The sequence below is a fragment of the Streptomyces sp. NBC_00536 genome (genome assembly GCF_036346295.1).
Taxonomy (GTDB): domain Bacteria; phylum Actinomycetota; class Actinomycetes; order Streptomycetales; family Streptomycetaceae; genus Streptomyces.
This window is the reverse complement of sequence record NZ_CP107820.1, coordinates 1-57,671: the sequence shown is the minus strand read 5'-3', so window position 1 is coordinate 57,671 and position 57,671 is coordinate 1. Positions and strand designations below refer to the sequence as shown.

The 57,671-nt window shown below is 71.3% G+C and carries 49 protein-coding genes and 1 pseudogene (1 of these 50 running past the window's edge); 32 read left to right on the top strand and 18 right to left on the bottom strand.

Going from position 1 to position 57,671, the window contains the following annotated elements:
• From OHS33_RS37575 to OHS33_RS37520, 12 genes are all read left to right on the top strand, one after another.
• Positions 1-1,623, top strand: partial view of an AMP-binding protein gene (locus OHS33_RS37575; RefSeq protein ID WP_330335397.1) — the 3' portion only. 63 nt of this gene lie to the left of the window's left edge; the window shows 1,623 of its 1,686 coding nt (coding positions 64-1,686); the start codon falls outside the window, past its left edge; it ends in the stop codon at positions 1,621-1,623.
• Entirely contained in the window at positions 1,620-1,877 is a 258-nt protein-coding gene (locus OHS33_RS37570) for an acyl carrier protein (protein WP_330335396.1), read from the top strand. Before OHS33_RS37575 ends, OHS33_RS37570 begins: the two co-directional genes overlap by 4 nt.
• Positions 1,874-2,911, top strand: a complete 1,038-nt coding sequence (locus OHS33_RS37565) for a hypothetical protein (protein ID WP_330335395.1) — start codon at positions 1,874-1,876, stop codon at positions 2,909-2,911. The genes OHS33_RS37570 and OHS33_RS37565 overlap by 4 nt, the downstream gene beginning before the upstream one ends.
• A complete protein-coding gene (locus OHS33_RS37560; protein WP_330335394.1) occupies positions 2,908-3,135 on the top strand; it encodes a phosphopantetheine-binding protein in 228 nt (75 codons plus the stop codon). The genes OHS33_RS37565 and OHS33_RS37560 overlap by 4 nt, the downstream gene beginning before the upstream one ends.
• Position 3,136: 1 nt before the next feature.
• Entirely contained in the window at positions 3,137-4,696 is a 1,560-nt protein-coding gene (locus OHS33_RS37555; protein ID WP_330335393.1) for a class I adenylate-forming enzyme family protein, read from the top strand.
• Complete coding sequence (locus OHS33_RS37550) at positions 4,693-5,820, top strand: ferritin-like domain-containing protein (protein ID WP_330335392.1); 1,128 nt, start codon at positions 4,693-4,695, stop codon at positions 5,818-5,820. Before OHS33_RS37555 ends, OHS33_RS37550 begins: the two co-directional genes overlap by 4 nt.
• Before the next feature lie 83 nt (positions 5,821-5,903).
• The gene (locus tag OHS33_RS37545) at positions 5,904-6,404 is read left to right on the top strand and encodes a PaaI family thioesterase (RefSeq protein WP_330335391.1); all 501 of its coding nucleotides are present in this window, start codon (positions 5,904-5,906) and stop codon (positions 6,402-6,404) included.
• Complete coding sequence (locus OHS33_RS37540) at positions 6,397-7,539, top strand: acyl-CoA dehydrogenase family protein (protein WP_330335390.1); 1,143 nt, start codon at positions 6,397-6,399, stop codon at positions 7,537-7,539. Before OHS33_RS37545 ends, OHS33_RS37540 begins: the two co-directional genes overlap by 8 nt.
• A gap of 55 nt (positions 7,540-7,594) precedes the next feature.
• Complete coding sequence (locus OHS33_RS37535) at positions 7,595-9,604, top strand: FAD/NAD(P)-binding protein (RefSeq protein ID WP_330335389.1); 2,010 nt, start codon at positions 7,595-7,597, stop codon at positions 9,602-9,604.
• Positions 9,601-11,511 carry a lyase family protein gene (locus OHS33_RS37530; RefSeq protein WP_443065502.1) on the top strand — a complete coding sequence of 637 codons (1,911 nt, stop codon included), beginning with the start codon at positions 9,601-9,603 and terminating at the stop codon, positions 11,509-11,511. The genes OHS33_RS37535 and OHS33_RS37530 overlap by 4 nt, the downstream gene beginning before the upstream one ends.
• Positions 11,512-11,547: 36 nt before the next feature.
• Complete coding sequence (locus OHS33_RS37525) at positions 11,548-13,830, top strand: anthranilate synthase component I (protein ID WP_330335388.1); 2,283 nt, start codon at positions 11,548-11,550, stop codon at positions 13,828-13,830.
• A complete protein-coding gene (locus OHS33_RS37520) occupies positions 13,827-15,239 on the top strand; it encodes an ABC1 kinase family protein (protein ID WP_330335387.1) in 1,413 nt (470 codons plus the stop codon). The genes OHS33_RS37525 and OHS33_RS37520 overlap by 4 nt, the downstream gene beginning before the upstream one ends.
• 15 nt (positions 15,240-15,254) lie before the next feature.
• Here the strand turns inward: OHS33_RS37520 and OHS33_RS37515 are convergent, their stop codons facing one another.
• The 3 genes from OHS33_RS37515 to OHS33_RS37505 form a co-directional block, all read right to left on the bottom strand.
• A complete protein-coding gene (locus OHS33_RS37515) occupies positions 15,255-15,686 on the bottom strand; it encodes a hypothetical protein (RefSeq protein ID WP_330335386.1) in 432 nt (143 codons plus the stop codon).
• Between the two features lie 136 nt (positions 15,687-15,822).
• On the bottom strand, positions 15,823-16,962 hold the full coding sequence (locus tag OHS33_RS37510; RefSeq protein WP_330335385.1) for an NUDIX hydrolase: 1,140 nt from the start codon (positions 16,960-16,962) through the stop codon (positions 15,823-15,825).
• Between the two features lie 122 nt (positions 16,963-17,084).
• Positions 17,085-17,828: a GbsR/MarR family transcriptional regulator gene (locus OHS33_RS37505; protein ID WP_330335384.1), complete on the bottom strand. Its 744-nt coding sequence runs from the start codon at positions 17,826-17,828 to the stop codon at positions 17,085-17,087.
• Positions 17,829-18,052: 224 nt separating this feature from the next.
• Between OHS33_RS37505 and OHS33_RS37500 the strand changes: the two genes are divergently transcribed.
• The 4 genes from OHS33_RS37500 (at position 18,053) to OHS33_RS37485 (ending at position 23,674) form a co-directional block, all read left to right on the top strand.
• Positions 18,053-18,730, top strand: a complete 678-nt coding sequence (locus tag OHS33_RS37500) for a DUF4097 family beta strand repeat-containing protein (RefSeq protein ID WP_330335383.1) — start codon at positions 18,053-18,055, stop codon at positions 18,728-18,730.
• Positions 18,731-19,047: 317 nt separating this feature from the next.
• Positions 19,048-21,177 carry a glucose PTS transporter subunit IIA gene (locus OHS33_RS37495; RefSeq protein ID WP_330335382.1) on the top strand — a complete coding sequence of 710 codons (2,130 nt, stop codon included), beginning with the start codon at positions 19,048-19,050 and terminating at the stop codon, positions 21,175-21,177.
• 200 nt (positions 21,178-21,377) lie between these two features.
• Positions 21,378-22,229, top strand: coding sequence for a PRD domain-containing protein (locus OHS33_RS37490; RefSeq protein ID WP_330335381.1), 852 nt, complete (start codon positions 21,378-21,380; stop codon positions 22,227-22,229).
• A gap of 146 nt (positions 22,230-22,375) precedes the next feature.
• Positions 22,376-23,674, top strand: a complete 1,299-nt coding sequence (locus OHS33_RS37485) for a GNAT family N-acetyltransferase (protein ID WP_330335380.1) — start codon at positions 22,376-22,378, stop codon at positions 23,672-23,674.
• 23 nt (positions 23,675-23,697) lie between these two features.
• Here OHS33_RS37485 and OHS33_RS37480 read toward each other — a convergent pair whose 3' ends face one another.
• Genes OHS33_RS37480 through OHS33_RS37470 form a run of 3 tightly spaced genes read right to left on the bottom strand, consistent with a single transcriptional unit; the run spans position 23,698 to position 26,659 of the window.
• Positions 23,698-24,393 (bottom strand): LuxR C-terminal-related transcriptional regulator, encoded by a 696-nt coding sequence (locus OHS33_RS37480; protein WP_330335379.1) that lies wholly within the window; start codon positions 24,391-24,393, stop codon positions 23,698-23,700.
• Positions 24,363-25,493 carry a hypothetical protein gene (locus OHS33_RS37475; protein WP_330335378.1) on the bottom strand — a complete coding sequence of 377 codons (1,131 nt, stop codon included), beginning with the start codon at positions 25,491-25,493 and terminating at the stop codon, positions 24,363-24,365. The genes OHS33_RS37480 and OHS33_RS37475 overlap by 31 nt, the downstream gene beginning before the upstream one ends.
• A 14-nt stretch (positions 25,494-25,507) precedes the next feature.
• Positions 25,508-26,659 (bottom strand): sensor histidine kinase, encoded by a 1,152-nt coding sequence (locus tag OHS33_RS37470; protein ID WP_330335377.1) that lies wholly within the window; start codon positions 26,657-26,659, stop codon positions 25,508-25,510.
• A gap of 200 nt (positions 26,660-26,859) precedes the next feature.
• On the opposite strand from OHS33_RS37470, the gene OHS33_RS37465 reads away from it, so the two are divergent.
• From OHS33_RS37465 to OHS33_RS37440, 6 genes are all read left to right on the top strand, one after another.
• Positions 26,860-27,390 (top strand): hypothetical protein, encoded by a 531-nt coding sequence (locus OHS33_RS37465; RefSeq protein ID WP_330335376.1) that lies wholly within the window; start codon positions 26,860-26,862, stop codon positions 27,388-27,390.
• Positions 27,391-27,448: 58 nt separating this feature from the next.
• Positions 27,449-27,655: a hypothetical protein gene (locus OHS33_RS37460; protein WP_330335375.1), complete on the top strand. Its 207-nt coding sequence runs from the start codon at positions 27,449-27,451 to the stop codon at positions 27,653-27,655.
• 440 nt (positions 27,656-28,095) lie between these two features.
• Positions 28,096-28,314, top strand: coding sequence for a hypothetical protein (locus OHS33_RS37455; protein ID WP_330335374.1), 219 nt, complete (start codon positions 28,096-28,098; stop codon positions 28,312-28,314).
• Between the two features lie 2 nt (positions 28,315-28,316).
• Positions 28,317-29,204: a sigma-70 family RNA polymerase sigma factor gene (locus OHS33_RS37450; protein ID WP_330335373.1), complete on the top strand. Its 888-nt coding sequence runs from the start codon at positions 28,317-28,319 to the stop codon at positions 29,202-29,204.
• On the top strand, positions 29,201-29,947 hold the full coding sequence (locus OHS33_RS37445) for a hypothetical protein (RefSeq protein ID WP_330335372.1): 747 nt from the start codon (positions 29,201-29,203) through the stop codon (positions 29,945-29,947). The genes OHS33_RS37450 and OHS33_RS37445 overlap by 4 nt, the downstream gene beginning before the upstream one ends.
• A 59-nt stretch (positions 29,948-30,006) precedes the next feature.
• Positions 30,007-31,119, top strand: a complete 1,113-nt coding sequence (locus OHS33_RS37440; protein ID WP_330335371.1) for a C40 family peptidase — start codon at positions 30,007-30,009, stop codon at positions 31,117-31,119.
• A gap of 3 nt (positions 31,120-31,122) precedes the next feature.
• On the opposite strand, the gene OHS33_RS37435 is transcribed toward OHS33_RS37440, so the two are convergent.
• Together OHS33_RS37435 and OHS33_RS37430 are read right to left on the bottom strand one after the other, a co-directional pair.
• Complete coding sequence (locus OHS33_RS37435) at positions 31,123-31,857, bottom strand: VOC family protein (protein WP_330335370.1); 735 nt, start codon at positions 31,855-31,857, stop codon at positions 31,123-31,125.
• Positions 31,858-32,027: 170 nt separating this feature from the next.
• Positions 32,028-32,642, bottom strand: coding sequence for a TetR/AcrR family transcriptional regulator (locus OHS33_RS37430; RefSeq protein WP_330335369.1), 615 nt, complete (start codon positions 32,640-32,642; stop codon positions 32,028-32,030).
• Between the two features lie 85 nt (positions 32,643-32,727).
• Between OHS33_RS37430 and OHS33_RS37425 the strand changes: the two genes are divergently transcribed.
• From OHS33_RS37425 to OHS33_RS37415, 3 genes are all read left to right on the top strand, one after another.
• Positions 32,728-33,570, top strand: coding sequence for a class I SAM-dependent methyltransferase (locus OHS33_RS37425; protein WP_330335368.1), 843 nt, complete (start codon positions 32,728-32,730; stop codon positions 33,568-33,570).
• A 140-nt stretch (positions 33,571-33,710) separates the two neighbouring features.
• On the top strand, positions 33,711-34,199 hold the full coding sequence (locus OHS33_RS37420) for a DUF3887 domain-containing protein (RefSeq protein WP_330335367.1): 489 nt from the start codon (positions 33,711-33,713) through the stop codon (positions 34,197-34,199).
• A gap of 390 nt (positions 34,200-34,589) precedes the next feature.
• On the top strand, positions 34,590-35,759 hold the full coding sequence (locus tag OHS33_RS37415; RefSeq protein WP_443065506.1) for an NAD(P)/FAD-dependent oxidoreductase: 1,170 nt from the start codon (positions 34,590-34,592) through the stop codon (positions 35,757-35,759).
• Positions 35,760-35,785: 26 nt separating this feature from the next.
• Here OHS33_RS37415 and OHS33_RS37410 read toward each other — a convergent pair whose 3' ends face one another.
• Positions 35,786-36,835 (bottom strand): saccharopine dehydrogenase family protein, encoded by a 1,050-nt coding sequence (locus OHS33_RS37410; protein WP_330335365.1) that lies wholly within the window; start codon positions 36,833-36,835, stop codon positions 35,786-35,788.
• A 105-nt stretch (positions 36,836-36,940) separates the two neighbouring features.
• Here OHS33_RS37410 and OHS33_RS37405 point away from each other — a divergent pair, with 105 nt between their 5' ends.
• On the top strand, positions 36,941-37,909 hold the full coding sequence (locus tag OHS33_RS37405) for a helix-turn-helix domain-containing protein (RefSeq protein ID WP_330335364.1): 969 nt from the start codon (positions 36,941-36,943) through the stop codon (positions 37,907-37,909).
• A gap of 60 nt (positions 37,910-37,969) precedes the next feature.
• The gene (locus OHS33_RS37400; protein ID WP_330335363.1) at positions 37,970-38,206 is read left to right on the top strand and encodes a hypothetical protein; all 237 of its coding nucleotides are present in this window, start codon (positions 37,970-37,972) and stop codon (positions 38,204-38,206) included.
• A gap of 129 nt (positions 38,207-38,335) precedes the next feature.
• Here OHS33_RS37400 and OHS33_RS37395 read toward each other — a convergent pair whose 3' ends face one another.
• The gene (locus tag OHS33_RS37395) at positions 38,336-39,205 is read right to left on the bottom strand and encodes an MBL fold metallo-hydrolase (protein ID WP_330335362.1); all 870 of its coding nucleotides are present in this window, start codon (positions 39,203-39,205) and stop codon (positions 38,336-38,338) included.
• Between the two features lie 310 nt (positions 39,206-39,515).
• Between OHS33_RS37395 and OHS33_RS37390 the strand changes: the two genes are divergently transcribed.
• Positions 39,516-40,517 (top strand): alpha/beta hydrolase, encoded by a 1,002-nt coding sequence (locus tag OHS33_RS37390; RefSeq protein ID WP_330335361.1) that lies wholly within the window; start codon positions 39,516-39,518, stop codon positions 40,515-40,517.
• A gap of 12 nt (positions 40,518-40,529) precedes the next feature.
• Here OHS33_RS37390 and OHS33_RS37385 read toward each other — a convergent pair whose 3' ends face one another.
• Positions 40,530-41,699, bottom strand: a complete 1,170-nt coding sequence (locus OHS33_RS37385; RefSeq protein ID WP_330335360.1) for an ATP-binding protein — start codon at positions 41,697-41,699, stop codon at positions 40,530-40,532.
• A gap of 567 nt (positions 41,700-42,266) precedes the next feature.
• Here OHS33_RS37385 and OHS33_RS37380 point away from each other — a divergent pair.
• Together OHS33_RS37380 and OHS33_RS37375 are read left to right on the top strand one after the other, a co-directional pair.
• Positions 42,267-42,807 (top strand): annotated as a pseudogene (locus OHS33_RS37380) (TlpA family (seleno)protein); the annotation flags it as partial.
• A complete protein-coding gene (locus OHS33_RS37375) occupies positions 42,804-43,205 on the top strand; it encodes a TetR/AcrR family transcriptional regulator (RefSeq protein WP_330335359.1) in 402 nt (133 codons plus the stop codon). The pseudogene OHS33_RS37380 and the gene OHS33_RS37375, both read left to right, overlap by 4 nt.
• 271 nt (positions 43,206-43,476) lie before the next feature.
• On the opposite strand, the gene OHS33_RS37370 is transcribed toward OHS33_RS37375, so the two are convergent.
• Both OHS33_RS37370 and OHS33_RS37365 read right to left on the bottom strand, forming a co-directional pair.
• The gene (locus tag OHS33_RS37370; protein ID WP_330335358.1) at positions 43,477-43,932 is read right to left on the bottom strand and encodes an RpiB/LacA/LacB family sugar-phosphate isomerase; all 456 of its coding nucleotides are present in this window, start codon (positions 43,930-43,932) and stop codon (positions 43,477-43,479) included.
• A 222-nt stretch (positions 43,933-44,154) separates the two neighbouring features.
• Positions 44,155-44,586 (bottom strand): DUF5958 family protein, encoded by a 432-nt coding sequence (locus OHS33_RS37365; RefSeq protein WP_330335357.1) that lies wholly within the window; start codon positions 44,584-44,586, stop codon positions 44,155-44,157.
• Between the two features lie 471 nt (positions 44,587-45,057).
• On the opposite strand from OHS33_RS37365, the gene OHS33_RS37360 reads away from it, so the two are divergent.
• On the top strand, positions 45,058-45,927 hold the full coding sequence (locus OHS33_RS37360) for a DUF6414 family protein (protein ID WP_330328284.1): 870 nt from the start codon (positions 45,058-45,060) through the stop codon (positions 45,925-45,927).
• A gap of 111 nt (positions 45,928-46,038) precedes the next feature.
• Here the strand turns inward: OHS33_RS37360 and OHS33_RS37355 are convergent, their stop codons facing one another.
• The 4 genes from OHS33_RS37355 to OHS33_RS37340 form a co-directional block, all read right to left on the bottom strand.
• Positions 46,039-47,163, bottom strand: coding sequence for a TniB family NTP-binding protein (locus tag OHS33_RS37355; RefSeq protein ID WP_330328283.1), 1,125 nt, complete (start codon positions 47,161-47,163; stop codon positions 46,039-46,041).
• An 88-nt stretch (positions 47,164-47,251) separates the two neighbouring features.
• The gene (locus tag OHS33_RS37350; protein ID WP_330328282.1) at positions 47,252-49,627 is read right to left on the bottom strand and encodes a transposase; all 2,376 of its coding nucleotides are present in this window, start codon (positions 49,625-49,627) and stop codon (positions 47,252-47,254) included.
• Positions 49,628-49,637: 10 nt separating this feature from the next.
• Positions 49,638-50,399 carry a TnsA-like heteromeric transposase endonuclease subunit gene (locus OHS33_RS37345; protein ID WP_330328281.1) on the bottom strand — a complete coding sequence of 254 codons (762 nt, stop codon included), beginning with the start codon at positions 50,397-50,399 and terminating at the stop codon, positions 49,638-49,640.
• A gap of 125 nt (positions 50,400-50,524) precedes the next feature.
• Complete coding sequence (locus OHS33_RS37340) at positions 50,525-51,646, bottom strand: TniQ family protein (protein WP_330328280.1); 1,122 nt, start codon at positions 51,644-51,646, stop codon at positions 50,525-50,527.
• Positions 51,647-51,848: 202 nt separating this feature from the next.
• On the opposite strand from OHS33_RS37340, the gene OHS33_RS37335 reads away from it, so the two are divergent.
• On the top strand, positions 51,849-54,164 hold the full coding sequence (locus tag OHS33_RS37335) for a DEAD/DEAH box helicase (RefSeq protein ID WP_330328279.1): 2,316 nt from the start codon (positions 51,849-51,851) through the stop codon (positions 54,162-54,164).
• Positions 54,165-54,351: 187 nt separating this feature from the next.
• Here OHS33_RS37335 and OHS33_RS37330 read toward each other — a convergent pair whose 3' ends face one another.
• Entirely contained in the window at positions 54,352-56,886 is a 2,535-nt protein-coding gene (locus tag OHS33_RS37330; RefSeq protein ID WP_330328278.1) for a DEAD/DEAH box helicase, read from the bottom strand.
• Positions 56,887-57,671 lie beyond the last annotated feature (785 nt).

Below are 57,671 nucleotides of genomic sequence, written 5' to 3'. Positions count from 1 at the left end.
TCCCGCCAGGAGGAACCCGTCAGCGGACCCGCCCTGTTCGCCCGCGCCGAGCGCACCGCGGGCGGCATCCTGGCCGCCTGCGACGGCCGCCTCCCGCGCCGCGCCGGACTGCTCATGGCCAACGGCGAGCCCTGGGTGCGCGGCCTGCTGGCCCTGCTGCGGCTCGACGCCGCGGCCGTCCCGCTCGCGCTGCCGGTCGCCTTCGGCGGGGCCGACGCCTACGCCGCGCACATCCAGCGGATCGCGGCCGACGCCTCCCTCGACGCCCTGCTCGTCGACGGGAGCCTCGGCAGCCGCATCGTCTCCCGCGTCGCGGCCGCCGTACCGCACCTGCCGGTCATCGACATCGCCGAACCGCCCCGGGACGCCGTGGACCTCCCGCCGGTGCGCGGCGGCGGCGACGCCGCGGCCGTCATCCAGTACACCTCGGGCAGCACCTCGGCGCCCAAGGGGGTCGTGGTCACCCACGACAACATCGACGCCGGACTCGACGCCATCGGGGACGGCACCCGCTGGGGACCCGAGGACGCGCTCGGCCAATGGCTGCCGCTCTTCCACGACATGGGCCTGTTCACCATGCTCGCCTCGCTGCGCCACGGCACCAAGACCTCGCTGTGGCAGCCCGGCGACTTCGTGCGCCGCCCCATGCAGTGGCTCGGCGAGTTCGCCGCGTCCCGGTCCACGATCCTGCCCGCGCCCAACTTCTTCTACGACTACCTCGTCGCGGCCGCCGCCAAGGGCATCCCCGACGACCTGGACCTCTCCGCCTGGCGCTACGGCGGCAACGGCTCCGAACCGGTCAGGCTGAGCAGCCTGGAAGCCTTCCAGCGGACCTTCGCCCCCTACGGGCTGCGGCCGCAGGTCGTCCAGCCGAACTACGGCCTCGCCGAGGCCACCCTCATCGTCAGCAGCGGCATCCCGCGCACGGACTACCGCAGCCTGCTGGTGGACCGCGCCGACCTGTCCGTCGGCGACCGGGTCACCGAGAGCCCCGAGGCCGGACCGACCGTGCGCACCGTCGTCTCCTGCGGCCCCGCCGTCGCCGGCATCGAGGTCCGCATCGGTGACGCCGAGGGCACACCGCTGCCCGAGGGCACCGTGGGCGAGGTGCAGATCGGCGGAGCGCCCGTCACCACCGGCTACCTCGGCCTGCCCGCCGCCGAGCAGCCCTTCACCGCCGACGGGTTGCTCCGTACCGGCGACATCGGATTCCTGCACGACCGCGAGCTGTACGTCATCGGCCGGATGAAGGCGATGGCCGTCGTCCGGGGCCAGAACTACTACGCCGAGGACGTCGAAGAGATCGTCAAAGCCACCCCCGGGGTCGACCGCAGGCACTGTGCCGCGTTCGCCTGGGACGTCGAGGGCGAGGAACGCATGGTCGTCATCTGGGAGACCCGGCTCGACGGCGACAGCGCCGCCGCCGTCGGCGAGGCCATCCGCGCGCGCCTCCTGGAACACCTGGGCCTGGGCGCCGTGGAGACCCTCGCCGTCTCCCCGCAGAGCCTGCCCTTCACCAGCTCCGGCAAGGTCAAGCGCTCCGGCGCGGCCGACCTCTACCGGCAGCAGACCGCGGCCCTGACCACCACCCTGACCACCGCACCGGAAGGACACTCCCAGTGAGCGCCGAGAAGACCCTGGACACCGTCGTAAGCGCCCTGGCCCACCAGGCCAACGTCCCCGCGACCTCGATCGACCCGGACAAGCCGCTCACGGCCGTACCCGGCATCGAATCCGTCAAGGCGCTGCGCGCGATCACCGACATCGAGGACGCCTACGACGTCGTCATCCCCGACGACTTCCTCTTCGAGACGGCGACCGTCGGCGAACTGGCCGCCTTCGTCGCCTCCCTCATCCCGGAGGGCAGCTCCGTATGACCGTGAAGAGCGCGATGACCGTGGAGAGCGCGGCGCCCGAAGCGCTGCTCGGCGCCCTCGGCCGGTTCACCGCGGTGCCCCGGGACATCGGGCGCTACGACACCGACGCCCGGACCGCGGCGCAGGCCCTGCGCGCCGCCCCGGAGCAGGTGGCCCGGCTGGCCGCCGAAGGACTGCCGCACGTCACCGACTCCGCGCGCGGCCCCCTGTTCGACTACGACGACCTGATGAACGTCGGCATGTTCTGCGGGACCGGACAGACCGTGCCGGAGCTGGGCCTGCGCTTCCTCATGCGGTTCGCCGCCTCCTCCCGTGACAGCTGGTACGCGCCCCGGGACTGGGAGATCGGCGTCCACCCCGCCCGGACCGCGGGCGGTGAGGATGCGGGCGCGCCCGCCCCCGCGGGCCGGCTGCCCGACGTGACCGTACGGGTGCCCGACCTGTCGGCGCCCGGGGTGGAACTCCTCTCGGAACACCCCTTCGAGGACCCCTTGCGCGTCGGCGGCTACACGGCCACCGTCCGCCTGACCGGCGCCGACCAGAGCGTGCGCGACCCGCGCATCCACGCGGCGTGGAACGAGGTCGTCGAGGGCCTCGCCTCCCGCCGGGTCACCTACCAGACGGTGCCGGAGGCGCTGCGCGCCGACCACCACCGGGCCTGGGAGATGGGCATCGCCGACTGCGTCGTCGCCTCCCGGCTGCTGGCCGACCGGCTGCGCGCGGCCGGCCTGGAAGCCACCGCACGGCGCGGCTACCTCCTCGGCCTCTTCGGCAGCGACCACGCCTGGTGCGACGTCGTCGAGGACGGGGTGCACAAATCCCTCGACCCGGTCTTCGCCTTCGTCGCCACCGTCGGCGACGAACGCGGGGTCGCCGAGTCCCCGGAGTTCGCCGCCGCCTGCTTCGGCAGCCGCTTCAACCGGCTGCTGCCGTGCCGCACGGACAGCGCCGAACCCCTCGTCTACTTCGACGGCGCACCCGCCCCCTACTGGGCGATGGTCGGCGTCAGCGCCCGCCCCCGGAGGAACGCATGAGCCTGGCACGCACCCTCGTACGGCAGAGCCTGGACCACCCGGCCCTGCTCGACCGGATCACCGACGGGGCCCCGCTCGCCGGAGCGGGCGTCAACTCCGGCGAACTCATCCGGCTCGCCCTGAACATCGAGGACCACCTCGGCCGGCCGCTGGAGGACGAGGAGCTGCTGGAGCTGACCTCCGTCCACGCCGTCGCCCTGCTGGTCGGGAACGGGGCGGCCTGAGATGTGGCTCAACCACGTGGTGCGCCGCGGACTCGACCGCACCCCCGACGCCCTCGCCCTGCGCGACGCCGGCCGTGACGTCAGCTGGCGCCGCCTGCACCGCGACGTGGAGGCGCTGGCCGCCCGGCTGCGCCGGGACGTCCCGCGCGGCAGCCGCGTCCTGGTCCTCAGCGGCAACCGGGTCGAGGTCATCGAGACCTACCTGGCCTGCGCGTCCGCCGCGGTGGTGGCCGTACCGGTCAACCCGGCCCTCACCGACCGCGAGATCGAGGCGATCGCCGGATCCGTGGAACCGGCCGCCGCGGTGGCCGACGCCGAGGGCCTCGCCCGGCTCGCCGCCCTGTACCCCGGGCTGCCGCTAACGGACATCACCGCCGTCGCCGGCCTCCCGGACGCCGGCCTCCCGGACGCCGGCCTCCCGGACGCCGGCCTCCCGGACGCCGGGCCGGAGCCGACGCCCCACGAGGGCGCCGGCCTCGCCGACCCGGTGATGATCCTGCACACCTCCGCCACCACCGGCACCGCCAAGGGCGTCGTCGTCGACCAGCGCTCCCTCCAGCTGAACGCGCTGTCGTGGCTGGCCGACGTGGGGCCGCGGCCCGGCACCGTCTTCCTCAACGCCGGTCCGCTCTTCCACGGCAGCGTGGTGATCGCGCTCGACCACCTCGCGGCGGGCGGCACGGTCTGCGTCCTGGACCGGTTCACCCCGCAGGGCTGCCTCGCCGCCCTGGAGCGCTGGCAGGTCGAACACGCCTTCCTCGTGCCGTCCATGGTCCGCCTCACCCTCGACGCGCGGGCGCTGCCCAGCACCGACCTCGGTGCGCTGCGGCTGCTCCTGCACGGCGCGGCCCCGATGCCCGCCGAGCTGGCCGTCGAGGCGCGCGGGCGGCTCGGCGTCGAGCTCCAGACCGTCTTCGGCATCACGGAGGGCGGCGGACCGGTCGTCTCGCTCGCCCCGCACACCGAGGTCGGCGCACCCCCGGTTCCCGGCGCGGTCTGCGTCGGACGCCCCATGCTCGGCACCGCGCTGCGGATCACCGACAGCGACGGCCGGGAGGTCGGACAGGGCACCCTCGGCGAGGTCCAGGTGGCCGGCGCCGGCCTGATGCAGGGCTACTGGAAGCGCCCCGAGGCCACCGCCGAGGTACTGCGCGATGGCTGGCTCAACACCCACGACATGGGGTGCGTCGACGCGGACGGCCTGGTCTGGATCGTCGACCGCCGCAACGACCTGATCCTGCGCGGCGGCCAGAACGTCTACCCGGCCGAGATCGAGCACGTCCTGCGGCAGTCACCGAACGTCGCCGACGTCGTCGTGGTTCCGGTGGAATCACCGGTGTGGGGCCAGATCCCCGTGGCCTTCGTCCAGCCCCGGACCCCCGAGGCCTTCGACGCCGCCGAACTGCTCGGGCTGTGCATCGAGGGACTGGCCGCCTACAAGCGGCCCAGCCACTTCCTGCCGCTGGAGACCGTCCCGCGCAACCCCGCCGGAAAGGCACTGCGGCCCCGGCTGCGGGAGCTGGCCCACCGCCTCGTCATCGAAAGCGAGAACACCCCGTGACCACCACCGACTACACGCGCCCGGAGATCCTGACGGCGCTGGCCGGCGAATGGGCCGTCCCGGTGCAGGGCAACGCCGTCATCCAGTGGGACTACGACCAGCGCAACGACAAGATGGTCCGGCTCTACCAGCAGGGCAAGCAGCGCCAGTGGGACATGGACGAACGCCTCGACTGGGACCACGAGGTGGACCCCGACGACCCGCTCGGCCTCCCGGACGACTTCATCTCCATCTCGGGCTCCACGCTGTGGGACCGGATGCCCGAGAGCGAGCGGACGGTCGTGCGCAAGCACAGCAGCGGCTGGCTCTACTCGCAGTTCCTGCACTCCGAGCAGGCCGCCCTGATCGCGGTGGGCAAGATCCTGCTCACCGTCAACGACCTGGACTCCAAGCTGTACGCGGCCACCCAGCTGATGGACGAGGCCCGGCACGTCGAGGGCTTCAACCGCTTCCTGCACACCAAGATCGGCCTGCGGTACGGGCTCTCCCCGTCCATCGCCGCGATGTTCGAGCACGCGATGCGCGAACCGCGCTGGGACTTCGGCGTGCTCGCGGCGCACATCCTCGTGGAGAACATGGGCCTGGCCACCTTCGGCGTGCACCGCGAGCGGCTCAAGGACCCGCTGGCCCGGGCGTTCAGCGCCTACGTCGCCCGCGACGAGGCCCGCCACGTCGCCTTCGGCCGGCTGCTGCTGCGCGAGTACTACCCGCAGCTCGGCGAGGCGGAGCTGAAGGAGCGCGAGGACTTCGTCGTCGAGGGCTGCTGGGCGCTGCGCGACCGGTACGTCGACGACGACATCTGGAACACCCTCGGCTACGGCGAGGAGGCCATCAAGGCCTCGCGCCGCTCGCCCGCCAAGCGGGAGTTCCGCCGCCTGGTCTTCATGCGGATCGTGCCGGGCCTCAAGGAGATCGGCATGTTCGGCCCGCGGGTGCAGGAGGCGCTCCAGAAGATGGGCGTCCTCGGCTTCCACTCCGTGGACGAGGCCGCGCTGCGCGAACTGGACGACAAGGCGGCCGTGGACGAGCTGACGCGGCGCGAGATGGACTTCCGCCGCCGCGACATCGCCTCCGTCGTCGACCTCGGCTCCCTCGCCGCGGACGGCGCACCCGCCGCCTCCTGACCGGGCTCCGCCCGCCCCCCGCCCGTCCCGCACCGCGCGGGACCACGCCCCCGTCCCGCCCCTGGACCAGCGGAGAGACCGACATGCTCGAAGTCACCCTGCCCCCCGACCGGCCCGGCCGCATGCGCGGCCTCGCCGCCCCCGACGCCGACACCAGCGGGCGGCGGACCCTGACCGGGCTGGCCGACGGAACCGTGCCCGACCCGCCCGCCGCGCACACCCTCGCCCTGCCGCCGGCCACCTCCTGGCTGCCCGGCCTGGTCACCTGCGAGACGGAGTTCGACGCGAACCTGACGCTGACCCCCGGGGTCGTCTTCGGCGGCTGGATCGCCTGCCTCGTCGACCACTTCGCGGGCCTGGTGATGCTGTCGGCGATCCCCGACGGGTCGGGCTTCCTGACCGCCGGGCTGTCCGTCGCCTACCACGCGCCGCTGCTGCCGGGTCCGGTGACCGTGGAAGCCGTACTGACCAGCTGCTCGACCCGGCGCGCGGTCGCCGAGGTGCGTTTCCTCCAGGACGGGCGGCCCGCCTGTACCGGGACGGTCGAGCAGATCATCCACCGGGCCGGGAGCAACCGTGCGTGAGAGCGAACTGGACCGGGAACACCTCGACTTCCGGGACATGGTGCGCGAGTTCGTGGACCGGGAGATCGCCCCCTTCCACGCCGACTGGGAACGGGCCGGGCTGGTCGACCGGCAGGTGTGGCGCTCCGCCGGAAAGCTCGGACTGCTCGGCATCGACGTGCCCGAGGAGTACGGCGGCGGGGGCGTGCGCGACTTCCGCTACCAGGCGATCATCAGCGAGGAGATCATGCGGGTCGGCGCCACCGGCGTCGGCTTCGCCCTCCACAACGACGTCGTCGCCCCGTACCTGCTGGACCTCGCCACCGAGGAACAGAAGCGCCGCTGGCTGCCCGGCTTCTGCTCGGGCGAGCTGATCACGGCCATCGCCATGACCGAACCCGAGGCCGGCAGCGACCTGCAGGCCATCCGCACCAGCGCCCGCCGCGACGGCGACCACTACGTGCTGAGCGGCGCGAAGACCTTCATCACCAACGGCATCCACGCGGACCTCGTGATCGTGGTGGCCCGGACCGAGCCGGGCAGCGGCTCGCGGGGACTGAGCCTGCTGGTCGTCGAGCGCGGCATGCCCGGCTTCGAGCGCGGCCGCAAGCTGGAGAAGATCGGCATGGCCGCGCAGGACACGGCCGAGCTGTTCTTCGACGAGGTGCGGGTGCCGGTCGCGAACCTGCTCGGCCGGGCCGGACGCGCCTTCCTCCACCTGGCGAACAACCTTCCCCAGGAACGCCTCGGCATCGCCGCCTACGCCGTGGCCGCCGCCGAGACCGCCTTCGCGCAGACGCTCGCCCACTGCAAGTCCCGCAGCCAGTTCGGGCAGGCCATCGGTTCCTTCCAGCACGTCCGCTTCGAACTCGCCGAAATGGCAACCGAGTTGGACGTGGCCCGCACGTACGTGGACCGGGCCGTCGCAGAGCACAACGCGGGACGCCTCGACGCCGTCGCCGCCGCGAAGGCCAAGTGGTGGGCCACCGACGTCCAGCGCCGCGTGCTGGACCGCTGCGTGCAACTGCACGGCGGCTACGGCTTCATGCGCGAGACCCCCGTGGCCAGGGCCTTCGTCGACAACCGGGTGCACGCGATCTACGGCGGCACCAACGAGGTCATGAAGGAACTCATCGGCCGCGACCTCGGCGTCTAGCCCCACCCCCACTGCCCACCCACTTTTCAACCGCCCGCCGGAACGGAGAACGTACGTGAGTGACAGACAGCTGGAGGTCTGCGTCATAGGCGCCGGCCCCCGTGGGCTCTCGGTGCTGGAGCGGCTCTGCGCCGACGCGCGCGAGCGGGCCGCCGGGACCACCGTCACCGTGCACGTCGTGGACCCGGCCCGGCCGGGCGCGGGCAGCGTCTGGCGCACCCGGCAGTCGCACCACCTGCTGATGAACACGGTCGCCTCCCAGGTCACCCTGTTCACCGACCCGAGCGTCGAGATGGCGGGCGCCCCCGCCCCGGGTCCCAGCCTGTACGCCTGGGCCCGCGCCCTCACCGAAGGGCACGGGCACGAGCACGGGTACGACGCTCACGACGGGGCCGCCCACGACGACCAGGTGCTGGCCGAAGCCAGGGACCTCACCCCGGACTCGTACCCGACGCGCGCCTTCTACGGGCACTACCTGGAGTGGGTGTTCCGCCGCGTGGTGCGCACCGCACCCCCGCGGCTCACCGTCCACGTGCACCCCCTGCGCGCGGTCCGCCTCCACGACCAGGCGGACGGACGCCAGTGCGTCACCCTCGCCAACGGCACCCGGATCAGCGACCTCGACGCCGTGGTCATGGCCCAGGGCCACCTGCCCCTGCTCCCCGACGCCGACGAGCAGCGGCTCGCCGCGTTCGCCCGTACGCACGGCCTGCGCCACGTCCTGCCGGCCAACCCCGCGGACACCGAGCTGTCCGCCGTCGCCCCGGGCGAGTCCGTCGCCCTGCGCGGCCTCGGGCTCAACTTCTTCGACCACATGGCCCTGTTCACCCTCGGCCGCGGCGGCACCTTCGAGCGCCACGACGGGACGCTGGTCTACCGCCCCTCCGGCCGCGAACCCCGCCTGTACGCCGCCTCCCGGCGCGGAGTCCCGTACCACTCGCGCGGCCGCAACCAGAAGGGCGCGCACGGCCGCCACCACTCCCGGCTGCTGACCCCGGACCGGCTGGCGCGGCTGCGCGCCGTCGCCGACCGCGAGGGCCTCGACTTCGCCCGCGACCTGTGGCCGCTGATCGCCAAGGAGGTCGAGACCGTCTTCCACACGGCGCTGCTGGCCCGCCGGGCGGCCCCCGGTCAGGCCCGCCGCTTCGAGGAGAGCACCCTGGCGACGCCCTGGGGATCCGCCGAAGAGAGCGACGTGTTCGCCCGGTTCGGCATCGGCCCCGAGGACCGCTGGGACTGGAAGCGGATCGCCCGCCCCCACGGAGACCGGTCCTTCCGCGGCGCCGACGACTACCGGGCGTGGCTGCTGGACGTTCTGCGCCGGGACCTCGCCGCATCCGAGGCGGGGAACGTCGACGGCCCGCTGAAGGCGGCGCTGGACGTCCTGCGCGACCTGCGCAACGAGATCCGGCTGGTCGTGGACCACGGCGGGCTCACCGGCCGCTCCCACCGCGAGGACCTGGACGGCTGGTACACCCCGCTCAACGCCTTCCTGTCCATCGGTCCGCCGCCGCGCCGCATCGAGGAGATGATCGCCCTCGTCGAGGCCGGGGTGCTCACGGTCCTCGGGCCGGGCATGCGGGTGGAAACCGACGACCGGGCCGGGGTGTTCGTCGTCGAATCGCCCGAGGTCCCCGGCTCGCGCACCGAAGTCACCACCCTGGTGGAGGCCCGGCTGCCCGAACCCGATCTGCGCCGCACCGCCGACCCGCTGCTGCGGCACCTGGCCGCCACCGGAGCCTGCCGCCCCTACGAGATCCGCGACCCCGGCCACGGCGCCCACCGCACCGGCGGCCTGGCGGTCACCGAGCGCCCCTACCGGCTGGTCGACGCCGCGGGCCGGGCCCACCCGCGGCGCTTCGCCTACGGGGTGCCGACCGAGGCCGTGCACTGGGTGACGGCCGCGGGCATCCGGCCCGGCGTGAACTCGGTGACCCTCGGGGACTCCGACGCGATCGCGCTGGCCCTGCTCGACCTCGCCGTACCCGTGCCCGTACCCGCACCCGTGCCGGTTCCCGCCGGGGCGGCGGCCCGTGCGGCCGGTCCGGGTCGGGAGCGCCCGTGACCGCGCTCCGGCCGGTGGGGGAACCGGCACCGGACACCGGCCTGCTGTCGCCCGTACGGGCGGGCACCGCCGCCGAGGCCGCGACGGGCGACACCGCCTGCCTCCAGGCGATGCTCGACGCGGAGGCCGCGCTGGCGCGGGCCCAGGCACGGCTCGGCGTACTGCCCGCCCGCGCCGCCGAGGCCGTCACGGCCGCCGCGCGCGCCGAGCTGTACGACCTGCGCGAGGTCGCGGTGCGCGCCCGGGCGAGCGCCAACCCGGTGGTGGGGCTGGTGCGGATGCTCACCGAAGCGGTGGCCCACCAGGACCCCGGGGCGGCGCAGTACGTGCACCAGGGATCCACCAGCCAGGACGTCCTCGACACCGCGCTGATGCTGGTCGCGGCCCGCACCACGGACCTGATCCTGGACGACCTGGACCGTACGGCCGCCGCGCTGGCCGCACTCGCCCGCGCACACCGGGACACCCCGATGGCCGCACGCACCCTGGGCCAGCACGCGGTGCCCACCACCTTCGGACTCAAGGCGGCCGGCTGGCTCCAGGCCGTCCTGGACGCCGAGGAACGGCTGCGCCGCGTCCGGGAGCACGGCCTACCCGCCCAACTGGGCGGCGCGGCGGGGACCATGGCCGGATACCTGGAGTACGCGCGCCTCGGCACCGGCAGCGGCACCGGCGGCCCCGGCCCCGGCCTCGGCACCGGCCCCGGCTTCGGCCCTGGCCCCGGCCCCGGCACCGGCACTGGCACCGGCACTGGCACTGGCACTGGCACCGGCACAGGCAGCGGCACCGCCACCGGCACAGGCACCGCTACCGCTACCGCTACCGCCAGCGGCCCCGGCCCCGGCCCCGGCCCCGGCCCCGGCCCCGGCCCCGGCCCCGGCCCCGGCACTGGCACTGGCACCGCCACCGCCACCGCCACCGGCACCGGCCTCGGCACTGGCACTGGCACCGGCAGCGGCCCCGGCTTCGGCACAGGCAGCGGCACCGCCACCGGCGCAGGCACCGCCAGCGGCACCGCCAGCGGCAGCGGCCTCGGCGCCGGCCTCGGCACTGGCGCCGGCCTCGCCAGCGGCACAGGCCTCGCCACCGCCAGCGGCAGCGGCCTCGGCACCGGCCCCGCCACCGCTAGCGCCAGCGCCACCGCACGGGAGCCGGACGACTACGCGCCGCGGCTGACCGCCGCCGTCGCCGCCGAACTCGGCCTCGCCGAACCGCTCGTGCCCTGGCACACGGTGCGCACCCCGCTCGCCGACCTGGCCGCCGCGCTGTCCCTGACCGTCAGCGGGCTCGGCACGCTCGCCGCCGACGTCCAACTGCTCTCGCGCACGGAGACCGCCGAGGTCACCGAGGCGGCCGCCGAGGGCCGCGGCGCCTCCTCCGCCATGCCGCACAAGCGCAACCCGGCCCTGGCCGCGCTGATCCGGTCCGCCGCCTACCAGCTGCCCGGGCTGGTGGCCACCCTCGCCCAGGCCGCCGTCACCGACGACGAACGGCCCGCGGGCGCCTGGCACGCCGAGTGGGAGACGCTCCGCACGGCCCTGCGGCTCACCGGCGGCGCCGCCGCCACCGCCGCCGAACTCGCCGCGGGACTCGTCGTCCACCCCGCGCGGATGCGCGCGAACCTGGAACTCACCGGCGGCCTGGTGGTCTCCGAGCGGCTCGCCGCCCTCCTCTCGCCGGAGCTGGGGCGCGCCGACGCGCGGAGCCTGGTCTCGGCGGCCTCGGCGCGCGCCGCCGAAACCGGGCGCCACCTGGCCGACGTACTCGCCGAGGCGCCGGAGCTGGACGGCCGCCACAGCGCCCCCGCGCTGCGCGCGCTGTGCGAACCCGCGCACTACACCGGGGCCGCCGCGGCCCTCGTGGACCGGGTCCTGGCCCGCCACGCGCGCACCCGGCGCCCGGGCTGACGGCCCTCCGACGACGACGAGAAGGACGACCACACGATGACGGCAAGCACGGCAAGCACGGCAAGCACCACGATTTCGGCGTCGGCGGCCACCACCCGGCACTGGACGACTCCGGCCGGAGTACAGGTCACGCGGCTCTCCGAACCCCTGGACCCGGCCGGGGCCGAGGCGGAACTGGCCCGCCTGGAGGAGGCCCTCGACACCCGGCGCGGCCTGCTCATGTCCGGCCGCTCGGAGCAGCCCGGCCGGTACCGCCCGTACGACCTGGGATACGCCGACCCGCCGGTGGAACTGACCGCCGTCGGCGACCGCCTCCACGTGCGGGCCCTCAACGCCCGCGGGCGCGTCCTGCTGCCCGCCCTGGCCGACGCCCTGCGTCCGCACGGCGCGCTCCACGACGCCGCGGACGGCACGTACAGCGGGGAGGGCGCTTTCGCCGTCGCCGTCGGCGCGGAGCCCGGTCCCGTCGGCCAGGAGGAGGACCGGACCCGCCGCCGCTCCGTCCTCACCGTCCTGCGCGCCGCCGTCGCCGCCCTCGCCAGTCCGCAGGACCCGGTGTGGGGCCTGTACGGCGCGTTCGGCTACGACCTGGTCCTCGGCTTCGACCCCGTACCGCTCCACCAGGACCGGGACCCGCGGGACCGCACGGTCGTCCTGCACCTGCCGGACACCCTCCTGGAGATCGACCGGACGCGCGGCGCCGCGACCCGGCACACCTACGAGTTCGCGTACGCGGGCCGCTCCACCACCGGCCTCGACCGCGCCACGCCCGCCGCCCCCCACGGCCCCCCGGCCGAACCCGCCGCCTACCGCGACCACGCGCCCGGCGAGTACGCGCAGCTGGTCCGCAAGGCCCAACAGCGCTTCCGGGCCGGGGAGATGTTCGAGGCCGTACCCGGCCAGAGCTTCCACCGCCCCAGCCCCGACGCCCCCTCGGAGGTGTTCCGCCGGCTCCGCGCCCGCAACCCCGCCCCCTACGGCCTGCTGATGAACCTCGCCGCGGGGGAGCACCTGGTCGGGGCCTCGCCCGAGATGTTCGTCCGGGTCGACCCGGACGCCCGCACGGTGGAGTCCTGCCCGATCAGCGGCACCATCGCGCGCGGCGCCGGCCCCCTGGAGGACGCCGAGCGGATCCGCACCCTGCTCGACTCCCGCAAGGAGGAGTCCGAGCTGACCATGTGCACCGACGTGGACCGCAACGACAAGGCCCGCGTGTGCGAGCCGGGCAGCGTGGAAGTGCTCGCCCGCCGCCAGATCGAGCTGTACTCCACCCTCATCCACACCGTCGACCACGTACGCGGACGGCTGCGCGGCGACCGCGACGCCCTCGACGCGTTCCTCACCCACATGTGGGCCGTCACCGTCACCGGGGCGCCCAAGCGCGCCGCCGTCGCCTTCATCGAGGAGCACGAACGCAGCCCCCGCCGCTGGTACGGGGGCGCCGTCGGCCGCATCGGCTTCGACGGAGGCCTGGACACGGCCCTGACCCTGCGCACCATCCAGATCCGCGACGGGGTGGCCACCGTACGGGCGGGCGCCACCCTGCTCTTCGACTCCGACCCGGAGGCGGAGGAGAGCGAGACGATCCTGAAGGCGTTCGCCCTCATCGACGCGGTGGAGAACCCCGCGCCCCGCACTCCGGCCCGAGCCCTGCCACTGACCGCGGGCCCGGGCGCGGTGGGCAGCGGGCGGCCCCCTCGCGTGCTGCTCGTCGACCACCAGGACTCCTTCGTGCACACCCTGGCCGACTACGTCCGCCAGACCGGCGCCGAGGTCCTCACCTACCGGGCGGGTTTCCCGCCGGCGCTGCTCGACGCGCTCGCCCCCGACCTGCTGGTGCTCTCGCCCGGCCCCGGCCGCCCCGCGGACTTCGGGATGTCCGCCCTGATCGAGGAGGCCCTGGCCCGGCACCTGCCCGTGTTCGGGGTCTGCCTGGGCCTCCAGGGCCTGGTGGAGCACTTCGGCGGCACCCTCGGCGTCCTGCCGCACCCGGTCCACGGCAAGCCCTCGCCCGTGGACGTGCTCGACGGCGGCGGCACGGTGTTCAAGAACCTGCCCGCCCGGTTCCCCGCGGGCCGCTACCACTCCCTGTACGCCGAAACGGGCACGCTGCCCGAGGTGTTCGACGTGACCGCCCGTACCCCCGACGGGATCGTGATGGGCATCGAGCACCGCGAACTGCCCGTCGCGGCAGTCCAGTTCCACCCCGAATCGATCATGACCACGGACGGCCGGGCCGGCCACACCCTGATCGCGAACGCCGTCGCCGGGCTCACCCGCGCCGCCGCGCCCCGCATCGGCGCCGGGAGCCCGAGATGACCACCCACCCGAAGGACGAGAAGGACCGGACCGTGGACGACGCCCAGCCCACCCCCACCCCCACCCCCACGCGCCGTCCGGCGCGGGACATCCCCCGCTCCCCGCTCACCCGCAACGCCCGCCTGGCCTCCCTCCCCCTCGGCTTCGCGGGCCGCAGCGCCCTGCGCATGGGCAAGCGGCTGCTCGGCCAGCCGGTCGAGCGGCTCACCGGCGAACTCCAGCGCCGCACCGGCGAGCAGCTCTTCCGCGTCCTGGGCGAACTCAAGGGCGGAGCGATGAAGTTCGGGCAGATGCTCTCCGTGTTCGAGGCGGCCCTGCCCCCGGAGGTCATCGGCCCCTATCGAGCCGCCCTCACCGTCCTCCAGGAGGCCGCACCAGCCCTGCCCGCCCCGCGGATCCACGCCGTGCTCGCCGCCGAACTGGGCGCCGACTGGCGCGAGCGGTTCACCTCCTTCGACGACGAACCGGCCGCCGCCGCCTCCATCGGCCAGGTGCACCGCGCCGTGTGGAAGGACGGCCGCCCGGTCGCGGTGAAGGTCCAGTACCCGGGCGCGGGGGAGGCCCTGCTCGGCGACTACCGGCAGCTCGGCCGCCTGATGAAGCTGTTCTCCCTCGTCACGCCCGGCCTCGACGTCGAGCCGATGCTCGACGAACTGCGCGAACGGGTCACCGAGGAACTGGACTACCGCCTGGAGGCGGCCGCCCAGCGGGCCTTCGCCGACGCCTTCCGCGACGACGAGGAGGTCCTCGTACCCGAGGTGATCGCCTTCAGCGAGCGGGTCCTCGTCACCGCGTGGATGGAGGGCACCCCGCTGTCGGCCGTCATCCGCGACGGAACGCAGCAGCAGCGCGACGAGGCCGGGCTCAAGTACGCCCGGTTCCTCTTCTCCGGCCCCGAACGCGCCGGATACCTGCACGCCGACCCCCACCCGGGAAACTTCCGGATGCTCGCGGACGGTCGGCTCGGCGTCATCGACTTCGGGGCGGTCAAACACCTGCCCGACGGGTTCCCGGCCGCCCTGGGCACCCTGAACCGGCTCGCGCAACTCGGCGACTGGGGCGCCGCCCACGAACTCCTCGTCGCGGAGGGGTTCATGCGCCCGGGATCCGAGCCCGACGACACCGCCCTCGCCTCGTTCCTCCTGCCCATCGCGACCCCGTCACGGGAGGACACCTACCGGTTCACCCGGCAGTGGCTGCGCGAGGAGGTGGTCCAGGCCGTGGACCGGGGCCCGGGCAGTCTGCTGCGCCGCTTCAACCTGCCGCCCTCGTACGTACTGGTGAACCGCGTCGTCGGCGCCGCGACGGCCGTCCTGTGCCAGCTGGAGTGCGAGCTGCCGTTCCGCGCCGAAGCCCTCCGCTGGCTCCCCGGCTTCGCCACCCCGCACGAGGCGTCCGCCCCCGCGTGACAGAACCGGAGCGCGCTATTTGCGCGTCCGCTTCTCGATCTTGCGCTGTACGTGGGCGATCCCGGTGCGCGCGGCTTCGAGCCTGATGCCCTGCGCGCGGGCGAGCGCGAGGTAGTCGTCGAACAGGCGCCCGTCCGCGGCGAGCCGGTCGGCGTGCCGCTCCGGCAGCACGTTCACCCGGTAGGCCTCCAACTCCGCGACGATCACGCCGAACGGCAGGTCCGGGGAGTGCTGTTCGGCGATCCTGAGCCTGCTGACCACGTCGACCAGCTCGCGCAGCTCGGGCGTGACACCCTCGACGGCCGTCGTGAGCGACAGCCGGTTCAACACGAGGAGCGCACCGCTGGAGGTGTCGTAGTCGGGCTGGTGCCACCGGACGGCCCGGTCGCGGCGGCGGTTGTCGACGACGAGCCAGGTGCTGACGACCAGGGCGACGAGAGCGATCACCGCCCCCCAGGTCCATGAAGAGGTGAAATCACCAGCACCGGAGGAAGCACCGGAAGAAGAGCCGGCAGAAGCGGCGGCAGAAGCGGCGGCAGAAAAAAGGGACAGCATGGTGTCGTCCTTCTCGGTCATGGCAGCACTACGGGGTGCGGCGGCCGCGCAGCATCGGCGGATACAGCAGATCCGCCGTGCCCCGGCGGAACAGGACGGGCGGTTTCCCCTGCCCTGACCTGCGCACCTTGTTGGTCTTGAGCACGAAACCCGACCTCTCCTCCACGACCTTGCGGTGGAAGTTCCCCGGGTTGAGCTCGTGGCCCCACACGGCCTCGTAGACCTTGCGCAGATCGGTGATGGTGAAGAGGTCGTCGCAGAAGGCGGTCGCGACGGTGGTGTGCTCCAGCCGGGTCCGGGCGCGTTCGAGCCCGTACCGGAGGATCTCGCCGTGGTCGAAGGCGAGGCTGCTGTTGGGGCCCCACAGTGATTCCTCGACCTCGACCCAGTCGGCCTCGTGGGCGTCGCTCGCACCGGTCACCTCCGGCGGATCCGGCATGACCGCGAGGAAGGCGGTCGAGATGACCCGGCCCCGGGGGTCGCGATCCGGGCGCGAGTACGTGTGCAGCTGTTCCAGCCGGATTCCGGAGCCGGTCAGCCCCGTCTCCTCCTGGAGCTCCCGCTTCGCCGTGTCCTCCAGAGACTCTCCCGCCCGGACGAACCCGCCGGGCAGGGCCAGCCTCCCGCGGTACGGCTCGTTGCCGCGCCGCACGAGCAGCGTCCGTAGCTGCTCCGAGCGGATCGTGAAGATCACGATGTCGGCCGTCGGCTGTGCCGAGACCCGCGGCCGCCTGACCGGAGCGGGCCCCCGACCGCCCCCGGTGATGATCTCCACCAAGCGGCGCGCATCGACGACGGTTCCCTCCGGGACGGCGATGGGCAGGTCTTTGGGCGGCTCGGCGTAGTAAACGGCCATGCCGCGTTCGTGGACGCGCCCCAGTTCGTACGCGGTGGTGCGACCGATGTATCCGCCGGGATTCACGACGTACACCAGGTCCGAGGTGAAGATCTTCGCCAGGGTCGCGGCCTGGAGGTCGTGGTCCGAGGACTCCGGAGGGTCGGACTCGAACCGCACGAACTCGGGCCCTTGGCTGACGATCCGGCAGATCGGCGGGCTCGTCACGGTCAGCCCGGAGTCCGTGAACGTCCGGGCGGCCGCGCGGACTTCGCGGTAGTGCTGCCGGAAGCTTCCGATGAGAGAGAGGGAGGGCCTGGAGGAAATGCGCATGCGGGGACTGTGCCAGTGGAGCGTCGCCGATCGGAACTCCCGATAGTGCCCTCTTGATAAGAACCCGGGTGTCGTCCCAGGTGGGAGCCGGTTTTTCGACAACGTGTCAGAACGAAAAGAAGCTACGGCGCGGTGGCCGGGGGTGCCTCCGGTCGCTCCGGTTTCGTGTGGAGGATCTCGCGGGCCTGGTCCGCGGCGCGGGCGATGCTCTCCGAGATGAAGTCCACGAAGCGGGCGATGTTCTCCAGGCGGGCGGCGGCCGGGGTGCCGGGGCCGAGGACGCCGACGCCCTGGCGGGCGATCTCGCCGAGGTGGGCGGTGGCGCGGGCGCTGGCCATCGTCGACTGGTAGAGGACGTCGTCGTCGACGATGTACCGCTCGCGGCGGCGTTCGTCGCGTTCGCGGCGGATCAGGCCCTGGCTTTCGAGGAACGCGATCGCCTTGGAGACGGACGCGGGGCTGACCTGGAGGCGCCCGGCGAGTTCGGCGGCGGTGAGCCTGCCGACGTCGGTGGTGTAGAGGGCCGCCAGCACCCGGGCCGTCATCGTGGGCAGACCCGACTGCATGAAGACGCCGGCGAACACCTCCTCGTACTCGCGCACGGCCTCGTCATCGCGCCCGTGCGCCTGCGACGCCGCCTGCGGCCCGCGCGGTGCGGGCTGCCTGCGCCGGTGCGCACGGCGTTCGGTGGCGCGGTGGGCCAGGTCGGCGCGGTAGGCGGCGGGGCCGCCGTTGCGCATCACCTCGCGCGTGACCGTCGAGGTGGGCCGCTCCAGGCGCCTGGCGACCTCCGCGTAGGCGAGCCCGTCGGCCAGTCCCAGCGCGATCTGCTGACGTTCCTGCTGGGTGAGTCTGCCTCCCGGCATCGCGGTCTCCTTCGTGGCTCGTGATGTCTCCCAGCATAGCGTTCATTCTTGTTTCATTGCAACGGGCGAGGGAGGGTTTGTTGCGTTAGGTTCAAAGCCATTGCAATGAAATATCTACTCTGACCTGCGGTGATGTGCATCATGCGCAACGAAAGCGTTGCCCAATTCAGAAACGCAACGTAGCTTTTCCCTCATCGGAAACAACGAGTCGAAGGAAAGCCGCCATGCAGAAGTTCGTCACCACCGCCCCGATCTCCACCGTCATCGACATCCCCGCCGGCCACATCCGGTTCATCGCCGCCGACCGGGCCGACACCACCGTCGAGGTCCTCCCCGCCAACGCCTCCAAAAGCCGCGACGTGAAGGCGGCCGAGCAGACCCAGGTCGTGTACGCCGAGAGCGACGGCGTCCTGCGGATCACGGCGCCGGAGGCGAAGAACCAGATCCTCGGGCCTTCCGGCTCCGTCGAGATCACGGTCCAGCTGCCCGCCGGTTCCCACGTCGCCGCGAAGGCGGCCAGCGCCGAACTCCGCGGCGTCGGACGCCTCGGCGAGGTCGTCTTCGAGGGCGCGCAGGGCTCGGTCAAGCTCGACGAGACCGCGGGCGCCCGGCTGACCCTCCTCGCCGGTGACATCGCGGTCGGCCGCCTGGGCGGCCCGGCCGAGATCAGCACCCAGAAGGGCGACCTCCGCATCACCGAGGCCGTGTACGGCACGGTCACCCTGCGCACGGAGGCCGGCAATGTGGAGGTCGGCGCCGCCCGCGGCGTCTCCGCCTCCCTCGACGGCGGCACCGGCTACGGCCGGATCCACAACGCGCTCCGCAACGCCGAAGGCGCCGGCGCGGCCCTGACCATCCACGCCACCACCACCTACGGCGACATCACCGCCCGCAGCCTGTAGGTCAGGTCAGGTCAGGGGGTCAGGGCGGGTCAGGGTCGGACCAAGGCGTCCTGACGCACTGTGCGCGGCACCACATCGGCGCCGCCCGCCGCGGCCATGTCCCGGTGTTAAGGTTTTGTCTGATCGATCTAGATCTTGATCTCGACCTCGATCACAGGATTGTTACTCCCCGAGGACACCACCTTCGTCGCCCCGCGACGCCAAGGCGGTGTGCCGCCTGAGGGGAGGCAAGGCCTGGGTTGCGCCATGTGCGCGACCCGGGCCTTTTTTGTTGCCCGCAGCAGCACGGCAAGAGCCCCAAGGTGCAAGGACGCATCATGAACACACCCGCAGCCGGACCCGGCACGCTGGCGGAGCGGATCCTCCGCGGCGTCGGTGGAGCCGAGAACATCGAGAGCCTCACGCACTGCGCGACGAGGCTCCGCTTCCAGCTCCACGACGGGGCGAAGGCCGACACGGCCGCGCTCGACGCCCTCGACGGCGTCATGGCCACCGTGGCGCAGTCCGGTGACCGCCTCCAGATCGTGATCGGCGGAGCCGTCGCACGCGTCTACTCCGAGATCATGAACCTGCCGGCGATGCGCGGCGCAGGCACGCCCGCCCCGCGGTCCGACGCCGACGTCAAGGCCGCGATGCGGGCCAAGAGCCGCGGCCGCTACGCCTGGGTCGACAACTTCTTCGAGTACCTGTCCGACTCGTTCCGCCCGCTCATGGGCGTCCTGCTGGGCTCCTCGCTCATCATCGCGATCGCCTCCGTCCTCGACGCCCTGGGCGTCGTCGACTTCCGCGCCGCGGACAAGTCCGCCACCTGGGTCTTCGTCGACGCGATGTGGCGCTCGGTGCTGTACTTCCTGCCGCTCATGGTGGCGTACAACGCGGCCAAGAAGCTGAAGGTCGACCCCTGGGTCGGCGCCGCGGTCATGGCCGCGGTGATGACCCCGAACTTCACGGGCATGCTCGACCCGAAGTCCGGGATCCCCGGCATCACCTGCACCACCAACGGGACGCTGGGCACCCAGGAGTGCGTGGCCCACGTCTTCGGGCTGCCGATGCAGCTGAACGACTACGGCGGCCAGGTGTTCGTGCCGCTGCTGATGGTCGCCGTGCTCGCCCTGGTCTACAAGGGCCTGCAGCGCGTCTTCCCGGAGACCGTGCACCTGGTCTTCGTACCGTTCTTCAGCATGCTGATCATGATCCCGGTGACCGCCTTCCTCATCGGCCCGCTGGGCGTCTGGGCGGGCAACGGCCTCGGCGAGGGCCTGTCCTGGCTGAACGGCAACGCACCGATCGTCTTCGCGATCCTCATCCCGCTGCTGTACCCGTTCCTCGTGCCGCTGGGCCTGCACTGGCCGCTCAACGCGCTGATGCTGGTCAACATCAACACCCTCGGCTACGACTTCATCCAGGGCCCCATGGGCGCCTGGAACTTCGCCTGCTTCGGCGCGACCGCCGGTGTGCTGCTGCTCTCGGTCCGCCACCGCGAGAAGGAGATGCGCCAGACCGCCACCGGCGCCCTGGCCGCGGGCCTGCTCGGCGGCATCTCCGAGCCCTCGCTGTACGGCATCCACCTGCGCTTCAAGCGGATCTACCCGCGCATGCTCGTGGGCTGCCTCGTCGGCGGCGTGCTCGTGGGCGTCCTGGGCGGCGTGGACACCAAAGCCTTCGCCTTCACCTCCCTGCTGACCATCCCGGTCTTCTCCCCGATGGCCACCTACTCCATCGCGATCACGGCGGCCTTCTTCGTCTCGATGGCGCTCGTGTACTTCTCCGACTTCCGCACCCCTGAGGAGCGCGCCCAGGCCAACGCCGAGCGCGACGCCGCCGAGGCGGCCTCCCGGGGCGAGGCCGTGGCGGCCGATGACCGCGAGCTCGTCACCGTCGGCGCGGCGGCGACCGCCGCGAGCGGCTCCGCCTCCGGCTCCGGCTCCGGCTCCGGCTCCGGCTCCGAGGCTGCCCCCGCCGCCCCCACCCCCGCACCCGCCACCACCGGGAAGAGCATCGAACTCGCCGCGCCGGTCGCGGGCCGCGTGGTCGGCCTCGACGAGGTCGGGGACCCCGTCTTCGCCTCCCGCGCGCTCGGCGAGGGCGTGGGCATCGAGCCGGCCGACGGCCGCGTCTTCGCACCGGTCGACGGAGAGCTGATCATCGTCGCCGCCACCGGCCACGCCTTCGGCATCCGTACCGCGGACGGCGTCGAGGTGCTCATCCACATCGGCATCGACACGGTGAAGATGAAGGGCGAAGGCTTCGACGTCCGCGCCGAGGCCGGCCGGCAGGTCTCCGTCGGCGACCTCCTCGTCGAGGTCGACCTTGACGCCGTACGCGCGGCGCAGCACCCGACGGTCACCCTCATGACCGTCACCAACACCGCGGACCTGGCCTCGGTCGAGCCGCACACCGGGCAGGACGTCACCGTCGGCGTACCCGTGGTGACCGTACGGCGCTGACGACCCGCCACCGGTAACCGGTAACCGGTACGACGCGGGCACGCGCCCCCACCTCGTGGGGCGCGTGCCCGCGCCGCGTCGCTCCGGGGCGAGGCTGGCGCACGGGCGCCGGACAATACGGGATCATTGGCAGAACCGGACAGGACTGGACTGGACCGGGCAGGACCGGACCGGACCGCGAACGAGAAGGAGAGCAGCAGTTGAAGGCGCTGCGTGTCCTCAACAACAACGTGGTCCTCGCGCGCGACGACAAGGGCCAGGAGGTCATCCTCACCGGGCGCGGCATCGGTTTCAGCTCCCGCCAGGGCAAGCCCGTCGACCCCGCGCTGATCGTGCGCGTCTTCGTCCCGGCGGACGGCCGCGACCCCGACCACCTGAGCGAGGTCCTCGCCCTCATCGACGAGGAGGTCCTGCGGGCCGTCGTGATCGCCCTGGACGAGACCGGGGTCGAGGGGCGCGAGTCCACCCGGCCGACCCTCGCCATCGCCGTCGCCGACCACGTCGCCGGAGCCCTGGACCGGGCCGCGCGGGGCATCGTCATCGAGTACCCGTTGCGCGCGGAGGTCCAGACCCTCTACGCCACCGAGTACGCCCAGGCGCAGCGCCTGCTGGAAGCCATCAACCAGCACGTGGACCCGCGACTGGAGTCCTCCGAGGCGATCGCGCTCGCGCTGCACCTGGTCAACGCGGGCTTCGCCACGGGCGACCTGTCCTTCACGTACACGATGACCGGGGTCATCCAGCAGATGCTCGCCGTCGTGCGGGAGCGGTACGGGCTCTCCGTCTCCCAGGAGTCCATGAGCGCGGCGCGCTTCATCACCCACGTGCGCTACCTCTTCGTCCGGATCCAGCAGCACCGGCAGCTGAAGGGGCACGAGTCCACGATCGGCGAGGGCATCCGCCGGCACTACCCGGAGGCGACCCACACCGCGCAGCAGCTGGCGACGATCGTCGAGCTGCGCCTGGGCCAGCACCTGAGCGAGGACGAGGTCTCCTACCTGGCACTCCACGTGGCCCGCATGACCATGGAGCCGGACGGCACCGCCGCATGAACAGGCCAAAGAAACCGGGACACACCTCCCGAATTCGAAGGAGGCGGGTTCGTGGCGTGAAGCAGCCTCACCCTCTGTGAACATTCGGCTCCGGTTGCTAGAGATGGTCGCTGACCGACCACCAGCTCCCCGGAGAGGCGCCCACGATGACCCCGTCCACCACGCACACCACCACCGCACCCGCCCGGGACGTACGAGCCCTGCTCCCCGGCCAGTGGGACGCCTTCTACGCCACCGTCCTCGACGCCTTCCACGAGAGCGAACCCGCCGAGGCGACCGCCCTGTGGCGCCGCCTGGCCGAGCCCGAGCGCTGCGTGGTCGTGCGCGACGGCGCCCAACTCGTCGCCGCCGCCGGGATCTTCACCTTCCGCATGAGCGTCCCCGGCGGGCACCTCGTGCCGACCGCGGGCGTGAGCATGGTCGGCGTACGGCCCACGCACCGGCGCCGCGGCATCCTCGCCGACCTGATGCGCCACCAACTGGAGTCCCTCCAGCGCCAGGGCGAACCCCTCGCCGTCCTGACCGCCTCCGAGGCGCCCATCCACGAACGGTTCGGCTACGGCGCGGCCGCCCGCCGGCTCTCCCTCGACATCCAGTCCCGCCGCGTCTCGCTGCGCACGCCCGCCGCCACCGGGGAACGCACCGACGAGATCACCCTCACCCTCGAAGACCCGTACGAGGCCCTGGAAATCACCGAGGAGCTGTACGCGCGCCAGGTCCCCGCCCGCCCCGGCATGCTGGCCCGCGCCCCCGGCTGGGAACACCTCCCGCTGCTCGACCCGCCCGCCGCCCGCGCCGGCGCCCGCCCCCTGGAGTGCGTCGTCGCGCGGATCGACGGCCGCCCCGTCGGCTACGCCCGTTACGCCGTGACCATCGCCTGGTCGGCCGCGAACACCGCCGAGGGCACCGTCCGCGTCCGCGACATCGAGGCCACCGACCCGCGCGCCTACGCCGCCCTGTGGCGCTTCCTCCTCGAAACCGACCTCACCTCCCGGGTCGTGGCCCCGAACCGCCCCGTCGACGACGCCCTGCTGCACCTCGTCTCCGACGTGCGGCGCTGCGCCCCGACCGTGCTGGACAGCCTCTACGTACGCGTCGTCGACGCCCCGATCGCCCTGACGGCCCGCGGCTACGCGGCCCCGCTCGACGTCGTCCTGGACCTCGACGACGCCCAGGCCCCCTGGAACCGGGGCCGCTGGCGGCTCACCGGCGACGCCTCCGGAGCGGTGTGCGCCCGTACGTACGACGCCCCCGACCTCTCCCTGGACGCCTGCGCCCTCGGCTCGGCCTACCTCGGCGGCACCACCCTGACCGAACTGGCCGCGGCGGGCCGGGTCCGGGAACACACCCCGGGCGCCCTCGCCACCGCCACGACGGCCTTCGCCTCACCCACCGCCCCCTGGCTCCCGCACGGTTTCTGCCGTTCCCTGCTGCCCAGGCTGTGACGCGTCAGGGATCGACCGGAGGCTCACGACGACGGGTCCCACGGATCCGACGCGAGCGGGTCGGCCTGGCTCGGCGCCAGCAGCCCGTCCTGGATCAGCCTGTTCGTCATGCTGACCTTGTCCGGGGCCGGCCTGCCGACCCGGTCGTAGTGCTTGCGGGCCCGCTCGATGTGGGTGGCGACCGTGGTGGGCGCCATGAAGAGCTTCCGGCCGACCGCCGGTTTCGACAGCCCGCTGCACCAGTTGAGCAGCACCTCGACCTGCTTCTCGGAGAGGTCCGGCTTGTCGGGGGAGGAGTCCGCGACGATCATCCCGGCATGCTTCGGCGTGGTGTACGTCAGGCCGTCCGCCGCCGCCCGGATGGCGGGGATCAGGTGTTCGTCACCCTCCACCTTGGTCACGTACGACTTCACGCCCAGGCGCCCGCACTCCAGGATCACGGCCGGGGACTCCTCGCCGGAGAAGACGACCACGTTGCGCTTGTTGCTGACCAGCTGGCGCAGCGAGTGGAACTCGTACACCTCCTGCTTCACCAGCCCCAGGTCGAAGACGACCACGTCGGCCGCGGCGCCCTCGCCGGTCCACACCCGGCCCAGCTGCTGGCCCGCCGAGATGAGCCGGATCGGGGGGTCGGCCCGCGCGCACCATTCGCGCACGCCGTTGATGACCACGCCGTGGTTCTCCACGATCACGACGGTGATCGGCCGGTCCTCCGCCATTTCGCCTCCATCAAGAGTGTGTCGTCGTCCGCGTCCAGAAAACTGCCGATCTCGATCCCGGCGGCGGCCCCGGTGGCCGCGGTGTCACCGGGGCGCGGCAGGTCGATGGCCCCGCAGTCACCGATCACCTGCACCGAGACGAACTCGGAGGTGAAGACCACGGTGACCCGGGCCCAGCTCCGGGCCCCGGCCAGCACGGGCAGCGGGAAGTTCCCGAGGGCGAGGCGGACCTCCGGCGGCGGATCGACCGCCGTGCCGTAGCTGGACATCTCCGCCCTGACCCGGCGGCGCTCCGCGGTGTCCACGTACTGCCGCAACTCGTGCACCAGCTGGTTCGGTACGTCGTCGGTCTCGACGAAGAGCCGACGCATCCGGGCGGCCTCGATCCAGCAGTCCCGCCGGACGTCCGGGTCATTGCTGTCGAGGCTGCCGTCCGCGAGCCCGCGCAGCAGCGGGCCCGCGCTGCCGGCCAGGCCCGCGTAACTGTCCTGGAGCGCCTGCGCGGTCCGCGCGGCGACCCGTTCGGAGTGCCGGATGTCCTCGGTCTGGCGGCGGGCCGCCTCCGCGTCGCCCGCCGTGGCGCGCAGCGCGGTCGCGGCCACCCCGCAGGCCAGCGGGAAGCCGATCGTGCCGAGGGAGCCGCTGACGAAGTTCAGTACGGCTCCCTCGTCCACCGGCCCGGACAGGACCAGGTTCACCGCGGTGATCGCCCAGTGCGCGCCCAGGAACAGGACCAGTTGGACCATCGGCCGGTCCAGGAGCAGCACGACCCCGATCCAGCCGACGCTGCCGAAGGCCCAGTCCGCGGCGGTCGTGGGCGTCCCGGTGGGCAGCGACAGGCAGGACAGGACCGACGCCGCGAGGGCGAGGGCGACACCGGCCCACCGCGCGCCGCCCCACGACCGGCGGCGCAGCGTCAGCACCCCCTCGACCACGGCGATGCCCAACAGCAGTCCGTACGCGACCAGTTGCATCCACAGCGGCCGGTACGCGCCGACGCTGCGCAGCCAGCTCATGGACAGCAGCACGATGCCGGAGATGCCCAGCACGGCGATGCGCAGGTGGTACAGGAACTCGGCGGCTATGGCCGGCTCGCCCACGCGGTGAAAGTCCCTCATCGTCGCCACTCCAGACTGACGGTGGTTCCCCTGCCCGGCTGCGAACGGATCAGGGCCCGCCCGCCGACCTCCTCGACGCGTTCGAAGATCGAAGCCCGTACCCCGCGCCGGGCGGACGCGATGGCCGCCGGGTCGAAGCCGGACCCTTCGTCGACCACCTCCACGCGCACGTCCCCGTCCGATCCGCCGACCGTGACCGAGCAGTGGTCCACCTCGGCGTGCCGGTTCACGTTCACGAGCGCCTCCCCGGCGGCATCGGCCAGCGCCACCGTGACCTGCGAGGGCAGCCACAGCGCCGGCGGCCCCCGCAGCTCCACCCGCACGGCCGCGAGCCCGATGGCCTCCCGGAGCAGCTGGATCAGATCCGCCTCCACCGCCACCCGCACCTCCACGGCGGGTCCGGGCTCCCAGGACAGCAGCCGGTCCAGATCGCGCTCCGCCTGCGCGGCCAGCAACCCGGCCGGGATGCTCCCGCCGCCCGCGCCGACCCACAGCAGGGTCGTGGCCGCGGTGTCGTGCAGGGTCCGGTTGTGGGCCCGCTTCGCGGCCCGGATCCGCGCCTTCGCCGCCTGCTCGGCGCGCGCCGCCTCGGCGTCCGCCGCGGCCTCGTCGGCCAGCCTGCCCCCGCGCAGCATCAGCGTCCACAGCATCCGCCCGAGCGAGGCGACGACGAGCGACCAGAGCGCCGTCACCAGGCTGTCGAGCGAGCTGTGTTCGGGGAGCGCCGCGGCCGTGCCGACGATGGCCCCGGACAGCACCAGCAGCGCCGCCACCCCGCCGAGCCGCGGGCTCGCGTAGTACTGGTAGCCCACGCACGCGAACGACAGGAACGGCAGCAGCCAGGACCTGCCGTGCTCCAGCCAGTCCAGCGGCGCCGTCCACGGCGCGCTCGCGGCCAGCGTGGCCAGTACGACGGCGTCGGCCAGGGTCGCCGCGGTCCCCGGCCCCCGCAGCAGGGCCCGTACGTACACGACGCTCCACCCCGTCACCAGCGACAGCACCGCGAACGTCACCGTCACGGAGGGCGCCGCGGGCGCGGCCAGGGCGGCGACGAGGAGCGTCGGTACGCCCGTCACGACCCGGATCACCGCCACATAGCGGCGGCCGAGCACGTACAGGTGGGTGACCGCGCTGTCGGCAACCGGCATGAGCCCACCCCTTCATCCGCGCCCTCGGCCCCGTGTCCCTCTGTCCCTCTGTCCCTCGTCGCCGATTCTGCCGGTCGGCCGGACCCCGTGCTGTCGGTCGGTCGCATGACGCCCAACAGGGTTCCCCCTCCGTAGCGTTGACGCCGAGAACGGGTCGCCCGGCCGGTTCTCCCCGCCCGCCCCGCCACCAGGAAGGCGCCATGACCACTCCGCACCCGCACCGCCGCCCCAGGAACGCCCGGACCGGCAGCCGTCTCCTCCGCAAGGCGGCCACCGCCGCCACGGTCCTCGCGGGCAGCGCGGCCCTGCTGCTCGGCCCCGCGTCCCCGGTCTCGGCGACCACCACCCCCGGCACCAACGCCACCCCGTACAACCAGGGCGGCGAATGGTGGACCACCGACGGTTGTACGGACGTCCCCGACTCCGGCGTGCACCACGCCTGGGTCCAGTACGGCAAGCCGCCCTTCACCGCGTACGGATACCTCGCCGGGCGCTACGACTTCCACCACGCCTGCATGCACCACGACGGCTGCTACAAGTACCGCTGGGCCGACCGGGCCACCTGCGACCAGTGGTTCCGCAACGACATGCACGCCTCGTGCACCGCCATGAAGTCCAACGCGGCGTGCGACGCCCGCGCCGAGCTGTACTACCGGGGCGTGCGCGTCTTCGGCGAGATCCCCTGGAAGCTGCACGACATCAGGATCTCCATGAACCAGTACGTGGCCTGACCGGCAGTCCGACCGGCACGGTCTGACCGGCACAGCCTGACACCGCCCGGGAGCCGCTGTGAGTCCGCCGCCCACCGAACCCACCCCGCCGCCGACGCCCTTCGTGCCGCTGCACACGGCGGTCGTGCTGCTCGTCGCCGCCGTCTTCGGCCTGGTGGCGGGCGGACTCACGCTCCTGGCGGGCAACCCGCCCCCGGTCTGCGTCCTCGTGGGCCTGGGCGCGGCCGGCCCGAGCATCCCCGTACTGCGCTCGCTCATCGGCTGAGCCGCGACCGCCAACACGACCACATTCCCGCCCGGCCCCCAACAGTGGCCGGGCGGGAACGGTCGAGCGCTCGCCCGCCCCCTGTAGTTCTCGGCACGGGAGCGGGCCGCTTCCGGATGGAAGGCCGACACCAACGGTGCCCTGCACCCATTGACGGGGGTCGGCGCCGCGATTGCAAGGAAAACCGGGAACTTCCGCCATGGGTGGGCGTTTGTGCCCTCGACCAGCACCGGAACGGTCATCCGTGTTCAACCGCACGACACTCAGTGATCGGCATTGTTCCGCGAATCCATGATCACGTGGCGTAACGGAGGGTCGGCGGTCCATGCTGTCCCTCCCCAACAACCGGCCGGCACCCGGGCGTTGAGGACTCCCGTCACCCGGCCCCCGGATGGCCGGACGGGCAGCGAGGCCGACCCCAACGAAGTCGAGGAACGACCATGCCAAAGAAGTACATAGTGTTCATCATCGCGCTGCTGATGGTGCTCGGCTGGAGCGTGGCGATGACCGCGATGGGCCAGAGCGCCGCGATCGCCACCCTCGCACCGGCGCTGGGACTGACCGTCCAGCAGATCTTCCAGGCGGCCCGGTCACGGACCACCGCCGCGTCCGGTCACCGTGTGGCATCGGTACCCGACGGGGAGGACGGCACCCCGTGACCATGCCCTTCGAATCCCAGGTACCGGCCCCGCAGCCGGCCCACGCCCGCCCCGGCCGCAAGCTCGGCCCGATCGCGGACACCGTCGGCAGCTCCCACCGGGCCTGGCTGGAGCACGCGCGCGACAGCTACCTCGCCAGCGGCCTGACCCTCAACGAACTCGGCCTGCGGGTCCTGCTCGCCAAGTCCAAGCTCTCCGAGTTACTGCGCGGCCTGGGCCGGTACCCCCGGTGGGAGGTCATCCACCGCCTCTCCGTCGAGCTCAAGATGCCGGTCTCCCCCCTGTACCGGCTCTGGCGCCAAGCGGCCCTGGACGCGCAGAAGACGTACGAATGGGTCCAGCGCTCCAGCGACAAGGCGGCCCTGGCCACCCCCCACTCCCACCCGCCCGTCGCCCACGAACCGTTCCGCCGGACCGTGGAGGGCGACTACCGGCGCTACGCCCAGGCGTTCCTCACCGACGCCTCGCGCGACGCGGCCGTGGACGACACCTTCGACATCCTCTGGCTGTCCTGGAACAGTGCCCTGGCCAGCCCCGACATACGCCGCTACGCGTGGAAGATCCTGCGCGCCACGGTCATGGCCAAGACCCCGCACCTCGACGGCCGGCCCGAACTGGGTTCCGCCGTCTTCGACACCGTCGCCATCAGCAGGCTGACCGGTCTGGCCGAGCGTGCCGAGCAGATGACCGAGAGCCTGTGCCTGTTCCGGGCCATCGGCCGGCTGCCCGACAACCTCCAGGACGTGATGGTGCTGCGCCACCTGTGCGGCAACACCGTCGAGAAGACCTCCGCCCTGCTGGGCGTACCGCCGCCCACGGTGCGCTCCGACGAACGCCACGCCGTCCGTGTCATCTTCCCGCCGCCCGAGAGCGAAGGCCCCATCGAATGACAGCCGTCGAAGCGATCCTGGCACGGGCACTGCTGGTCCGCGACCGTGCCGTCCCCCGGGACATAGTCCGCCCCGACCCCCTGCCCCCGACCGACCCCACGGCCACGGCTCGCACCGCCACGGCGACCACCATGACCACCACGGCCGCCGAGCACCTGCGCGCCCTGTGCGAGACCCTGGTCACCCACACCCCGGCCGTGACCATCACCAAGTTCGTCACCGACCAGGTCCCCGAGCCCCGCAGCGCCCTCGTCCTGGCCTGCGTACTCCAGCTCACGGAAGCCGACGACGGCGCCCGCTTCTGGTGGCAGTACGCCGCCGGGGCCGGCCAGGCCACCGCCGCCTACTGCCTCTACCTCCACCACCTGTCCCTCGGCGAGACCGACGCGGCCCAGTGGTGGCACCGCCAGACCGACGACGTCCAGCCGCCCCCCACCACCGGGGCCGAAGCCGAGGAACGGATCACCAGCCCCTCCACCACCACGATCCTGCGCGTCCTGCACCGCCTCGCCGCACACATGACCCGCCACCGCTCGCCCGCGGTGACCGAACTGATGACCTTCATGCCCACCGCGGTCGCCACCGGCTACCTCCGCGAACCCGAGATGGACCTCCCCATGCCCGGCCCCGACTTCGCCACGCGCATCCGCACCCTCCTCACCCCCCGCCCCCACACCCCCACCCGCCCCCCGGTCATCCGCCCGAACACCCTCCACCCGTTGGGCGAAACCGCCACCCGCTGACCCGGCCCATGGCCGGTCGATCCCTGGTCCAACTGCCGCCCGCACAGGACAATCTGCGTATGCCCCTTTCACGCATCGCGCTTCCCGTTGCCGTCGGCGCCGTCATGGCCGTGGTTCCCCTCGCCCATCCCGTCTCCGCCGCGGACGCGTCCAGCGCGAAGCCCTCGGCGGCCTGCGCGGGCGCCGGTACCTGCTACGTGGACGTGTCCGTCGCCCAGCTCTGGGAGAGCCCCGAGAAGGTGCGGGCGGTGGACGCGAAGGCGCTCACCAACCCGGTCGACATCCGGGGCTGGTTCGCCGCCATGGCGCCCGACATCAACCTGCGTCGCGACGTCGCGGGGGAGACGCAGGCCCTGTACGGGGGCCGGGTCACCGTGGTGGACACGATGACCAAGGACGGCGTGCTCTGGGACAAGGTGGTGGTCCACGGCCAGCCCACGCCCAGGAACGAGGCCGGTTACCCCGGCTGGTTGCCCGACCGGCAGCTGACGAAGTTCCGCAAGAAGGCCCCGTCCGGCACGACCGCGGAGCGCGTCACCAGCCCGACGGCCCGGGGCTACGGCTCTCGTCAGGCGCTGGCGGCCGGGGCGGCGGCGGGGGCGCAGTCCAAGGGGGGCGTCGTCACCGAGTACTCGTTCAACACGGAGTTCGCCGTGAAGCCGGTCCCGGGCGCCCCGTTCATCCTGGAGGCCCGGGCCAATGACGGCAGCCCGATCTACTTCCGGAGCGGTGATCTCGCGAAGGTCCCGACCTCCGGGGTGAGCGGCGACGACGTGGTCGCCGAAGCGCGCAAGTTCCTGGGCCTGGAGTACCTGTGGTCCGGCACGGCCGGGTTCGGCTACGACTGCTCCGGCCTGACGAGCCAGGTGTACTCCGCCCTCGGCATCACCATCCCGCGCGACAGCCAGCCGCAGTTCGACGCGGGCGGCGGCGCGGCGCCCGCCGGCTCGGCCATGGGCGAGCGGATCACGTCCCCGGCCGACCTCCGCCCCGGCGACGTCGTGGGCTTCGGCACCAGCACCTCGAACGTCACCCACATCGGCATCTACGTCGGCCGCAACGACCAGGGTGAACCGATGATGATCAACTCGCCCAAGACCGGGGAGAAGGTGCGGGAGGAGCCCCTGACGAACCGCCCGTTCGTGGGCGCCACCCGCTTCATCGGCTCCTGACGTCTAGCAGGACGTCAGCACGGAGAACTCGTTCCCGTCGGGATCGGCCAGCACCACCCGGCCGCACTCACCCTCCCCCTCACCCGGACCGGTACCGAGCCGCGTGGCCCCGAGGGAGAGCAGCCGGTCGACCTCGGCCTCCGGGTCACCGCCGACCGGCACGTCCAGCTCGAACCGCACCCTGACCCTGCCCACCCGCGGCGCCACCGGCGGGCCGCCCCACGTGATCTTCGGCCCGCCGTGCGGTGAGCGGATCGCGGTCTCCTGGTCCTGGTCCCAGACCAGCGGCCACCCCAGCGCCTCGCTCCAGAAGTACCCGACCTCCTGCGATCCGTCGCAGGCCAGCGCCCCGACGAAGCCGCAGTCCGCGAGGAAGTTGTTGCCCGGCTCGATCACACAGAACTCGTTGCCCTCGGGGTCGGCGAGCACCACGTGACCCTCCTCCGGCCGTTGCCCGACATCGATGTGCCGTCCGCCCAGCCCCAGCGCCCCGTCCACCGTCCGCCGCTGGTCCTCCAGGGACGTACTCGTCAGATCGAAGTGCATCCGGTTCTGCTCGGCCTTCGGCTCCTGACTCGCGACGAACCGAACCCCGAACCCGGTGTCATCGCCGGGCACGAGCACCACACCGCCACCCGTATCGGCGGCCACCTCCCACCCGAGGACCCCACCCCAGAACCGCGCGAGCCGCAGCGGCTGCCCCGCATCGAAGCAGACCGCAAGCAATCGAGAAGTCATCCCCGGCATCTCCGATCCACCACTGACCACTGACCACTGCCGACGGACACTGCCGACAACCGGGCAGCCTAGGCGCGCCCCGCCCCACCCGCAGCCCAGTATTCCGGCGTGCGTGCGTGCGTGCGTGCGTACGTACTCACTCACGCACGTACGGGCCCCCGCCGCGCAGGTCAGGCACCCGCCCCCGGCACCCCCGCACCGAGCAGCACGGCGACCAGCCGAGCGGTATCCACCCCCGGGCCGCCACCCTCACCCCCGGAGGAAACCCGCGTCATCAGCAGGTGGTGCACGGTACCGACGAGCGCGAGCGCGACCGTGCCCACGTCAACGCCCTCCGCGACCCGCCCCGCGAGCCGCTCCGCTTCGAGGTACGCGGTGACCGCGTCCTGGATCGCGTCGAACGCGGGCGCACCGGACCGAAGCCCGTCCCGGGTGTGCATCGCGGCCGCGGGCCGGGTCATCGCCAGCCGCACGACCGCCGGGGGAAGGGACTCCAGCAGCGCGTCAGCCACCTCCTGGAGGTTGCCCGCGACGCTGCCCCGCCCCACCAGGGCACCCAGCCCCTCGGCCCGGCGGGCGCCGCGCGCGAACCGGTCCAGCACCAGCTCGGCGACGAACTCGTCCAGACCGGCGAAATGCGTGTGGAGGACCCCCTTCCCGCAGTCCGCCTCCGCCGTGACCGCACGGCTGGTCAGGCCCGCCGACCCGTCGCGGGCCACCACCCGTTCCGCCGCCGCGAACAGCCGCTCACGCAGATCGGGAATCGCCACTCCACGAGGTGACACAACTGCCCCTTCCCTCAAACCCATTGCAAGTATGGGCGCTCGCCCATACTGTTTGGGCACCTGCCCATACTAAACAGGAGCCCCCATGCACCAGCCCACCCCCAACACCGCACAGGCAGAGTCATGGAACGGCTACGAAGGCGCCCAATGGGCCCGCAGCCAGGACCGCTGGGACGCCATCAACGACGGCTTCAACGAGCCGCTGCTGGGCGCCGCCGCCATCGGTGACCTCGACCGCGTGCTCGACATCGGCTGCGGCGCCGGCCGCACCACCCGCCTGGCCGCCCAGCGCGCCCACCGCGGCCACGCCCTCGGCCTGGACCTCTCCGCCCCCATGCTGGAAGCGGCCCGCGCGAGCACCGGCCGCGAAGCGGTGCGCAACGCCTCGTTCGTACAAGCCGACGCCCAGGTGCACCCGTTCGCGCCCGGATCGTTCGACGCGGCCATCAGCCGCTACGGCGTGATGTTCTTCGCCGACCCCGTCGCGGCCTTCGCCAACATCGCCCGCGCCCTGCGCCCCGGCGGTCGGCTCGCCTTCATCTGCGCCGCCGAACCGTCGGCCAACGAATGGCTCCGGGCCCTGACCTCCCTGCGCGGCATCCTCCCGCTCGGGGACTTCGGCGAGCCCGGCGCCCCCGGCATGTTCTCCCTCGCCGACCCCGACCACACCCTCGCCCTGCTGTCCGAGGCCGGGTACGAACACCCCCGCGCGCAGCGCGTGGAGGTGGCCGCGGACTGGGGCAAGGACGCCGAGACCACGGCCGAGTTCCTCCTCGCCGCCGGCCCCGTACGCCACCTCCTCGACCAAGTCGGCCCCGACGCCCAGGAGTCGGCCCACCAGACCCTGACCAGCGCCCTGCGCCCCCACCACCACAACGGCGCGGTCCGCCTGCGCAGCGCCTCCTGGCTCATCACGGCAACCCGCTGACGCCCTCCGTCACCACCACTCGGCGGCGCGGCGCCCACCGGCTCCCCGCCATCGCACGTCCCAAGCGTCCCGCGCCCCCACCACCCCGCCACCGGGCCGCCACCAGGCCCGCAGCCCGGTGGCGGCCTAGCATGAAGACCATGGACACCTCGCGCAGGACGACCTGGCGGCGCCTCGTCCTCCTCGTCCCGGCGGCCGTACTGGCCACCCAGGCCCCGCTGCTGACCAGCGCTTCCGCGCTGGACGCGACCCCGCAGACCCAGACCCAGGCCCACCCCGCCGCGACGGCCCCGGCCCAGCCCCAGGACGACAAACAACTCGCCCTCGACACCCTCGACGAGGTGGTGCAAGGCAACTTCACCGCCGTCTCGGCACGCTTCACGGAACCGCTCCGGCCACAGGCACCCCCGGAGCTCCTCGCGAAGTCCTGGCAGGACTACCAGCAGGCATTCGGCTCCTACCAGTCACACGGCGACCCCACTCAGGTCACGTCCGGTGATCAGACCGTCGTCAGCGTCCCGCTGCAGATGGCGAAGCAACCCGGAGAATTCCGCGTCACTTTCAACAACAACGGCCAGCTCACAGGCCTCTTCTTCCTCCGAACGGGAGTCCCGGTCCCACTCCCGTAGACCGCGCAGATCAGACCGCGTGGATCACGCAGATCACGAGACCGGGTTGCCGCCCATTTCATGCTCCCTGATCGCCGCCTCCACCAAGGCGCGCGCGGCCCAGGGGGAGCGACTCCGGTGAGTACTTCAACAGCGTCCTTATGAGCGTGTCCACGCGGGCCGCGGGGTCGTCAGTGCAGTGACTGCATGGATGTGACCCCTGCTCCGTGTTGTGCAGGTCACACAGCCGTACCTGTCACAGCGACGGGCCCGCCGGTGTCTTGTGCCCGGAACCCGTTGAAGCAATGGAGAGACACCGTGAACGAGAACGCGAACCAGACCGCGCACAACAACTCCGCCGCGCACACCAACTCCACCGTGGTCGTCATCGGCGGCGGATACGCCGGCGTCATGGCCGCGAACCGCCTGACCCAGCGCGCCGACGTGACGGTGACCCTGGTCAACCCGCGCCCGGACTTCGTCCACCGCATCCGCCTGCACCAGCTGGTCGCCGGCTCCGACCCGGCGGTCGTCGCCTACCGGGACGTCCTGGCCGAGGGCGTCCGCCTGGTCGTCGACACCGTGACGCGCATCGACGCGGACGACCGCAGCCTCGCCCTGGCATCGGGCGGCACGCTCGACTACGACCACCTCATCTACGCCGTGGGCAGCGGCAGCGCCGACCCGAGCGTGCCCGGAGCCGCCGAGTTCTCCTACCCGATCGCCACCCTGGAGGACGCCCAGCGGCTGCGCCCGGCCCTCGACGCCGTCGACGCCACCCCGCAGGCGGCCGCGGTGACCGTCGTCGGCGCCGGACCCACCGGAATCGAGACCGCCGCCGAACTGGCGGAGCAGGGACGCGCCGTGACCCTGGTCTGCGGCAGAGTGCTCGGCCCGTACCTCCACGCCCATGGCCGCCGCTCGGTCGCCGCACGGCTGGCCCGGCTCGGCGTGACCGTCCTCGACGGCCCTGGTACGAAGGTGACCGCGGTGACCCGTGACGCCGTACGGCTCGCCGACGGCCGCGAACTGCCGAGCGCGCTGACCATCTGGACCGTCGGCTTCGGCGTCCCCGACCTGGCCGTGCGCAGCGGGCTGAGCACCGACGCCCTGGGCCGCCTGCTCACGGACGAGACGCTCACCAGCGTCGACGACGCACGCATCGTCGCGGCCGGGGACTCGGCGGCGCCGTCGGGCCTGCCGCTGCGGATGAGCTGCCAGTCCGCGATGCCGATGGGCGCGCGGGCCGCCGACACCGTGCTCAGCCGGCTCGCGGGCGAGCAGCCCGAAACCCTCAACCAGAACTTCGCCGCCCAGTGCATCAGCCTGGGTCGCGACGGCGGCATCTTCCAGTTCGCCAACCGGCAGGACGTCGCGGTGTGGTTCAACATCAACGGCCGCCTCGGCGCGAAGCTCAAGGAAACCGTGTGCAAGGTCGTCGTCAAGCACCTCGCCGACGAGGCGGGCAAGCCCGGCGGCTACGGTCTGCACCGCGGCTCGGGCGGCGCCGCCCGCCAGCAGCAGCTCCTCCAGGCCAAGCAGGCCGAGCGCACCCCGGCCCCGGCCAAGGCCGCCCACTGAAGCCCGGTTCGGCGCCCGGTCCGCTCCTACCGCTCCGGAACCAGCTCCACCGTGACGTACGGAGCCAGCGCCCGCAGGAAATCAGAGGCGTCGAAGATCTCACCCGCCGCGGCGACACCCACCGCGCGGGTCCGGCCGGACAGGACCCGGTCGAGCGCCTCCACCACGAGCGGAGCGGTGATCGCGTAGATGTCCTGCCCACGGGCCACCGCCCGGCGCTCGACCCCGCCCGACCGTACGACCGCGTCGACGAGGAAGGTCTGGTCGGACCGCCCGCTCTCATCGGCCGCGGTCGGCGCGGGCGTCCCGGGGGCCGCGATGTCACGCACCGCCTCGACCGTCATGTACGTCGTCACGTCCGGGATGGCCAGGTGGCTCGGCACCGTCACCACATCGGCCATGGTGAACTCCCCGATGACCGACCGGGCCCCCATCGGCTCCGGGAACCGCCACTCCAGGGTCGGCGCGGCGTCCGTACGGTACTCCCACTGCCCGCCCGTGAAGCGCATCCGCCGCTCACCGCGCCGCTCCCGCGACACCGCTCCCGAAAGCCGCGTCCCCGCGGTCGGGTGCCAGCTGCTCAGGGCGTACGCGATGTGCGCCTCGTCCGCCTCCGCCCAGTCACCCATCGCCGCCGTGGCCAGCAGATCGCCCAGACCGCCGAAGAAGGCCATCGCCGGAACGACCACCGCACCGGCCTCCCGCGCCCGGTCGGTGAAGTCCGCGAAGGTGTCGATGTTGGCCTCCAGTTCGGCGGCCACGTCCAGGTACGGGATCCGGGCCCGCAGCGCCGCCTCGATCACCGGGGCGGTCGTCGAGGCGAAGGGCCCCGCGCAGTTGATCACGGCGGCCGCACCGGCCAGCGCGAGGTCCAGTGAGCCAGCATCGTCCACCGTCGCCGGCCGCGCCTCCAGGCCGGTCTCGTCCGCCAGCGCCTTCAACTTCTCGCTGTCGCGACCGGACAGCACCGGGACGAACCCGCGCTCCACCAGCTCCGCCACCACGAACCGCCCGGTGTGCCCGTAAGCACCGAACACCGCCACGATCTGCCCCGCCACGATCTGCCCTGACTCCATGCGCCCGCTCCTCTGCTGACCCGCCGTGCTCCGTTGTGAACATCCTGTCGCGCAACGGCATCCCACACGAGTGTCCGGAACGACATGACCCGTACACTTCCGGACATGACCGTTGTCGCCCTGGCCGTCACCGACGGTATGCTGCACTTCGAACTGTCCCTGGCCATCGAGGTCTTCGGCTCCGACCTCACCCACATAGCGGACCCCTGGTACGACTTCGCACTCTGCGGACCCGGTCCCGTCCAGGTCGGCCGCTTCCACCTGCAACCCGACCACGGACTCGACCACCTCCGCCGCGCCGACACCGTGATCGTCCCCGGCTGGGCCGACGTGGACCGGGACCCGCCCGCCGAACTGGTCGAGGCGGTCCGCGCCGCCCACGACGCCGGCGCCCGCGTCGCCTCCCTCTGCACCGGCGCCTTCATCCTGGCCGCCGCCGGCCTGCTGGACGGCAAACGCGCCACCACCCACTGGGGCCACACCCAGGAACTGGCCCGACGCCACCCCGGGATCACCGTCGACCCCGACGTCCTCTACGTCGACAACGGCGCCGTACTCACCTCCGCGGGCAAGGCCGCCGCAATGGACCTCTGCCTCCACCTGGTCCGCCTCGACCACGGCTCCGCCATCGCCAACAAGCTCGCCCGCCGCCTCGTCGTCCCCCCACACCGCGACGGCGGCCAGGCCCAGTTCGTCACCACCCCCGTCCCCGCCCCCGGCAACCACCCGCTCGCCGACCTCTTCCCCTGGGCCCTGCAACGCCTCGACGAACCCCTCACCGTCGAAGACCTGGCCAGCCAGGCCCGTATGAGCTCACGCCACCTGGCCCGCCACTTCAAATCAGTGACCGGCACCTCCCCTCTCCAATGGCTCCACACCCAACGCATCCGCCACGCCCAGGAACTCCTGGAGACCACCGACAACACCGTCGACACCATCGCGACCGCCACCGGCATGGGCACCGCCACCACCCTGCGCCGCCACTTCGCCCGAACGGTGGGCGTCCCCCCGGACACCTACCGCCGCACCTTTCGCTCCCGGACCCATGCCCCCGGCCCCCACGGCATCGGCTGACTGGCGGAGCAACGCAGCACAGCACCGTGCCCTGAACTCGCATCCCTCGTTGCACCGGCCATGAAGAAGATCATGACCACGGCCGTGCTGCTCCTCGCCGGCGCCGCCCTCGCCACGCCCGCGCACGCCGACAACGACTCCAACTTCGGCGGCGGCGTCAACGCCGCCAACAACTGGAACTTCACGGCCGCCGCCGTATGCCTCCAGGAAGTCGCGGTGGTCCCCGTACTCGGCGACTGGGTGGGCGACCACGCCAACAACTGCACCAACGGCAACGTGATCGACCACTCGAACTAGCACCACCCACGGGCGGAGCCGACCGGATTCGAACCGGCTCCGCCCGCCTGGAGGCTACTCCACCCATCCCTTCCGGACGATCTCGGTCAAGTCCGGAGCCCCACACGCATCCCCACCGCCCCCGGCCCCTCACCAGCGAATGGCGGTGAAGTCGACCGGCCGGGGCCGCAACAGCCGGGTGCGCTCCGCCAGCGCACGCACCCGCCGCGCCATCTCGTCGGCGGGCAGCCTCCGGCGGTCGCCATGGCCCGGCAGCACCCATTCGAACCGCAGCCGTTCGGCCGTCCTGGCCAGCGAGGCGGCCAACTCCTCGATGGAGTACCAGGTCACGCTGTCCGCGACGGCCAGATCCCCCATGCCGCGTGACCAGTAGAAGCTGTCCCCGCTGAAGCAGTACCGGTCATCCGCGAGGTAGAGCACACTGCCCGCGGTGTGGCCGGGCAGGGGGTGGGCGGTGACCCCCGCCCCGATCTCCACGGGCTCGATCCCCCGGATCACCCGGTCCGCGTCCGGCGCCGCGTCGAGGTCGCCCTCGTGGATCCAGAGCCGGGCGCCGAAGTGGTCGGCGTAACGGCGTCCGTGTGCGGCGTGATCGCGGTGGGTGAGCAGCACATCGGTGACCCGGCCCGACGCCGCGTACCGCTCGGCGAGTTCACGGCTCCAGCGCGGTGTGTCGACCATCATGGCCGTGCCGGAGGGCCGCAGAAGCAGGTACGAATTGGCCCCGGCGGTCTGCGGTGAGTTGTGCCCGCACAGCAGGACGCCGCTGTCCAAGGCCATCGGAAAGGGATCGAGCCCCTGGTCCGGTACCCCGGAGGCAGGGCGGATCGAGCGCGTGGGGCAGGCGAAGACGGCCGCGTGTAACCGCCGCGTCTCCCCGTCATCGCGCGGCGGGCGCAGGATCCGTGACCTCCCGTCCACCTCGCCGATCAGATCGGGCGCGAGCTGTCGGGCGACATCGCAGTTGAAGCACCGGTCGTCCACGTACCAGCCGTCCACGGCAAGTCTCCTCCCAGAGGCACGACCCCGATCGGGGCCGCCTTCCAGGGATACCCCACCCCCAACCGCAACCGGTAGGCCCCGCCGATCTTGTACTTCCACCCCCAACCCGCTCTCTCGACCGACCGAGCGGCCGACCGACCGACCGCCTTCGCCCCCTTCATCCCGCTCCAAGGGAACCGAAATATCACTTTATCGGTCTATACCTGCGAGATCCGTTCAAGCTCCGTTCAAACTCCGTTCGAGTTCCGTTCGGGCCCCGTCCGCGATCCGCCCGCTTTCTCGTCTGTCCGTCTGCGCCGGAGTCCCCGTGAATTACCGTCCCGCCACGCTCTGCGCGGCCCTCGTCCTGTCCGCCGTCGCGGCGCTGTCCGGCTGCTCCAGCGACGGCGATCCCGTCTCCTTCGCGCCGAAGGACTCCGGGCAGTCGGCGAAGCCAGGGGCGAACACCGGCGACGTACGGATGCCGACCAACCCGCGTTCGTGGGACCCGCAGCGGACGCTGGCGGACGGGACCCGGGTGGTGCACGTCGACCTGAAGGGGGCGAAGTCCGGTTTCACCGGCCGGGTGTGGGCCTGGGTGCCGAAGCAGTACGACCGGCCCGAGTACAAGAACAGCGCCTTCCCCGTCCTGATGGCCCTGCCGGGCGCCGTGGGCTACCCGACCAACTACTTCTTCTCCAAGGAGTTCCACCTCCAGGAGCGGATCGGGGAAGCCGCCGACAAGGGTGAGAGCCTGCCCTTCATCGTGATCATGCCGGTCCTGAACGCCAACAAGGACACCTACTACGACGGCAGCGACATACCGGGCCAGCCCAAGATGGGCACCTGGATCTCGGACGACGTCCCCGACCTGGTCCGCGAGAACTTCCGCACCTACGCCGACCCGAAGGGCTGGGGTTTCTTCGGCTCCTCCTCCGGCGGATACGTGGGCATGAAGATGGTGCTCCAGTACCCCGACCGGTTCAGCGTGGCGATCGCGGGCGGCCCGGACGTGGCACCCGATTCGCCGCTGTGGAACGGCCATGCGAAGGAGAAGCAGGAGAACAGCCCGTCCTGGCTGGCCGAGCAACTGATCAAGAAGGGCGGCCCCAAGGTCCACATCTCCTTCCTCATGGGCACGAAGGAGGGCAAGCAGGAAACCGCGGCGGTCGAGAAGCTCCGCAAGGACATCACGAAGGGCCCGATAGAGACCCGGGTGACCTCCTTCGAGGGCGGCCACGACGGCTACAAGTACACGGACACCCTCTTCACCGGCGGCGACCTGAAATGGATGAGCGACCGCATGCGCGCCCCGATCCCCACCAAGTAACCACCCCGACCGCTACCGATTGAGGACGTGGCGGACGATGGCCGCGGCTTCCGTCGGGTGCTGGTCAAGCCACTCGGTGAGGTGTCGGCGGACAACCCCTTGGACGTAGGCGCCCGCCTCGGGATTGCCGAGCCTGGTCCTGGTGGAGCCTTCGAAGACGGGATGGGCGAGCTTTACGGAGACGACCGCGGTCAGACCCTCGTGGACGTCATCGGCCGTGATGCCCTCATCGTCCGCCGAAATCATCCGCTGACGGCGGGCGTAGTCGTTGACGACGTCCGTGAGCGCGGTACGGAAACCCTGTTCATGGGTGCCGCCCTCATGGGTACGGGTGCTGTTCGCGAAGGAACGGAACCCTCCCGTAGACCAGGTGTTCCACTGCAAGGCGACCTGAACGAAGACCGTCTCATCCTCGTTCTCCGACTCGAAGCCGATGGCGGGGGAGTGGACGAGACTCGGGGGATACGGGTTGAGGTGGGCGACGTAGGCCCGAAGGCCGTCCACGTGGTGGTGACGGACCGGCCGCTCGGGCCGCTCGTCGGTGAGCGAGACGGCCAGGCCCCGGTTGAGGAAGGACAGTTCCTGGAAACGTTCCGACAGCGTGGCGAACGAGTACCGGGTGGTCTCGAAGATGTCGGCGTCGGGCCGGAACGCAATGGCGGTGCCGTGCTCGCTCGTCTCCCCGTTCCTCGTCAAGGGAGTGATCGGGGTGCCCTTCTCATACTCCTGGGTCCAGCAGTGCCCGTCTCGGCGGACCTCGACCGTGAGACCGCTCGACAACGCGTTGACCACGCACAACCCCAGGCCGCTCAGCCCGCCGGAGACCCCGTAGCGGGTGTGGGGCTTGCCGCCGAAGGACAGCTCGGTCAGCTCGCGTTCGACGGCCGACGTGCCGTCGGACTCCTCCACCCCGACGAACAGGCCCCGCCCGTTGTCCGAGACGCGAATGCCCCCGTCCGCCGTGATCGTGACGTCGATGGTGTCGGCATGGCCGCCAACGTGCTCGTTCACGGCGTACGAGACGACCTCGTACACCAGTTGATGCAGCCCGCGCTCGCCGGACGAGCCCACGAACATGCCGGGGCGCCTGCGTATCGCCTCACAGCCCTCGAGTACCTGGATATGACTGCCGGTGTATGCGTTCACGTTCCCCGGCTGACCGGGGTTGTCGAACCCGCTCATGAAGCACCTTCCCTGGGCCGTCCTGAGCATGCTTGTGACCAAACGTCACCGAACCGACCGACGCTCTTCCACGCCGTCGCCCGTGCGTTGCCATCCTAGGTATCCAGAGCTAAATCCGCAGGTCAGACCACATACGATGAAGCCCCAGATGGCCACATCCACAGCCTTCCCGCCCCCTCCGTTCCGGGTGGCCCGCCGCCGCGAGCGGAGCAGCGCGAACACCCCACAGGAGCCGCGCAGGGCACGCTTCCAGCCGGGCCCGAGGCCCATTTCCCAGCGCATTTCCCGGGCAGGGACCTCCGGCGTGACTCTGCCGGGCCAGGAGTGCCCCCTCCTGGCCGCGGAGGCGGAGGACGCCGAACAGCCCAGCCGCTGGCACGGCAGCGTCGAACTCGCCACAGCCACCGCCCTGTTGGCGCCCCTCCCGCGACCGAAGCCTCTTGCCCCATCGCCAACGGTCGAGGCGGCGCTCGGCTGGGCCGCAAGCCCCACGGCTGGTGCCGCGGCGAACTGTGCGTGCCGTCGTTCGCCGCGGCCGGGGCCGAACACGACGCCCCGCTCGATCCCGTGGCGCCATGGATCGCCGAGGCCGAGGTCACCCACCCCGCGCTCATCGACACCGACGGGTCCGTTGCCGACCTCTACGACGTGCTGAACGTCCCCACCGTGCTGTGGATCGACGAGGAAGGACAAGTCGCCCGCCCCAACGACACCCAGCTCGCGACCGACCCTGTTCCGCGAACTGTCGGGCCTGGACTCCGGGGCGGCACTGGCCGCACTGGACCGCTGGGTCCTTACGGGCGACAGCGGGCTGACCGAGCAAGACGTGGCCCTGCACACCCGAAAGGCCACGGCCACCCAGCAGGCCGCCCGCACCGAAGCGGCCCTGGGGCTGTGGCTGCACCGCAACGGCCGCATGGCAGACGCGGAACGCCACTTCGCGTACGCCGAGCGCCTCGCACCCGAGGACCTGACGATCTGGCGCGGCACCATGCCGCTCCGCGGCCCGGACCCCATGGGCGAGGAGTACTTCGCCAAACGCGACGCGCTGACGCAGGCCGGCATCCCGATCCACCGTCCCCTCGGCGACTGGCAGCCGTCCGCATGAGCGGCGACCTCTACACCCGTACGCAGGCCCAGGGCCAGGAAGCCCTGCGCGCCGCCCTCCTCGACCTGGCCGCACAACTGCTCGCCGCCGAGGGACCCGGCGCGCTGACCATGCGCCGCGTCGCCGCAGCGGCCGGGTGCTCGACCACGGTCCTGTACCGCCAGTTCGGCGCGAAGGACGGAATCGCCGAAGCCCTGTACCGCGAAGGCTTCGAGCGGCTCCGCCACCGCCTGGAAGCAGTCCCGGCGCACGACGGTCCGTCCGAACGCCTGGCCGCCCTAGGCCGCGCCTACCGCGAGAACGCCCTGGCCGAACGCAACCTCTACCAGGTGATGTTCCCTCGCCGCGGCAAGCCTGGACGTACTGCGCGACGCCGAGGTGCTCCCCCGCAACCCTGACCGGCGCGGCGGCCCCCGCTACCCCGTGGCAGCCCCGGCACCATCCTCGCTCCCGCCGCCGCACGGGCGCGCACATGGGCGGCAGCCGTCGGGTTGTCCGCACCCATGGCGGACCGTGACATGGGCAGCGGGCCGCGCCCCGAAGCGGGCCCCGTACGGGCGCAATCCGGCCACTGGACATGGAACGCAGGGAACTCACGAACGCGTAGAGGACAGGACGACGGCGGTGATCCCTGGATCCGGCACGCCGTCATCATCGCGGGCCCTCCGCTCAGGGCGTCGTTCTGGCGTTGTCGAGCCGTGCGATGCGCGCCACGTTTTCCCGGTCCTCGGGGTCCGTTCCCGCCGCGGCGGCGAACCAGGCGTCGAGGATCTCTTCGAGGAGCGGTTCCGAGGTCAGGCGCAGGCTGAGGGCGAGTACGTTGGCGTCGTTCCAGCGGCGCGCACCGTCCGCGGTGTAGGCGTCTGTACACAGGGCCGCGCGCACGCCGGGCACCTTGTTCGCGGCGATCGACGCGCCCGTACCGGTCCAGCAGCACACCACGGCCTGATCGGCGTTTCCGGCAGCGACCTCGCGGGCCGCCGCTTCCGAGCAGGCGGCCCACTGCGGATCGTCCCCGGGGCTCAGAGCCCCGTACGTCACCACGTCGTGCCCGCGGTCGCGCAGTTGCCCGACAAGGGCGCGAGCCACGGGTTCGTCCATGTCCGAGGAAACGCAGATCCGCATGCCCCGAGCCTACTGAGGCTGTAGCCGTGGTGTCGTCACTGCGAGACCGGTCGCGGTGAGAAATCCGTCGATGATGTCGCTGCGGTACTGGATCTGGCGGAGGCCGTTGTGAGTGGGTGGTGTGGTGGCAGTGGTTGGTTGTCAGCGGGTGACCGTGCTCGGGTACGGCGGTTGGTGACTGTTCCCGGTGGTCGTACGGGCTAGGGCTGAGGGTGGCTGTTGCTACGGCTGTTCGGCTTCCACTGGTGTTGTGGGCAGGTTGTGCCATGGGTGTCCGCAGGCGTTCTTGCAATGAGTCTGCCTGCGGCGGGTATCGGCGACGGCGAACACCGAGACGAGGACACGGAACGCTGTCACGTGTTCGTCGGCGGGGAGGCTTGAGAACCCGTAGCGGGGTGGGTCCATGCGGATCATCACTGAGGGGTTGGCGGTGGGTTTCACCCTGGACCGCGCCACGCCCGCGCGGCCGTCTGCGGCCGTGATGTGCGCCTGCATCGCGTAGCCGCCGACCTGCTGCAGTACTTCCCGCCGACTCGCCGGGGAGAGACCGGAGAACCAGGCCACTCCGTCGTCCAGGGTTCGGATCTCCTGGGCGATCTCGTTGACGACCAGCTCGGTCTGGGAGCGGCCGTCCGCACTGCTCGTTGCGGTCATCTCGTGATCATTCCATGTTGTCGGCTCAGGACAGGGTGGTCTGGTGCACTGTGTGGATTCCTGGGTTTGCTGCTGTCTTTCTAGGTCTCTGATCTGCTGAGGTTGTGGGGATCTCGGGATTGCTGGTGCGCTGTCAGGGGCTATGTGGTTTGGGGGTTCTGGGGGAGGGGTGGCTCTGGCCTGTGGGTGTAGGTGCGGGTGTGGAAAGTTGTGGAGATATCGGGATTCCTATTGCGTGGGGCTGCAGCGCGGACGGGGAGCCTGGGTTGGATCTTGCTGTGCGGGTACGGGGCGTCTGGTTGTCGGTGGGCGTCTCGGCGCTTGATGGTGTCCGCCGTCGCTGGGTGGTGATGGTTGACAGGGGTCGTGGGCGCGGGCCTTGGGCGGTAAGTGGGAGCGCCCGGGGACGGCACGGGCGGGGCCTGGGCTGGAGGAGCGTGTGGTGTCAGTGGGGGATGGGACACTCTGGATATGGCCTTGCGTACACCGATCTACCTGGATACGGATACTCTCTTCGCTGAGGCGGACTACCACGAGATCGATGTGCCGCAGCGCGAGGAGATCGTGGAGAAGACGACCCGGCGGCGTTCGGGCGGGGGCAAGCTCAAGCTCGGTGTGGGAGCGGCGGCCGCCGGTGTCGATGCCTCGCGGGGAAGCGATGTCGAGCGGCAGAGCACCTACAGTCTTGATCCCAGCCTCAAGGCGAAGGTCAGCAGAGTCATCGACACTCTGATCGCGGACGGCGCGGTCAGGACCCGGCCGGGAGCGGACGGTGTTCTGGCCCGGGATGACCTCGTGGAGGTCGAGGGGATCACGAGGATCACGGCTGCGAGTCACTTCGGGAAGCTGTTTTTCATCCTGCGCCGGGTCCTGGAGGACGCGAACCTGGAGGACTTGGGCAACCTGCCTGCCACGCTCAGTGGGACGGACCCCCGTCTTCAGGAGCAGATGAAGCGGGTGTATCTGCACAACGAGCTTCCGCCTGTGCCGGTCCTGCTTGAGCTGGAACGTTCCGGGCTGCCATGCAAGGTGTATGTCAACGTGGACCCGAACCATTTCATTGACGATGCCTCGGCGGATCGTGTCGAGGGCGGTCTGCGAGTGCTCGGTACCGTGTCGCGGATCATCGATGGTTCCCCGGACGGGTATTTGAGCGCGGAGGAGTGGCTCCTGTCGGGCTGGGAGTACATGTTCCGGCGGACGGTCATGACGCAGGTGGACGACGTCTTGGCGGAGCTGCGCAGGGCCTGGGCCGATGTGGGCATTGCTTTGCCGAGCGGCGATGTGAACGCCTACATCAGCGGACCTGCCGTTGTGGTGAATGCCATCGCTTTGTACTGAGCCCGGGTCGTGTGCTGTCCGCTGCGGGATGCTTGTGCGGTTCGGCGTCCGGGGGGACTCGCGGATCGTTGTGTTCGCGTGGCGGCGGCATGCCGGGGGTGGTTGGGCGGGTTACCGGGCCCTGATGTTGATGGCCCTGAGGTCGGCGAGGGTGATGTTCTCCGTTCCCGACACGATCGCCTGGACGGCGGCGGTGCAGATGAGCTGGGACAGGAGCGCGATGTGGCCGTCGGTGATCGCGTGGAGCTGTGTGGCATGGCGGGTGAGTGCGTGGTCGTCGAGCTTGTACAGGCTGAGGTCTTCCTGGAATCCGGCCAGGACCCGGCGGAAGGTCTCCGGATCGTCCTTGTCCAGGGGGAGGGGGAGCATCCACGCGACAGGAAGGCCAGGGGAGCGGTATGCCGCAGTATCCGGCATGCCGCGGGGGGCTTCGGCCGCGCGCAGGGGTGCTGTGTGGACGCGGACCTGGTTGTCGGCGCGGTGGCGGGCCTGGTGGATGCGGGCGTTGGCACCGGTGCCGCAGAAGATCGTGGTGATGCCGAGCTTGTTGCGCAGGTAGTCGAAGTACGGGAGTACGCAGATCAGTTGGTCGGGGGTGGCGGTGTCCAGGCCGTCGACGAGAAGGAGCCGTGTCTGCACAACTTCCAGTACGTAGTTGACCGGTTGGGACAGGTCGGGGTGTTTGCGCCAGTCGAGCAGCTCGGTCTTGTTCTTGGGGGCCGGGTTCAGGCCGAGGAAGCAGGCGATCTCCCAGACCCATGCCGTCTTGGACTCGGCCTCGTCGGGAGCGGTGATGTGCACCACCGGAACGACGTTCGCGTCGTGCCCGCGCTGGCCTTTCTCCACGTCCTGCTGCACCCGTCGGCCCACCGCGCGAAGCAGCGCGCTCTTGCCTGTCCCATGCGGGCCGTCGATCACACGGTCCAGCAGTCCGTCACGGCGCCCGCTGTTGAGGTGGACCGCCTGTGCCACTTCATTGATCACCTTCTCCATTGGGGTGGTGAGGACCATCCGCATGTGCCGGTGGTAGGCGATCCGAGCTGCCCGTACTTCCTCGGAATCCGCCAGGGCGTCAGCGCCAGGGGCCAGGGAGTCGTGCGGGCGGTTGACCTCTTCGCGGACGAACTCGTCCCACCCGCTGCGGTAGAGGAGATTGAGCGGGCGCATCGGGGTGGCGCGCATCTGCATCTGCAGTCGCTGCTCGCGGTTCTTCTGCGACTCCACGGTGGCCTTCATGGTTCCTCTTTCGGGGCGTTCACGTGCAGGGGGCGGCCGTGCCGAGCACTGGTGGGCATGCGGCGCGGGATCGGTGGCGGCGGGGCGGTCAGCTGGGCGTTCCTGTTTCCTCCTCGCCCTCCCACACGTCGGCGTCCCACACGTCTGTGTCTTCCGGTTCTTCCAGGTCCAAGATCTCGCTGGCGTAGCCGAGCGATGCATCCAGGGAGCTGGCTTCCTCCTGATCGCTGTCCGCGGCCCCCTCGGTGGCGAACAGCGCATCCAGCATGGAGAGCGCGTCGGCCCCCGCCCCCTCACCGGTCTCCTTGCCGGACGATGGAGCGGGAACCGAAGAGGTCTGCGAGGCGGGGGAAACGGGCAGGGACGGGTACGGCCTGAGCGTCGACAGGTCGATCACGGGTAGATCGACGTACCGGTCCCCAGGGCTGTGATCGTCGACCTGGAGAGGCAGACCCTGAAACGGCTCGTCGGACGTGCGGCGCTGAGGGGGCGGCTTGCGAGTGCGCCGTCGCCGCTGCTCCAGCGCGAGGGCGATCGCGGCCTCCTCACCTGGATCGCCGCCAGCCCCGGTGTGGCGTTCAGCGGCCTCCTGCCACATGTCCGCTGTCCACTGGCAGGTCAGCAAGGACCGGTGGATGAAGTCGGTCTCGACCCAGCCGTCACGTGTGTGGTCATACAGCCAGGCCCGCTCGGGCCGGTACGGGTTGTACCGGCACTCCCAGCGGCCGTTCTTGCCGGGGCGGCCGGAGGGGCCGCGCAGGAGGATCTCCTCGTAGCGCGCCAGGTCCTTCCGTGTGGGCTGGTAAGTACGGTGGCCGACCGTGAACCCCTCTGTGCTGGGCTTGACCCAGGCTGCCAGGAGGAACTTGCGGCTCTCCCTTGGTGCCAGCGGCAGCGGCCGATAGCCGCAGCGCGCGACCTGTACCGCATACATGTCGTTGGGGGACAGGTGCACCCTGGGCAGGAAGGGGCTGCGCAGGCCCCGGTGGAAGGACTGCTGGTACTCCAACGCGACCCATTCCTGGGCCATGTGCTGCAGCTCGTCGATGGTGTACAGCGCTTTGCGTTCCACTCCCCGGCCGCGGGTGTGATGGCTGCGGCCTTGCCAGCCGTGCGTCACGTGCTGGCTGAATCGGGTGGCCAGGGTAGTGAAGAAGCGCTCCACCAGTGGCTTGTCCGTCGGGGTGCCCTTGCGGGCAGGGCGAAGGGCGATCCGCCGGCGGGCGCACACCTCATGGAAGTGACTGCTCGCATAGGGGCTTCCCTGGTCGTAGACGATCATCTCGGGGTGGATGACCGGGCGTGCCGCGGTCGCCTCGGTGAAGCGGGGGTCGGCGGCCTGGAGGGAGGCGAACGGGAGGCGGGAGAGCGCGGCCGCGGAAAGAGGGTCCCATCCGGGAAGCACCGGCCACGGCGCATAGCACTGCGCCAGCAGCAGCGTCAGATCGACCGCTCGCGTCGCCCGGCCGCCACCGGTTTCGCCCTTCCTCGCCGTCGGAGTGATCATCAGGGCGCACATGGAGCGGGTGGAGACACAGACCAACGTGGTCATTTCCACGCTCACCGGCTTCCCGTCGTCGCCCCGGGCCACGATCCGCAGCGGCGTGGTGTCGATCTGCGTCACTTCGCCCGGCCGTCGGGGGCGCATGAAAGTGCTGCCGTGGGGGAGGGCGGGCTTGGCCGCCCTCGCCGTACGCCGGCGGGTGGTGTCGCGTAGCTGCTCCGCGAGCCCGGTGTCCTTCATACGCACGTAGAAAGTCGTGCGCGGAACCAGCAGGGCCTTCGCCTGGACGGGATCCTTCATTTCGCCGGGGTAGCGAGCCTTCAGAAGCTGGATCACCTTCTCGAAGACGGCGTCCTCGGTCACGTCCGACTTGCGCGCGTAGCTGCTCACCACCTCCTGCATGGCTGCGAGGACCCTGCGGTCGGTGCGGCCTCCCGGAACGCGCCCGCGTTTCTTCGGCAGCAGCACCGCCGCGTTCTCTCCGGCGGCCTTCCAGGCCCGTCGCTTGTCCGCCAGCGTGTGGGCAGAGACGGTGACACCGGCGTCGCCAAGCCGCACCGACATGGCGGCGCACCGCTGGCCCAGATTGGTGGTGCCCGGGTCGAACTCGGGCCGCGCCCGGGCCGCACCCGGAGCGAAGCCGGTATCGATCTCCACCAGGCGCTCATGCCAGATCCGGGCCTGCTCCTGGTCAGCACGAGACAGTCCCTCCAACGCCCCCGGAGCTGTGACCTTGCTGGGAGACATCGGCTCATTCTCGGTGTCGAGCAACGCAAAGTCAGCCGCGCCCGTCAACCATCGGTACAGCACCGCCTGCGGCAGACCGGCGCCAGGGAACGGCTCAAGCGTGACCAAGGGCCCTGCCAACGTGACCACCGTCCAGCGCTCACCCTCCCACCGAACCCGCGTCCCCAGACGCAGGACCGCGACCGTGCCTCGGTCCGCTCCACGCTTTGCCATGGAGTGCTCCTCAGCCGGCCCAGGCGAGTGAATCGGGCAACAGCAGCCGCTGCCAGTCGATGTGCAGCCTTCGCTGCCAGATCATCCGGTACGCCAAGTCCAGCGCGGCCAGTGCAGGCAGACCACTGGCCGCACATCCCTGCCGCAGCCCGATGGGCTGGCCGAAGGCGCCCAGCAGCGCCTCGCGTTCACCTGCTGCTGCCGGGGAGGGGAAGCGGTAGCCGGCCAGCCATCGCAGGTTCTGCGTCTGAAAGGTGGAGGGGTCTGGCACGTGCCTGATCTGCCACCCGGCTGCCTGGGCGACCTCGCCGAGCACGCGCAGCCGGTCGGTGTGCACCGCGGACGGCGCCCCTGCAGGGAACGACAGGAGCAGGACCTGGCGCTCCCCGTCCCGGGTACGGGCTACGAACGGGGGCCGCCACCGCATTGACCGCTGACCGGCTCGCCAGCGCAGTTCCAGTGGCTCGCAGCTGAACGCATCGATGTGCTCGTCGAAGTCCAGCGCGAGCGCGATGTGCCACATGCGTAGCGACCCGCATATCACCGTCCGCCCGTTCGCGAGGGGCCAGTAGGTGATGATGCCTTTGCGGCCCCGGTAGGGCACCGGCTCGCTCACCGGCCCGAACTCTTCCAGCGCCACTTCTCGAAGCCCCGCCGCGTCGCAGACGCGCGCCGGTCCGTACGGTTCGCGGTACCAGGCCACGACATCCCGCTCCAGGCCCCGGACCGTCTCACTCTCCGGCAGGCCGCCGGGACTCTCCACCGCGCTCATGCCGCCCGTTTCCCGCAGAAGTGTCGCGCCGCTGCGCACACCAGACCGCCGGGGAACGCCACTGCCCGTTCCCGTATCCTCCGCGGCATCGCCGCCCGCAGAGGACGCCGTCGCGCCGCCGGGTTTCACATCTCGCATGCGGGCTGTCCCAGTTGCCAGGGGAGGCACGATGCCGCCTGAAGGACCCCGGTGGATTGTGCCGCTCGTGTGTGTCCGGCTGGCAGTCGCAGGTCCGGCACCTGCCGTGGTTCTCCGGCGGCCGGTCCGCCGGCACGACCAGGTCGCACCGGCGGTGCCGTTTCCACGGCAAGCCCGCCGGTGGTGTCCGGCGCCCGGGCGGTGGGGGTGCTGTGTCGTTGCAGCCAGTCCATCAGCGCCAGCCGGCCGACGGGGAAGTCGACGCCCCACCGGTCCATCTCGTCCCGCAGCCTGTCCAGCCATCGCGTACGGGCCTGCCCGTCCCGCCGGTCCGCCTGCTCGAAAGCGGCCAGCCGCTCCGCCAGGGCCGCGGCCTCCGGCATCAGCACGAGCGGCGCGGTAGACACCGCCCGCGCCGTGAGGTCCGCCTCCCGTGCCCGCTGTATCCAGCGTGGGGTGCCGGGGAGGTGTGTCCACCAGTGCACCGTGATCTGGAAGGCGTCGGCGAACAGCTCCCGGCCGGCTGGCCCGTACCGACGCTGGAGGGCTTCCCGCTCCTGGTGCGCCCGTGCCGTCTCCGGCAGCAGTTTCAGCGACAGCCCGCGCTCGCCCCCGGTGCTGTCGTTGTCGGTGAACCGCCCATGTTCCCCGCACACCCGCCAGCGGTCCGCACTGAGCATCCACACCCTCTCCCGCACCCCGCGGTCGGCGGCGCAAGCCCCGCACAGCGGCACCAGGTGACCCTCGCGCACCAGCCACGGCCACTTCCACACCGGTGTGCTTTCGGCCTTGAGCAGGTGCGCGGCCGCCGTGCTGGGCAGGGCCTCCTGCAGCGCCCGCACGGTGCTCCCGGCAAGTACCGCCAGGTACTCAAGTCCCTGCTCGTTGACGTACATCTCGGTGGTGGAGGGATAGGCCCGAACCCGCACCGGATCGGTTGAGGCCTGTCCGAAGCCCACGCGCTCCAGCAGCTCTTCCAGCTGAAGGCCCTGGCCGTGTGCGAGCCGGCCGACGAAACTGCCCGTCGACTCGCCTTCTACCGGCACGACCCGCACCGGCAGCGGCCGGCGAGGGCCGAACCGCCAGGGCACCGCTCCCTGCCCGTTCACCTTTCCCCTCTCCGGAGCTGCCCCGCTGCCGACACCGCTGTCGAGAGCACGGCTGCCTCATGCTGCTCCGCACCGTGCCGCCGAAACCTGCCTGCCCGTCGGATATGCCCGAAAGTGTGAACCGGTCGGCGAAAAGGAAACTGGGCACGGTTTCCTGCGCGGACCATGAGGTTCCAGGCATGCGATCGCAAGGGAGCCACCGGTGCCCGGAACCGTCACCGAAGAACAGCTCGCCACCCCGCTGCGCGGCCACCAGGCCGTCGCCGTCGACAACAGCGTCTCCGCGTTCCTCGACCATCACGCCCGCATCAGCGTCGTGATGGCCACCGGCACCGGCAAAACCCTCGTCGCCCTCCACATCGCCCACCGGATCGCCCCGCACGGCAACGTGGTGCTCTTCGCCCCCAACATCCAACTGCTCTACCAGACCGCGCAGGCCTGGCAGAGTGAAGGCCGCCGGGGCCTCTACCTGATCATCTGCCACGAGGAGGCTGGCAGCACCCTGCCCGCCGGTGTCCTGCGGGTCGGATCATCCGCGGAACTGGCCCACCACGCCGCCAGGGCTGCGGCCTTCGGCCCCCTGAATGTCTTCTGCACCTACCAGTCACAGGAGAAGATCGAAGAGGCCCACCGCGACCACCACCTCGCCCGCTGGGACCTCATCATCTGCGACGAGGCCCACCGTACCGCCGGTGACGGCAACCGGCCCTGGGCCCGTGTCCTTGACGACGCCCTCTTTCCCGCCCGCAGGCGCCTGCACATGACCGCCACACCCCGCGTCCTCGCCCCCGGCACGGACGGGGACACCCTGGGCACCGACGTCATCGCCTCCATGGATGACCCACGCCTGTACGGGCCGGTCGTCTGCCGTCTCTCCCTGGCCGAATCGATCGCCGAAGGCCTTCTGGCCGACTACGAGATCGTCGCCGTCGAAGTCACAGAAGAGGACCTCAGACGAGCCCTGCGCCATCCCGGACGAACCGACGCCACCAGTGAGGGACTGCGCCTGGCAGCCGCACAAGTCGCCCTCCTGCAGGCCCAGCACCTCTACGACCTCAGGCGGACCCTTACCTTCCACACCTACATCGCCGATGCCTCTGTCTTCGCCGAAACCCTCGCCGAGACCGCGCAGTACATGCCCCCGTACATGCGCTGCCGTCTCTCCAGCAACGTGGTCCACAGCAACCTTCGCGCCATCACCCGCCGCACGGCACTCCAGGAGTTCATCGACACCCCCACGCATGGCCCCGCGGGAGAGGATCTTCCGCGCAGAGCGGTGCTCAGCAACTGCAACTGCTTCACCGAGGGCGTCGACATCCCCGCTCTGGACTCCGTCCTGTTCGCCGATCCCAAGAGCAGCCCCGTCCAGATCCTCCAGGCCATCGGCCGAGCCCTTCGCCAGATCCCCGGACAGGGCAAGATCGCCCGCATCATCGTCCCCGTCTACCTCAGCCCGAACCAGAAAATCGAAGACGGAGTCAAAGGCACCAATTTCCACCTGCTGCACCAGATCCTCATCAGCCTCAGCATGTGGGACGAACTCGTCTTCGACCGCGTCATTTTCCACAGTGGCGACCGCACCCAGCGCCCCTACACCCTTGCCCGGCCGCTACGGGCCGACGAACTCATCGGCCTGCTCCGCCCCCGGCACGTGTCCGCTCCCAACCAGATCTGGGACACCGCCTACCAGCACGCCCAGGCCTACTACGACACCCACCACCATCTGAACGTTCCCAGCCGCCACCAGGCTCCGGACGGCTTCTACCTGGGCTGGTGGGTCGGCAGGCAGCGCTCCATGAAACAGCACGGCATGCTCCTGCCACAGCGCGCCCAAGACCTCGAACGCCTCGGCATCCGGTGGGAACACCCGCCCACCAGCATCGAGTTCACTCTCGACATCGCACGCGACTACACCGGCCGCCATGGCCACCTTGCCCCCGCCCGCACCGAAACCCATCACGGGGTCCGTCTGGGTATGTGGCTCTCCCGACGCCGCGCCGAAGCAGACCGCCACACCCTGCCCTACTGCTATCACCGCGCCCTCAACGAGATCTACCCCTGGTGGAACAGCCCTTGGGACCCGGGCGGGCAGTGGCGCCGTACCTACGCGGCCGTCCTCAGTGCCGCACGCCGGAACAAGGTTCCCTTCCCCGACCTCGGTCCCGAACAGGCCACCAACCCCTACAGCCACTGGCTGGCCGATCAGATAGCCGCTCTGCCCCACCTCACCGCCACCCAGCACGAACTCCTCGGCCAGATCCCTCTGCGCCACCCCCTCGCCCACCTGCTGGACCGGCCTCGCGGATACTCGGCCTGGGCCTTCCACAGAGGGCTGCGCGAGGCCTACCTGTTCTGGCGCACCCATCAGCACCTCGCTGTCCCCACCGCCTACCGCGGCGACGATGCGGGCGACCCGCTCCTGCTGCGCCGCTGGCTGTGCGAACGGCGCCGCGATCCCGCCCGGCTCACTTTGCGGCAGATCAACGCTCTGGAGGCCCTGGACATGCGATGGTGCTGATGGCTCCTGTGTTCCCCGGGTGACGCCCCGCGGTGGCGGGCAACGGGGTTCTGGATGCCAGCGTGCTGGGGTTGCGCGGCAGTACGGTCGGCGATGCGGACAGGCCGTTGTTTACAGAACTGCTATTGAGCTACCCCTGCGTCTGGCTGCGGGCCGAGGTCCCCCTGATATCCACCACTGCGCGCGGCTACGCCCACCGCATCCCGGCCTTGGACAGCTGCTCGACGCGTTCCGGTGCGAGGGTGGCGGCCCGGGCGCGTTGGTTGGCGATCCACGCGCCGAGCTTCAGCGCCACGTCTTGTTGCTTCTGGTCCTCGCTGTCGCCGCCGATGGTGATCGTCTCGATGTGCTTGCGGGGCACAGCCAGGTGCCCCTCGCGCTCGAAGAACTGGGTTGCGGCTTCGTAGTGCATCGCCCACTTGTTGGCCTGGCTGGTACGGGGTTTCGGTTTCTTGTTCTCGGTCGCGGGTGTGATGCCGAGGATCTGCGTGCACATCCACTGCTGCACGTTGGTGAGTTGGCTCCATCCGCGCCGGACTGAGGTGACCCACCGGCTGAGGTCCTCGCCCTGGCGCATGACCTTGCTTGCCGCGGTTGGTAGTGCCTGGCCGGTGTTGAGGTGGAGTCGGACGAGGTGGAAGCAGCGCTGCCATGTCACGGGCCAGTCCGGGCACCAGGAGGGGTCGATGTCCTCCAGCTGCTTGCGGCGGTCCTGTGTCATCGTCCAGGCCGATGGCTGGAGGGGCAGTCCCTCGGAGTGCCGCTGCTCGTTCTCCGCCGTTCTGCGGGCGGCGACTCGGGCGTTCTTCAGCCAGATTCCCACTGCCGTGCCCTGGTAGGTGGCGTCTCGCGGGGCCAGGAGGTGGCCGTGTTCGGCGGCCCAGCCGCGTGCGGCGGCCAGGCCTTCTTCCCACGCGACGTCGTGGTGGGACCAGATCATGCCGAGTTTCTCCAGCTGGGTGACGCGCTCGGCGTTCATGTGTCCGCGGGTGTAGCGCTTCCTGGCGTCGGCGGTCCATTGCCCGAGGGGGAAGTTGGCGAGCGAGGCTGGCCAACCGGACGCTTTCGTGTTGTCCGCGTCCGGAACGCGGAAGGTGGATGGGACACGGAGGTTGCCGTGGGTGCGGGCGTAGATGACGGTGGCTTCTACCCCGCGGCGCCAGTGTTCGTGTTCGGGGTTGAGGATGCGCAGGTTGATGAACGCTGCGAGCGCGGCCGGGTCGCGCGGTGTGGAGAACTTCAGCAGGGTTTTGGCGGGGGCGCTGACGCTCCCGGAGCCGCTGCCGGACCCATTGCCGTTCTTGCTGCTGCCGCGTTCGCTGACGGGCTTGTAGCGGCTCGGCGCTTGCTGCTCGGCGAGGGTCTCCACGATCCGGGCGTCGTGGGCTCGGAGTGCTTCGAGGAGTTTGGCGAGTCCGTCGTACGCCCGGCTGGTGAGCATGTTGTCCGCTGTCTCGCCGGGTCCGAGGAGGATCGGCACGACGAGGGAGGCGACTTTCCCTTCGTCGGGCTGCATGCGGAGGGCGCGGCCGAGGGCCTGGACGAGGTCGGGCATGGAGCCGCGGACGTCGGCCCAGTAGACGGAGTCGCAGGTGCGGGTGTCGACGCCTTCCCCGAGGACCTTTACGGAGGACAGGTAGGCCTTCTCCACGGCGGTGCCGTCCGTGGCGGTGCCGTCCGCGAACTCGGCGAGGACGCGGCGCCGGTGGAGTGGCCTGTGCTCGCCGCAGAGCCAGTCCGCCCAGATCGTGGCCGGGTACAGCTTGGGGTCCGTGTCGTTCAGCTGCGCGGTGACGTCGGGGAGGCCTGCGGCGAAGGCTTCGGCCTCTTTGACGACGTGGTGGAAGACGAGCGTTCTGCGGAAGTCCTCTTCTGAGGATGCTTTCACCAGGGCGGTCTGCAGAGCGGCGAGCCGGGCCCCGCGGATCTCCTCGGAGCGGGCTTCGGCGCCCAGGAGTTGTGCGGCCTGGAGCTGGGGGTCGGTGATGTCCACGCATACGACCTGGTAGGGGGCGCAGATTCCCCTGTCGATGGCTTCCGCGAGCGTCAGGGTGAAGCAGCGGCTGCCGAAGGGCCCGTCCGGGTCGTCGTCCATGCTTGCGACCAGCTCGCCCGGCGAGCCGGCCTGTTCCTCGTCCCCGAGCTGCCACATCCGCGGCGTGGCCGTCATGTACAGTCGGCGCAAAGCCGGGATCCGGGTGTTGTCGTGGATCACCGCCCACGGCTTTCCGATCCGCCCGGACGTCCGGTGCGCCTCGTCCACGACGATCAGGTCCCAAGCTGAGAGGCCGGCGTTGTGGGCCTTCTCCAGGGTGCCCAGGCCGAGGGAGGCGTACGTGGCGTAGACGGTGACCTTGTCCAGGCTTCGCGTCCACTCCACCAGCTCGTGCACGTCCGTGGTGTTGGGGAAGGGGACTTCCTCACCGCGTAGCGAGGAGATCCCGATCATGGGTCCTCGACGGCCGCCCTCGCGCCATGCGGCCTCGGTCTGGGCGAGCAGGTCCAGCGAGGGGACGAGGACCAGTACACGGCTGGCATGGAGCTTTTCCGCGCTGTGGATAGCCACCCGGGTCTTTCCCGATCCGGTCGCCATGATCACCTGTGTCCGGAGCCCTCCCTCGGGCGCGTGCGCTCTTGTAGGCGGTTCCAGGGCGCGGAGAACTGCGTCAATGGCTTCTCGCTGAGCGGCCTCGCGCTGGTCGACGCGGTTTGTGATCGGCATTTTGGCCTGTCTCCTCCTGGGTGGGCCGGTCGATTTCGAGGAGGCGGGGACGGTCGACCCGTACGTAAAGGTGATGGGACGTGAGGGCGATGGATGGCCTGGGTACCTGGTCATATTGGCCCCATGAAGAGCCACCAAGGGACTACCCATTGGTGCGGGGCGCAGATGCGCCGATCCACACGATGCGGTGAAATTCGCCCAACTACCGTGCACTACTGGGCCGTGTCCGCATTCGCCGCACACGGGGGACCCGGCCGCTGCACTCGGAGCGCTGCAACGGATCCGTTCCCATATCTATCCTGGCTCTATAATGAATCAGGTGGGGTAGAGCGAAGCCCGGGCCGGTTGGACGGCCTCTCGGGCCTGGAAGAGTCATGGACTGTAGCGGGATCCCAAAACCAACCACGAGCCCTACCGGGGGGACGCACCTGAGTGGGGGATCCAAGGTCCCTGCTCTCGGTTGGCTCTCACTGGCCGTCAGCCGAAGAGAGGCCGCGGCCTTCCCGCTGCTGCCAGCAGGGGACCGCGAAGCGGGCCCCTATGGTCCTGAAGGCGAAGCCGGAAGGACCAGGGTGGGAGCGAAGCGAACACCCCAACAAGCCGAAGGTCTACACCCCGTGAAACGAGGTCAGCTCCCGCGCGAAGCAAGGGAGTTCTCTGGGCCCGCGCAGCGGGCCAGTCCGGATGGAGCGCAGCGGAATCCGGACAGTCCGAAGCGAAGCGTAGGACCCCGGCCCAAAGGGCGGCTCTGCTCCGCGAAGCGGAGCGGTTCTCTCCTGAGCGCG

Excerpts from the sequence above, each read along its gene's own strand:
- OHS33_RS37345 (WP_330328281.1), bottom strand. The coding sequence starts at position 50,399 with ATGAGCGCGGTGGAGAGTCCCGGCGGCCTGCCGGAGAGTGAGACGGTC.
- OHS33_RS37405 (WP_330335364.1), top strand. The coding sequence starts at position 36,941 with ATGACCGTTGTCGCCCTGGCCGTCACCGACGGTATGCTGCACTTCGAA.
- OHS33_RS37450 (WP_330335373.1), top strand. The coding sequence starts at position 28,317 with ATGCCCTTCGAATCCCAGGTACCGGCCCCGCAGCCGGCCCACGCCCGC.
- OHS33_RS37555 (WP_330335393.1), top strand. The coding sequence starts at position 3,137 with ATGTGGCTCAACCACGTGGTGCGCCGCGGACTCGACCGCACCCCCGAC.
- OHS33_RS37330 (WP_330328278.1), bottom strand. The coding sequence starts at position 56,886 with ATGCCGATCACAAACCGCGTCGACCAGCGCGAGGCCGCTCAGCGAGAA.
- OHS33_RS37465 (WP_330335376.1), top strand. The coding sequence starts at position 26,860 with ATGACCACTCCGCACCCGCACCGCCGCCCCAGGAACGCCCGGACCGGC.
- OHS33_RS37400 (WP_330335363.1), top strand. The coding sequence starts at position 37,970 with ATGAAGAAGATCATGACCACGGCCGTGCTGCTCCTCGCCGGCGCCGCC.
- OHS33_RS37545 (WP_330335391.1), top strand. The coding sequence starts at position 5,904 with ATGCTCGAAGTCACCCTGCCCCCCGACCGGCCCGGCCGCATGCGCGGC.
- OHS33_RS37365 (WP_330335357.1), bottom strand. The coding sequence starts at position 44,586 with ATGACCGCAACGAGCAGTGCGGACGGCCGCTCCCAGACCGAGCTGGTC.
- OHS33_RS37410 (WP_330335365.1), bottom strand. The coding sequence starts at position 36,835 with ATGGAGTCAGGGCAGATCGTGGCGGGGCAGATCGTGGCGGTGTTCGGT.
- OHS33_RS37505 (WP_330335384.1), bottom strand. The coding sequence starts at position 17,828 with ATGCCGGGAGGCAGACTCACCCAGCAGGAACGTCAGCAGATCGCGCTG.
- OHS33_RS37350 (WP_330328282.1), bottom strand. The coding sequence starts at position 49,627 with ATGGCAAAGCGTGGAGCGGACCGAGGCACGGTCGCGGTCCTGCGTCTG.
- OHS33_RS37525 (WP_330335388.1), top strand. The coding sequence starts at position 11,548 with ATGACGGCAAGCACGGCAAGCACGGCAAGCACCACGATTTCGGCGTCG.
- OHS33_RS37375 (WP_330335359.1), top strand. The coding sequence starts at position 42,804 with ATGAGCGGCGACCTCTACACCCGTACGCAGGCCCAGGGCCAGGAAGCC.
- OHS33_RS37510 (WP_330335385.1), bottom strand. The coding sequence starts at position 16,962 with ATGCGCATTTCCTCCAGGCCCTCCCTCTCTCTCATCGGAAGCTTCCGG.
- OHS33_RS37480 (WP_330335379.1), bottom strand. The coding sequence starts at position 24,393 with ATGGCGGAGGACCGGCCGATCACCGTCGTGATCGTGGAGAACCACGGC.
- OHS33_RS37520 (WP_330335387.1), top strand. The coding sequence starts at position 13,827 with ATGACCACCCACCCGAAGGACGAGAAGGACCGGACCGTGGACGACGCC.
- OHS33_RS37455 (WP_330335374.1), top strand. The coding sequence starts at position 28,096 with ATGCCAAAGAAGTACATAGTGTTCATCATCGCGCTGCTGATGGTGCTC.
- OHS33_RS37355 (WP_330328283.1), bottom strand. The coding sequence starts at position 47,163 with ATGAAGGCCACCGTGGAGTCGCAGAAGAACCGCGAGCAGCGACTGCAG.
- OHS33_RS37415 (WP_443065506.1), top strand. The coding sequence starts at position 34,590 with ATGGCCGCGAACCGCCTGACCCAGCGCGCCGACGTGACGGTGACCCTG.
- OHS33_RS37565 (WP_330335395.1), top strand. The coding sequence starts at position 1,874 with ATGACCGTGAAGAGCGCGATGACCGTGGAGAGCGCGGCGCCCGAAGCG.
- OHS33_RS37435 (WP_330335370.1), bottom strand. The coding sequence starts at position 31,857 with ATGACTTCTCGATTGCTTGCGGTCTGCTTCGATGCGGGGCAGCCGCTG.
- OHS33_RS37420 (WP_330335367.1), top strand. The coding sequence starts at position 33,711 with ATGGACACCTCGCGCAGGACGACCTGGCGGCGCCTCGTCCTCCTCGTC.
- OHS33_RS37445 (WP_330335372.1), top strand. The coding sequence starts at position 29,201 with ATGACAGCCGTCGAAGCGATCCTGGCACGGGCACTGCTGGTCCGCGAC.
- OHS33_RS37500 (WP_330335383.1), top strand. The coding sequence starts at position 18,053 with ATGCAGAAGTTCGTCACCACCGCCCCGATCTCCACCGTCATCGACATC.
- OHS33_RS37440 (WP_330335371.1), top strand. The coding sequence starts at position 30,007 with ATGCCCCTTTCACGCATCGCGCTTCCCGTTGCCGTCGGCGCCGTCATG.
- OHS33_RS37385 (WP_330335360.1), bottom strand. The coding sequence starts at position 41,699 with ATGAGCGGGTTCGACAACCCCGGTCAGCCGGGGAACGTGAACGCATAC.
- OHS33_RS37470 (WP_330335377.1), bottom strand. The coding sequence starts at position 26,659 with ATGCCGGTTGCCGACAGCGCGGTCACCCACCTGTACGTGCTCGGCCGC.
- OHS33_RS37485 (WP_330335380.1), top strand. The coding sequence starts at position 22,376 with ATGACCCCGTCCACCACGCACACCACCACCGCACCCGCCCGGGACGTA.
- OHS33_RS37360 (WP_330328284.1), top strand. The coding sequence starts at position 45,058 with ATGGCCTTGCGTACACCGATCTACCTGGATACGGATACTCTCTTCGCT.
- OHS33_RS37560 (WP_330335394.1), top strand. The coding sequence starts at position 2,908 with ATGAGCCTGGCACGCACCCTCGTACGGCAGAGCCTGGACCACCCGGCC.
- OHS33_RS37425 (WP_330335368.1), top strand. The coding sequence starts at position 32,728 with ATGCACCAGCCCACCCCCAACACCGCACAGGCAGAGTCATGGAACGGC.
- OHS33_RS37370 (WP_330335358.1), bottom strand. The coding sequence starts at position 43,932 with ATGCGGATCTGCGTTTCCTCGGACATGGACGAACCCGTGGCTCGCGCC.
- OHS33_RS37495 (WP_330335382.1), top strand. The coding sequence starts at position 19,048 with ATGAACACACCCGCAGCCGGACCCGGCACGCTGGCGGAGCGGATCCTC.